Source organism: Klebsiella sp. JN_Kp122, assembly GCF_040062085.1.
GTDB lineage: Bacteria > Pseudomonadota > Gammaproteobacteria > Enterobacterales > Enterobacteriaceae > Klebsiella > Klebsiella aerogenes.
In genome coordinates, this window is record NZ_JBEAHW010000019.1 from 229669 (window position 1) to 276208 (window position 46540).

Genomic DNA, 46540 nt, shown 5'->3' on the forward strand with positions numbered 1-46540 from the left:
CAGCAGACGGCCGGTTTCGGCCTCCAGACCTTTCGTCGCCCACACCAGACGCGCATCGGAACGCATCAGCGGTTTAATCTGGCGCAGAACCTGGCCGAAGACGTGGCTCGGCACCACCACGAGGATATCGCGGCTGGCGGCCAGCGCCGTCGCTAAATCGCTCTCAAGGCGCAGCGTGTCCGGGAAGGGCACATCGGGAAGGAACGCGGCGTTGCAGCGATCGTGTTGCAGCGTCGCGATATGTTTCGGGTCATGACCCCAGAGGACAACCTCGTGGCCATTTCTTGCCAGGGTGATGGCAAGAGCGGTGCCGTAAGAGCCGGCACCGATCACAGTCATTGCAGCATTAAGCGCGTTCATCAGGCATCCTGATGTTGTTCAGCACCTTCGCCAGCCTGCTGTTGCAGATAGTTCATAAACAGCGCGTCAAAGTTCACCGGCGCAAGGTTCAGTTGCGGGAAGGTGCCGCGGGAAACCAGGCTGGTAACGGTCTCGCGAGCGTACGGGAACAGAATGTTCGGGCAGTACGCGCCGAGGCAGTGCGCCATCTGGTTGCCATCGATGCCGTCGATGGAGAAGATACCGCCCTGCTGTACTTCGCACAGGAATGCGGTTTCTTCGCCCAGCGATGCCGTTACGGTGACACGCAGCACCACTTCATAAACGCCTTCAGCCAGTTGGCTGGAAGCGGTATCCAGATCAAGTTTAACTTCCGGCTGCCAATCTTTCTGGAAAACTTGCGGCGCATTTGGCGCTTCGAAGGAAACGTCTTTGGTGTAGATGCGCTGAATCTGGAAAGTCATTTCGGTGCTGTTTTGTTCTGACATAGTAAAACCCTTTCGTGTTGTCCTTAAATACGCGCCCCTGGATGGGGAAAGCGTAAAAATTAGCGCAAGAGGGGATCAAGTCCACCACGTGAATCAAGCGCATACAAGTCGTCACAGCCGCCAATGTGCTGCGCATCAATAAAAATCTGCGGAACCGTCGTCCGGCCGCTGCGCTGGATCATCTCTTCACGCTTTGCGGCATCGCCATCGATAGGCAGTTCGTTGAACGTCACGCCCTTGCTGTTCAGCAGCGCTTTAGCACGGATGCAAAACGGGCAGGTCGCTTTGGTATAGATCTCAATATTGGCCATGACTCACTCCTGTTTTTACCCCGAGGGATTTTACGCCGCAGAGGCTCCCCGCCGCCTGAGAGGTTATCGGGGGAACCGCTGCGCCATAACGACGCGGGGGTAAATTATTTGCCGCGTACCAGCGGAAGGTTCTCGCCGCTCCAGCCTACGATACCTTCTTTCAGTACAAAGACTTTTTCGAATCCGGCTTTATTCAGCAGGCTGGCAGGTTCTTGCGCCTGCATGCCGGACCCATCCACAACAATAATGGGTTGTGCTTTGTGTTTTTCCAACTCGCCGACGTTATTTGCTTTGATATCGGCAGGCAGCAGGTTGATAGCGCCGGCGATATGGCCTTTACGGAAGTCGTCACGCTGACGCAGGTCGACAACAACGGCTTCTTCTTTGTTGATAAGACGCGTCGCTTCACCACGAGTAATGACTTTAACTTTTGACATCAAGCCTTTAAAGGTGGTGAACAGTACCGCACCCAGCAGCGCGATCCACGCGATGCTCAGGACCGGGTGACGGCCGATGAATTGCATAATTTCTTGCATGGGGGGTTACAACTCCCGACTAAGTGATAAAAAAACCAGGGAAGGAGTATACCTGTGCATTGCGGCAAATACAGCCAGTGAGCGCGATGTAATGTATTTTCTGCGGCCCGTCACGAAAAAAAAACCGACTTCGCCATCGACTGTGGCGTCACCCCTTCCCTTTCTTTGATCTTTTACGGTGATTTGATCGATTCAGCTGTAGTAAAATTACGCAAATTTTCTGTCTTTGAGCATGAGGTTGTCGCAATGTCGGTTACTAAAAAACCTATGGTACTGGTGATTCTGGATGGCTACGGCTACCGTGAAGACCAGCAGGATAACGCCATTTATAGCGCGAAAACGCCGGTAATGGACGCACTGTGGGCAAAACGCCCGCACACCCTGATTGATGCATCCGGTCTGGAAGTCGGCCTGCCTGACCGCCAGATGGGTAACTCCGAAGTGGGCCACGTTAACCTCGGCGCGGGCCGTATCGTGTATCAGGATCTGACCCGTCTGGACGTTGAAATCAAAGAACGCACCTTCTTTGCCAACCCGGTGCTGACCGGCGCGGTCGACAAAGCCGTCGCCGCCGGTAAAGCGGTACACATCATGGGCCTGATGTCGCCTGGCGGCGTTCACAGCCACGAAGACCACATCATGGCGATGGTAGAACTGGCCGCGGAACGCGGCGCAGAGAAAATCTATCTGCACGCTTTCCTCGATGGCCGCGACACGCCGCCGCGCAGCGCTGAAGCCACGCTGGCTAAATTCGAAGCTAAATTCACCGCGCTGGGCAAAGGCCGTATCGCCTCTATCATTGGCCGCTACTACGCCATGGACCGCGACAACCGCTGGGATCGCGTAGAACAAGCCTATGACCTGATGACGCTGGCCAAAGGCGAATTCCAGGCCGATACCGCCGTGGCGGGCCTGCAGGCAGCCTACGCCCGTGACGAAAACGACGAGTTCGTCAAAGCGACCGTTATCCGCGCCGCCGGCCAGGCCGATGCCGCAATGGAAGACGGCGACGCGCTGATCTTCATGAACTTCCGCGCTGACCGCGCGCGCGAAATCACCCGCGCCTTCGTTAACGCCGACTTCGACGGCTTCGCGCGTAAGAAAGTGGTTAACCTCGATTTCGTGATGCTGACCGAATACGCCGCCGACATCAAAGTCGCTTGCGCTTATCCACCAGCTTCACTGGTGAACACTTTCGGCGAGTGGATGGCGAAGCACGACAAAACCCAGCTGCGCATCTCCGAAACCGAGAAATATGCGCACGTGACCTTCTTCTTTAACGGCGGGGTAGAAAATCCGTTCAAAGGCGAAGACCGTATTCTGATTAACTCGCCGAAGGTCGCCACTTACGACCTGCAGCCGGAAATGAGCTCCGCCGAGCTGACCGAGAAACTGGTTGCGGCCATCAAAGGCGGTCAGTATGACACCATCATCTGCAACTACCCGAACGGCGATATGGTAGGCCATACCGGGGTGATGGAAGCCGCCGTGAAAGCGGTTGAAGCGCTGGATCACTGCATTGAGCAAGTGGCCGCGGCCGTTGAATCCGTCGGCGGCCAGCTGCTGATCACCGCCGACCACGGCAACGCCGAACAGATGCGCGATCCGGCGACCGGACAGGCGCACACCGCGCATACTAACCTGCCGGTTCCGCTGATCTACGTTGGCGACAAAACGGTGAAAGTGGCCGAAGGCGGCAAGCTTTCCGACATCGCGCCAACCATGCTGTCGCTGATGGGAATGGAAATCCCGCAAGAGATGACTGGCAAGCCGCTGTTCATCGTGGAATAATCCTTCCCCATGAGGGGAAAGGCGACTTATTCAAATACATGGATCGCAACGGCTGTTCGATCCGTTCTTTACGCCAGCGCGCTTAGCGCTGGCGTATTGCTGTGCGCCGCATCCGCTCACGCCGATGACCGCGACCAGTTGAAATCCATTCAGGCCGATATCGCCGCCAAACAGCGCGCGATTAAGCAACAGCAGCAGCAACGCGCCTCCCTGCTCGCCCAGTTAAAAGCGCAGGAAGAGGCCATTTCCGCCGCCGCGCGCAAACTGCGTGAAACTCAGGATACTCTCAATCAGCTCAATAAGCAGATTGACGATATGAACGCGTCTATCGCTAAGCTGGAGCGCCAGCGCGCCTCCCAGGAACGGAATCTCGCCGCGCAGCTCGACGCCGCGTTCCGCCAGGGGCCGCACACCGGCATGCAGATGATCCTCAGTGGTGAAGAGGGGCAGCGTAACCAGCGCCTGCAGGCCTATTTTGGTTACTTTAACCAGGCCCGTCAGGAAACCATCGCCCAGCTCAAGCAGACGCGCGAAGAAGTCGCGGTGCAGAAATCGATGCTGGAAGAAAAACAAAGCCAGCAGCAAACGCTGGTTTACGAGCAAAAAGCGCAGCAGGCCAAGCTTGAGCAGGCGCGCAACGAGCGTAAAAAGACGCTCTCCAGCCTCGAATCCTCCATTCAGAAAGGCCAACAGCAGCTCAGCGAACTGCGCGCTAACGAATCGCGCCTGCGCGGCCGCATCGCCCAGGCGGAAGCGGCAGCCAAAGCCCGCGCCGACCGCGAGGCTCGTGATGCCCAGGCGGTACGTGACCGCCAGCAGGAGGCCTCGCGCAAAGGCACCACCTATAAACCAACCGAAAGCGAACGTTCGCTGATGTCGCGAACCGGCGGCCTCGGCGCGCCGCGCGGGCAGGCCTTCTGGCCGGTACGCGGAACAATTCTTCATCGTTATGGCGAACAGCTGCAAGGTGAACTACGTTGGAAAGGGATGGTTATCGCTGCGTCTGAAGGCACCGAAGTCAAAGCCATTGCCGATGGCCGGGTGATCCTCGCCGACTGGCTACAGGGCTACGGCCTGGTGGTGGTCGTTGAACACGGCAAAGGCGACATGAGTCTTTACGGCTATAACCAAAGCGCGCTGGTCAGCGTCGGTACCCAGGTCCGCGCGGGCCAGGCTATCGCGCTGGTAGGCAGTAGCGGCGGTCAGGGTCGTCCGTCGCTCTATTTCGAAATTCGCCGCCAGGGTCAGGCGGTCAATCCACAGCCGTGGTTGGGAAGATAAGTTTTGCTTCAATTTCGCATGATTGCACTTGCTGTAGCCGGTTCGCTGGCTATGGCTGCGCCGGTTTTTGCCGGTAAACTCTCTATCGTTATCGATGATTTCGGCTACCGTCCGCAGACGGAAAATAAGGTGCTGGCGCTACCGCCCACCATCTCCGTCGCCGTACTGCCGAATGCCCCCCACGCCCGGGAAATGGCCACTAAAGCGCATAATCTGGGCCATGAAGTGCTGATCCATCTGCCGATGGCGCCGCTCAGCAAGCAACCGCTGGAAAAAGACACGCTGCGCCCGGATATGAGCAGCGATGAGATCGAACGTATTATCCGTGAGGCTTACGGGAAAGTGCCTTACGCCGTCGGGCTGAATAACCACATGGGTAGCGCCATGACCTCAAACCTGTTCGGCATGCAAAAGGTGATGCAGGCGCTGGAACGCTACAATCTCTATTTTCTCGATAGCGTGACCATCGGCAACACCCAGGCCATGCGCGCCGCCCAGGGTACCGGCGTGAAGGTGATTAAACGCAAAGTGTTTCTCGACGACACCCAGAACGAGGCGGACATCCGCACTCAGTTCAATCGCGCCATCGCACTGGCGCGGCGTAATGGTTCGGCGATCGCCATTGGCCACCCGCATCCTTCAACGGTGCGGGTACTACAGCAAATGGTCTATAACCTGCCGCCTGATATCACGCTGGTGCGCCCGAGTAATCTGCTGAACGAACCGCAGGTCGACAACTCGACGCCGAACACGCCCGTCCAACCAAACGCGCCGCAACAGCAGAAGCCGCGTAACCCGTTCCATGGCGTGAAGTACTGCAAACCGAAGCGTCCGCTGGAGCCGGTGAACGCCAGCCGCTTCTTTAGCATCCTCAGCGAAAGCATCAGCCAGAGCGCGCTGGTCCAGTATTACCAGTTGAAATGGCAGGGCTGGGACAGCCCCACCAACTAATCTTCATCAGGGATCCGTGCGCTTCTCCGTCACGGTTCCCTGCTGCTTACCATTGTAGGCATACCAGGCTTTAAAATACTTCATGAAGCTGTACAAGGTGGCGTACAAACCGGTTACGGCCCCCACCTTGCCGCTACGCCAGGCGCCGCTGAATAAATACCACTTAAAAAACGCACCGATGGCGCTGATAATCCCGCGGCTGAGCGACGGCCTGACCTTCTGCATCTTCACCAGCCGGGTGGTATAGCTGTTGAGCTTGTTAAACACTTCATGCAGTGAATAGAAGGTATCGTGGCGGACAAAGCCCGGCAGCCTGGTCGAGGTCAGATGGCCGACCACCTGATCGTCTACCGGACGCTGGTTAAAACTGGCCCGCTGACGGTTGAACAGACGTACCGGGTAATCCGGCGATGAGATGGGATAGATGGTCCGCACCTGTTCGCCAAGCACGAACCAGTAGCGCGGCAGGCGCCACGCGCAGGTCGGATCCGGCTCCTCTCCCGCCTTAAGCGCAAGAATCGCCGCAACCACTTCATCATCGAGGATTTCGTCGCTATCCATGCACAGCACCCAGTCATGAGTCGCCAGCGAGGTCGCATAGTTCATCTGCATGCCGTGGGCGGCATAGGGGTGATGGTGAACCGTTAAGCCAAACTGCTGACATATCTGTAGCGTTTCATCCATACTGCCGGAATCAACGACAATAAACTCATCTGCCACCCGCAACAACGGCGGCAATACTTCCCGTAATAAGCGGGCCGAATTACAGGTCAGCAAGCATACTGAGAGTTTAAACATAGTGTTTATGCGATTAAACGAAGAGTAAACTAACTGTATAAACGAATAGGTAAAAAATCGATGCAGAAATAGTGCGATAGATACGTATTATTTTAGAAATGTTATCCAAATCTAAATAAATCTACCTTGAGATAAATTTCATCACATTGCCCGATACCACCGGGTGTCAGTTATCTGGTTTGAGATGCCCTCTCCTTATGTACCCCCGTTTGTCACTCATACGATCCGCTTTGCTGTCATCGTAAAGAGCGGCATAGATCCAGTATTTGTTAATAGTGCGTATTTTCACCACCACGTCATCAGCCATAACGGAATATGTATTATTCGCATTATCATCTGGCCATTCTTTGAATGAAAGCTGATTCCATTCATGCTGTAAATGATATGTCGTTAACCAGGGATAGCGCCCGTCCCCGCCGCAGGAGACCTGAGCATTCATATCGTCTATATTTGATGCAGGTTTATTTTGCACAGGAACAAAAGAAAGCAATACGGCGCTATAATTCTCACTGCTGCATTCGGTATACTGCGCGATATTATTAACCAGCAGACTACCCTGCTGGTTAACGTACCACTCGCGAAATTTGATAAAATTTTCCGGGATATCACTAAAGTTCTGCCGAATAAACAGCAACTGTTCTTTCAGCGTTCCCTTAACATATATATTGATGACTTTTTTTAATTTCCCCTGGTCATCCAGCCAATAATAGCGAAATCCGAGGGCAGGAACATTAATGGTCGCGTTATCGCTCCATTGCGCCTTCCAGTAGGCTTGCAGTACGCCATGCTCAAGCCTGCGCTCAGCCTGAATGCCAAAACTTACCATTAGCAGTAGTACCGGCAAGATAATATTCTTCAATTGCCAAAGACGGCTGATAAAAATAGGGTGTGCCATATATCTCATCCTTGTTATATGAAGATATGGCAGAATATAAATAAACCCGACACCAGTTCAATAGTGACCGTAGTAATAACAATAACTTTATTATCGATATATATGAAAAGGATAAGCTGCCCATGATTCATGGGCAGCAAGAATGCTTATTATCGTCATCCTGACGATAATTCGCTTAATCCCAGCTCAGTATCACTTTGCCAGACTGGCCGGAGCGCATCGCGTCAAAGCCTTTCTGGAAGTCATCAATACCGAAACGGTGGGTGATAATCGGCGAAAGATCGAGGCCAGACTGGATCAGCGCCGCCATCTTATACCAGGTTTCAAACATTTCGCGGCCGTAAATCCCTTTGATAAACAGCCCTTTGAAGATGACCTTGGTCCAGTCGATAGACATATCCGACGGAGGAATACCCAGCATCGCAATACGTCCGCCGTGGTTCATGGTATCGAGCATGGTACGAAACGCCGGCGGCGCGCCGGACATCTCCAGACCCACGTCGAAGCCTTCGGTCATCCCCAGCTCCGCCATCACATCGTTAAGATTCTCTTTCGCCACGTTGACCGCGCGGGTGACGCCCATTTTACGCGCCAGCTCCAGACGATATTCGTTAACATCGGTAATCACCACGTTACGCGCGCCGACATGTTTCGCCACCGCCGCGGCCATCACGCCGATCGGGCCAGCGCCGGAAACCAGAACATCTTCACCGACCAGGTCGAAGGAAAGCGCGGTATGCACAGCGTTGCCGAACGGGTCGAAGATGGATGCCAGATCGTCAGAGATATTATCCGGGATTTTGAAAGCGTTGAAGGCCGGGATCACCAGATATTCAGCGAAACAGCCCGGGCGGTTTACCCCCACGCCGATGGTATTGCGGCACAGATGGGTACGACCGCCGCGGCAGTTACGGCAGTGTCCGCAGGTGATGTGCCCTTCGCCGGAAACGCGATCGCCAAGCTTAAAGCCGCGAACTTCCTGACCGATACCCACGACTTCACCGACATATTCATGACCTACCACCATCGGAACCGGGATGGTTTTCTGCGACCATTCGTCCCAGTTATAGATGTGCACGTCGGTACCGCAAATCGCGGTCTTACGGATTTTAATCAGCAGATCGTTATGGCCGACTTCCGGTTCCGGTACGTCGGTCATCCAGATGCCTTCTTCCGCTTTCAGTTTGGATAACGCTTTCATCTCACACCCTTATTAGGCGATGACGCCCAGTTGTTTGCCGATGCGGGTAAAGGCTTCCACCGCACGTTCAATTTGTTCAGGGGTATGCGCCGCCGACATCTGGGTGCGAATACGCGCCTGGCCTTTTGGAACCACCGGATAGAAGAAACCGGTGACGTAAATACCTTCTTTCTGCAGTTCACGCGCGAATTCCTGCGCGATGGTGGCTTCACCGAGCATCACCGGGATGATTGCGTGGTCGGCGCCTGCGAGGGTAAAGCCTGCGGCGGTCATTTTTTCGCGGAACAGGCGCGCGTTAGCCCACAGGCGATCGCGCAGTTCGCTGCCCGCTTCCACCATCTCCAGCACCTTGATAGAAGCGGCGACGATAGCCGGCGCCAGGGAGTTGGAGAACAGATAAGGACGGGAACGCTGGCGCAGCCACTCAACGACTTCTTTGCGCGCCGCGGTGTAACCGCCTGACGCGCCGCCCAGCGCTTTACCCAACGTGCCGGTAATGATGTCGACGCGGCCCATCACGTCGCAATATTCATGGGAACCGCGGCCATTTTCGCCGACAAAGCCCACGGCGTGAGAATCATCGACCATCACCAGCGCATCATATTTATCCGCCAGGTCACAGACACCTTTCAGGTTGGCGATCACCCCGTCCATGGAGAAAACGCCATCGGTGGCGATCAGCACGTGGCGAGCGCCAGCTTCGCGCGCTTCTTTCAGACGCGCTTCCAGCTCCTGCATATCGTTGTTGGCATAGCGGAAACGCTTCGCTTTACACAGGCGCACGCCGTCGATGATCGACGCATGGTTCAGCGCATCAGAGATAATGGCGTCTTCCGGCCCCAGCAGCGTTTCAAACAGGCCGCCGTTGGCATCAAAGCAAGAGGAGTAGAGAATCGCGTCTTCCATACCGAGGAAATCCGCCAGTTTTTTCTCAAGCTGCTTATGCGTGTCCTGGGTACCGCAGATGAAGCGCACCGAGGCCATCCCAAAGCCGTGGCTGTCCATGCCGGATTTCGCCGCGGCGATCAGTTCCGGGTGGTTCGCCAGGCCCAGATAGTTGTTGGCGCAGAAGTTAATGACGTGGCTGTCGCCGACGGTGATGTCCGCCTGCTGAGCCGAAGTAATGATACGCTCTTCTTTAAACAACCCTTCCGCGCGCGCGGTATCCAGGTCATTGGTTAACTGTTTATAGAAATCACCACGCATTGCAACTCTCCAGATTCAGCAAAATTTGGCACATATTACCCAAAGCTATACGTTGATACGAGATGATGCATGCCTGAATGAATTATTTGCAGCATAAATCACGCGCAGCCAGCACCTTTTCGGCGAATGGCTGAAGCCTTTCGGATGTAGTGATATGATATGAGTATTCGTGTCCGGATTGTCTCCGGACCCTCTACTTCAAAGGTACAGTTATGATCATCGTAACCGGCGGCGCAGGCTTTATCGGCAGCAACATCGTTAAAGCCCTGAATGACAAAGGCATCACCGATATTCTGGTTGTAGACAATCTGAAAGACGGCACCAAATTCGTAAACCTGGTGGATCTGGACATCGCTGACTACATGGATAAAGAAGATTTTCTGATCCAGATTATGGCTGGCGAAGAGTTCGGCGAGGTCGAAGCGGTATTCCACGAAGGCGCCTGCTCTTCCACCACCGAGTGGGACGGCAAGTATGTGATGGATAACAACTATCAGTACTCCAAAGAGGTGCTGCACTACTGCCTGGAGCGTGAAATCCCGTTCCTGTACGCCTCTTCCGCCGCTACCTACGGCGGGCGCACCAGCGACTTTATCGAATCCCGCGAATTCGAAAAACCGCTGAACGTCTACGGCTACTCAAAATTCCTGTTCGACGAATACGTCCGTCAGATCCTGCCGGAAGCAGATTCGCAGATCGTCGGCTTCCGTTATTTCAACGTCTACGGGCCGCGCGAAGGCCACAAAGGCAGCATGGCGAGCGTGGCCTTCCACCTCAATACCCAGCTGAATAATGGCGAAAATCCGAAACTGTTCGAAGGCAGCGATGGATTCAAACGCGACTTCGTCTATGTCGGCGACGTCGCCGCGGTGAACCTGTGGTTCTGGGAAAATGGCGTTTCCGGTATCTTCAACCTTGGTACTGGCCGCGCGGAATCCTTCCAGGCGGTCGCCGATGCGACCCTGGCTTTCCATAAAAAAGGCAGCATTGAGTACATCCCGTTCCCGGACAAACTGAAAGGCCGCTACCAGGCATTCACCCAGGCCGATCTGACTAACCTGCGTAAAGCGGGCTATGACAAACCGTTCAAAACCGTTGCCGAAGGCGTAACGGAATATATGGCCTGGCTCAACCGCGACGCGTAAGAAACAAGCATGAAAATATTGGTGATAGGCCCGTCTTGGGTGGGCGACATGATGATGTCGCAAAGTCTTTATCGTACGCTCAGGGCGCGCTATCCCCAGGCGATTATCGACGTGATGGCGCCGGCATGGTGCCGTCCGTTGTTATCGCGCATGCCGGAAGTCAATGAAGCGATCGCCATGCCGCTGGGCCACGGCGCGCTGGCTATCGGCGAACGCCGTAAACTCGGCCACAGCCTGCGCGATCGTCGTTACGATCGCGCTTATGTGCTGCCGAACTCGTTTAAATCGGCCTTGGTGCCTTTCTTTGCCAACATCCCGCTGCGCACCGGCTGGCGCGGCGAAATGCGCTACGGCCTGCTCAACGACGCCCGCGTGCTGGATAAAGACGCCTGGCCGCTGATGGTGGAGCGCTACGTGGCGCTGGCCTACGATAACGGCGTCATGCGCTGCGCTAAAGACCTTCCACAGCCGCTGCTGTGGCCGCACCTGCAGGTCAACGACGGCGAAAAATCACAGGCCTGCAACGCCTTTAATCTCTCAAACGATCGGCCAATTATCGGCTTCTGCCCCGGCGCGGAATTCGGCCCTGCAAAACGCTGGCCGCATTATCACTACGCCGCGTTGGCGAAAAAGCTCATTGACGATGGTTATCAGATAGCGCTCTTCGGCTCAGCAAAAGATAACGATGCCGGCAAAGAGATCATCGCCGCGCTCAGCAGCGAGCAGCAGGCCTGGTGCCGTAACCTGGCTGGCGAAACCCAGCTGGAACAGGCCGTGATTCTGATTGCCGCCTGTCAGGCCGTGGTCAGCAACGATTCGGGGCTGATGCACGTTGCCGCCGCCCTGGACCGTCCGCTGGTGGCGCTGTACGGCCCGAGCAGCCCGGACTTTACCCCGCCGCTGTCGCATAAAGCGCGCGTTATTCGCCTGATTAGCGGCTACCACAAAGTGCGCAAAGGGGATGCCGCTGAAGGTTATCATCAGAGCCTGATCGACATCACTCCAGAACGCGTCTTGCAGGAGCTGAACGAACTGTTAGCGGAAAAAACCGAGCACGAGGAAGCGTAACGGATGCGGGTATTGATCGTAAAAACCTCATCCATGGGCGACGTACTACACACGCTGCCCGCGCTAACCGATGCTGCGCAGGCCATTCCCGGCATCCGCTTTGATTGGGTGGTTGAAGAGGGTTTCGCACAGATCCCTTCATGGCATGAGTCCGTCGAGCGGGTGATTCCGGTGGCGATTCGCCGCTGGCGCAAAGCCTGGTTTTCCGCGCCTATCAAAGCGGAAAGAAAAGCCTTTCGCGAGGCCGTAAAGGCCGTCAACTACGATGCTATTATCGATGCCCAGGGGCTGGTGAAAAGCGCCGCGCTGGTGACGCGTCTGGCGCACGGCATCAAACATGGCATGGACTGGCAGTCCGCCCGCGAGCCGCTGGCAAGCCTGTTTTATAACCGTCGCCACCATATTGCTGTCGAGCAACACGCAGTAGAGCGTACGCGCGAACTGTTCGCCAAAAGCCTCGGCTATGCCCGGCCGCAGACGCAGGGTGATTACGCCATCGCGCGCCACTTTATTCGCCCCGACTCACCGGTAGCAGAGCCGTATCTGGTCTTCCTGCACGCCACCACCCGCGATGATAAACACTGGCCGGAAGCGCGCTGGCAAGAGCTTCTCGATCTGCTGGCAGATAGCGCCGTACGGATCAAACTGCCGTGGGGCGCGCCGCATGAAGAGGCGCGGGCAAAACGGCTGGCGGAAGGGCGCAAGAACGTCGACGTATTGCCGCGCATGAGTCTTGAGCAGGTCGCCCAGATTCTGGCTGGCGCACGCGGCGTGGTTTCCGTCGACACCGGCCTTAGCCATCTGACCGCGGCGCTCGATAAACCCAATTTCACGCTCTATGGCCCAACCGATCCGGGACTGATTGGCGGATATGGTAAAAATCAGCATATCGTCCGGCCGCCAAACGGCAACAGCACCAGCGATATTACCGCTGAGCATGTTCAGCAACTGTTGCAAGCACAGGGACTCGTGTAATGGGATCGCTGTTTAAGCAAATTTATCGCTATACCCGCCCGCGCGCCTATCGCCACAATGAGAACCTGTGGCCGTGGGTAAAAATCCGCCGGGCGGAAAGTGGTGAAATTTGTGCCTTACAATACAAGGGCGAATCGGTACCGCTGTGTAGCCTAAGTGAATTAAAAGACGCTTTCTCCGGGCCAATGCTGCTCACCGCGACCGGTCCATCGATCAACGATGTCGATTTTTCGATTATCCCGTCATCGTTGCCGGTAATGGGCGTCAACGGCGCTTACTTTCTCGAAGGAAAGGTAGGGTTTTCTCTGTATCTGATCGTTGATATGGAGTTTTTTGACCGTAAACCCGAGGTTATCGCCGGTATTGTCAGCAATCCACGGATCCTCTTTTTTACCACTACCCACGGTATTGCCAAAATCATTGAGCGCATCGGACTCAACAATATTCAGTGTCGACTCGCCCTGATTGAAGATGCCTGTTATAAGATTTACCAGCCAAAAATCCCCGGTAACGATATCGCGACGGCCTTTAGCCGTTCCCCAAGTGCGCTCCTGCACCAGCACTTAAGCCATATTGGTTTCTCAACCGATATTCGCAAAGGGATATTTGATGCGGGAACGGTGGCTTACTGGGCGCTGCAGATTATCGCCTGGCTGGGATTCAACAGAATTATTATTGCCGGTCTGGATATGAATAATTTTGAGCAACCGCGATTTTATGAAAACGGCGACAATAAGCTTCCATCCTATCTCGCAGATAAAGTAGATGGTATGGTTTTCCCCGCCTTTGAACTCGCCAGCCGTCATTTACAGGCAAAGGGGATTACGGTAATTAATCTTTCCCTTAATAGCGCAATTCCTGAACAGGTATTTCCTAAAATGCCGTTATCTCAAGCGCTATATGAAGTGGCCTGAACGGCCACTTCATCACCCCATCACGATTCTTCTGCAGATTTTTCCGGCGATAACGCCGTGAAAACGGCTAATGCCACAATAAACATAATGATAAATCTGTCGTGGATAAACAGAGTATCGACGCAGCCAAAAAGAATCACCGGCGCGCCAATAAACACCAATGCACATTTCAGCGTCGCCTTTCTGTAAACATAGAGCAGCATCGCGCCATACAATGCTAGCAGGAAGAGGCCGCCAATAACGCCCTGTAGCGACATGGTTTCGATCAAATCATTATGAAGATGATAAACAATGTTGCGCAACCCTTCGGGATTCCCCTGCTCTTTTTCATACATCAATTGCGAAAGGATCTGGAAACGCTGCTGCGAGCTTACGCCACCAGGATGAGCAATAATTTCATAGACCCCGGTATGCCACATACTGAGCCGGGAACCCATCGAGGTATTGTTATCGCTTTGATAGTCAGAGATCTCAGTGACCGCTTCACTCGCCCGATCTTTCAGCGAGGGAAACGCCAACTCAATCACCGCCAGGCCAGCAACTAACAGCATCAGGCACGCCAGCGCTGATTTTTTCTTCGACATCACGTTACCGGTCAGTAGGGCATAGAGCAGTACCGCCGGATAAATAAGCAGCGCCGAGCGAGTTTCGGTCAGGAAAATAATCCACAGCGAGAAAAATATCACACCGCTGGCAATATAGTTGCGATAGCGGATATTGACGCAAGCTAAAGCATACAGCGTCAATAACGAGTATATCGTATAAAGATAGGCGCTTAAGGTTGCGGAGTTATCGATTCTCAGGCGATCGCCGGAAACAAAAAAATGATAATGTAAAGCGTATAGCGTCAATACTGAAAAGCCCGCGACTAATGCGTAACTCAAGCTTTTGCCATATTGTATTGCTGTTGTCCTTAATACCGCAGGCAAGAGTAACATCATCACAGCGCCGATCATCAAATAAGCGCCTGAGCGAGGATAGCTAACATCAGCCATATAAATTTCAGCCGGATTACCCGGAAAGCGATATGACCAAATAAGCTGTGAGGCTCCTAACATCAATAGCGTCAGAGACAGAAACATCTCCTCTTTTTTAAAAGTAAGACGTTTCCTGTTAATTACCGCATAAATTAACGTAATAACCGAAGACAGGTAAAAGAGATTTCTACCCATAATCTTCTCCGGCATCACAAAAACACATGACAATATTGCCAGAAGCAATATTGTCACTGGCGACATCACTTTACTCATAAATAATTAAGCTTTCTCAAATGGTGGCACCCAAGCTTCACCACAGTCCCAAGGGCGTGGTTTTCCATGGAAACAGACAATTCGCGTCCCCGCAGGCACGGTGCCATCACCGGTGGCATGTTCATTCTTCTTCTTATGAATGACATGCTTTTTATAGCTAACGATCTGTCCGGGTAAAATATCCTGCCAGATAGCGGCGTGTGGATAGATTTTGCTGATAAACTCCTGGTCGCCACCGCTCTGATAGCGCGTCATGAATAGTTCCGGATAGCGCTTAAACGCTTCCCAGACCTTGTACTTTTCCTCATGCGGAACGCGCATGATGGCGGAGTTTTTGGTTTTCTGCGGAAAGAAAAAATCACTCAGCATGGTCAGCTGTTTATTTGCCAGAATATCACTAATATCACCGACAACGACGACATCTAAATCGAGATAAAAAATATCTTCGGCAACAGAATCCGGATTAAACATCTCGATTTTTGACCACCAACCTGGCAAATCTTCAGTTAGTTTAATGGTGTTAACGCCAGGAATAGTTAAATCGGTAAAGCACACTTTCTCGATGTCTGCTGGCAATTGTTTGTATAACCACTGCACATGGCTTTGGTTATAATCACCGCCAGAGCGTAGTACGGTTGCTATCTTCATAAAACCTCAATATCTTAATAATTTAGGCGTTAATTATTCATTCGACTGATGATATTACACCAGATTAACGCCGCACCTCTATCAGTAATGATTGTTTTATGTAAGATTTCTCTTGAAATTATAATATTCTGCCAACGACATTCCTCGTACCTGCGGGGCCAGCCAACTAAAGAACGCTTCCAGATCGGCATATAAACGCTCGATATCTTGCTCATTCTTAAAGGTTGGGCTGCCGCCGGGCATATACTCCGACGAGTGCAGCATATATTCCACGTAGTCATTACCCTGAGTCAATGTTTGTTCTACGACTTTCTTCATCGTCTCGACGTTGCCGCCCATTGGACGCAGCCAGTGCACGGATGGCGAACGAACTTTACCGCGCAAACGATCGTAGCCCTGCTTCACGCTATTCATCCACGCCGAGTGCTTATACTGAATGCTCATCGGCACTTCCAGCAACGGGGAATGCCCTTCGCGACTGATATCATTTTCATCGAGAAAATAAGCATGTTGCGGGAAGCGTCGGTAGTCCGTACCGCCATCGCCCTGCGGCGCGCCCTTAGCGGTCTTCCAGTTCACTCGCGGCGTCACCGAGCAATCCACCTGATAACCGTACTCCACCAGCAGCCGCGCGTAGCGCTCGTCAAACGCCCATCGCCCGGCGCGATGGCTCACCATTTTGGTCTGGAAGGTATCTTCCAGTAGATGGGTCATATAGTCGACCTTCTCACGCATGGCGGCATCGCTATACTCGATGAGATAAGGCTTATGACGCCAGTCATCCGCGGTCAGCGGCTCGGTCGGCGGGCTGTTCCAGGCGTGCAGATGCATACCGATTTCCGCGGTGCCGCGCGCAATGACATCTTTAGCAAACTCGATATAAAAAGGGTCGATGGCCATTTCATAATTGGTCAAATAGACCGGTTTGAAGCCATACTTTTCGCAAAGCTGCTGAAAACGCGGAAGATAGCGCGCATTCTCCGTGGTGATGCTGTCATTTTTTTGCCAGAGGTTGTCACCCTCTGTATCAATCGTGATGAGAAATGCGGGATTATGCACGAAAACGTCCTCAGGCCATACGTATCGGTCCATGGTAGAGCAATACAACGCTTCTCTCAATCTGCACGATCCCCTAGAATCGGAACCCTTATCCTGGATGAAGAACAGAGTATGACGCCTGAAACCCTCTCCCCCGGCCAGCAAAACCCGGCGCGGATCCTGGTCATTAAGCTGCGCCATCATGGCGACATGTTGCTGATCACCCCGCTGATAAACGCGCTCAAACAGCAATATCACGCCGCTCGCGTCGATGTACTGCTGTATGCTGAAACCCGCGACATGTTGGCGGCGAATCCGGAGATTAACCAGATTTACGCGATCGATCGCAGCTGGAAAAAGCAGGGCAAGCGGCATCAGCTTAAGATGGAATGGCAGCTCATCCGCAATCTGCGCCAGCAGCGCTACGACATGGTGCTCAACCTTGCCGATCAATGGCCCAGCGCGATCATTAGCAAATTAACCGGCGCGCCGACGCGCATCGGTTTCGATTTCCCTAAGCGCCGTCATCCGTTCTGGCGCTACTGCCACACCGCGCTTGCTTCTACCCAGCAGCACAATCAGCTGCATACGGTACAGCAAAATCTCTCTATTCTGGCGCCGCTGGGACTGGAGATTAATGATGCGCCGGCGCGGATGGGCTACAGCGAATCTGACTGGACGACCAGCCGCGCGCTGCTGCCGGACGGCTTCCAGGAAAACTACATCGTGATTCAGCCGACCTCGCGCTGGTTCTTTAAATGCTGGCGCGAAGCGCGCATGAGCGCGCTGATTAACGCGCTATCAGCAGAAGGCTACGCGGTGGTGCTCACCTCTGGCCCTGACGCCAAAGAAAAGCAGATGGTAGAGAACATCATCAGCGGCTGCCCGCAGGCGCGACTGCACTCGTTAGCCGGTCAGTTGACGCTCCGCCAGCTGGCGGCGGTTATCGATCACGCCCGCCTGTTTATCGGCGTAGATTCGGTGCCGATGCATATGGCGGCAGCCCTGGGTACGCCGCTCGTCGCGCTATTTGGCCCGTCAAAGCTGACCTTCTGGCGGCCGTGGCAGGCGAAAGGCGAGGTTATCTGGGCCGGCGACTTCGGCCCGCTGCCCGATCCTGACGACATCAACACCAACACCGAAGAACGCTATCTTGATTTAATCCCTACCGACGCGGTCATCGCGGCGGCGAAAAAGGTACTGGCATGAGTAAATTCAGGCTGGCTCTGGTGCGGCAGAAGTATCGCCCCGACGGCGGCGCGGAGCGCTTTGTCTCCCGCGCGCTGGAAGCCCTCGACAGCACTAATCTGGAACTAAACGTCATCACCCGCGAGTGGCAAGGGCCGGTTAAACCGGACTGGCATATTCACATCTGTAACCCGCGCAAATGGGGGCGCATCAGCCGTGAACGCGGTTTCGCCAACGCCGCGCGCGCGCTCTGGCAGAGTGAATCATTCGATCTGGTGCAAAGCCATGAGCGTATTCCGGGTTGCGATCTGTACCGCGCCGGCGACGGCGTTCATCGCCGCTGGCTGCAACAGCGCTCGCGCATTTTACCGGCCTGGAAAAGCCGCCTGCTGTTTGCCGACCGCTACCACCGTTATGTGATGCAGGCGGAGCGCGAGATGTATCAGGACGCGCTTCTGCGCGGGGTGATTTGCAACGCAGAGATGATCAAGCAGGAAATCATCGAAGACTTCGGCCTGCCGGCTGACAAAATCCACGTCATCTACAACGCTATTGATAACCAGCGGTTTCTACCGCCTGGCGAAGAAACCTTTGCCGCATTACGCGCTAAATGGCAGCTACCGCTGAAAGCTAGCTGCCTGATTTATGTCGGTTCCGGCTTTGAACGCAAAGGGCTGGATGCGGCAATCCGCGCCATCGCCCCCACCGACCGTTATCTGTTGGTGGTCGGCAAAGACAAAGAACAGAACCGCTATCAACAGCTGGCAAAATCGCTGAACTGCGAAGAACGCGTGCGCTTCTGCGGCATGCAGTCTGAAACGCTACCGTTCTATCAGATGGCCGACGGACTGCTGCTGCCGACGCTGTATGATCCATTCCCGAATGTAATTCTGGAAGCGATGGCCTGCGGCCTGCCGGTTATCACCACCACCGGCTGCGGCGGCGCGGAGTTCATCACCGAAGGTGATAACGGCTACGTTTGCGACGCGCTGGATATTGCCGCGTTACAGCAGGCGGTGATGGCGCTGCCCACGCGCGCGCTGGGCTCCGCTGAAGGCGCACGCGCCCGCGAACGAATTATGGATTGCACCAGCGCGCGACTGTCGACGCAGCTGCTTTCTCTCTATCAGAATCTGGTGAAATAACGATGCGCATATTGTTTGTTATCGACGGCCTGCCGGGCGGCGGCGCGGAAAAAGTCGTGCTCACGCTGGCGGAACACTTTCTTAGCCAGGGCGAACAGGTATCGCTATTTTCGCTGCGCGACGTCTGCGATTATCCGCTGCCGGAAGGGCTCGATTATCAGGTTATCGCCGACCGCTGCCGCAAACCGTGGCGTAAGCTGACGGAACTCTCCCGCCGCGCGCGTCAGCTTGATCGTGCGATTAAACAAGCAGAACAGCATGGACGCTTCGATCTGGTACTGTCGAATCTGCACAAAACCGATCGCATTGTCGCCCGCAGCCGGGCATTACAGAATCGCAACGTTTGGTTCTGCCTGCACGGCGTTTTCTCAACCTCTTATCTTGGTCATCGCAGCGGTTTTGACCGCTGGATGAAGCAGCAGAAAATCAAGCGGGTATACCAGGGACGCAACGTGGTGACCGTTTCCGATGCGGTTGGAAAGGATTTGGTCGAGCAGTTCGCGCTGCGCCCGGCACAGCTTAAAACCATCTATAACCCGTTCGATATCGCCGCCATTCGCGCGGCGGCTGAGGCGCCGGCCGATATTCCCCAAGGGGACTATATTATCCACGTTGGCCGCTTCCATCCCGGTAAGCGCCATGACCGACTGATTGAAGCCTATGCGCAAAGCGGCATCGACGCGCCGCTGGTGCTGCTGGGACAGGGAAAACCGGAACAGGAACAGCGGCTTCGTCAACTAGCGCAGCAGTTGCAGGTCGGCGATCGGGTGCTGTTTAAAGGCTTTCAGCCCAACCCGCTACCATGGATTAAACATGCGAGAATGCTAACGCTCAGCTCCGACAGCGAAGGGTTTGGCAACGTCATTGTTGAAGCGCTACTGCTGAATACGCCGGTCGCCAGCACCCGCTGCCCTGGCGGGGTAAGCGAGATCCTTCGCGGCGAATTGTCCCGCGGTCTTGCCGACCTCAACAGTTCTGCGCTAGCCCAGACGATGCAAAGCATTTACCATAGCCCGCCGGCCATTGATTCCGCCGCGCTGGAAAAATTCAGCGTAGAGTCGATTTGCCAACAGTACCGTCAGTTGCGCAACGCCTGACGTCGTTTTTTAACCAGGATCGAATGAGTTATGAGTCAAACGCCTTTATTGAGCATCGTGGCCGCCGTGTATAACGGTGAAAAATTCCTTGCGCAATTCTTTGAATGCCTCGAACAGCAACAGTTGGCAAGCTATGAGCTGATCCTGGTGAACGATGGTTCTACCGACGGTAGCCTGGCAGTTATCGACCAATGGAAAGACAGGCTGCAGAACGTCACCGTGCTGGAGCAGGAGAATCAGGGCGTCTCGGTGGCGCGTAATACCGGTATGGCGGCGGCAAGCGGTAAATACCTCGCCTTCCCGGATATTGACGATAAGTTCTATCCCGGCATGTACCGCACGCTGCTGGAAATGGCGGAAAAGGGCAATCTTGATGTCGCGACCTGCAATGGCCGCTATGTGTACGAAAGCCGCGACGACATTCATCCGATTTTCCCGCCGGAACGCCTGCAGTCCACTGGCGTCCTGCCGGGTTACGTCTGGCTGAAGCAGGCGCTCGACTCGCGTAAGTTCCTGCACGTCACCTGGTTGAACATCTATCGCCGCGATTTTATTAACCAGCACCATTTCCACTTTGAGCCGGGCCTGCGCCATCAGGATATTCCCTGGACGACGGAAGCGTTACTGGCCGCCGAGCGTGTGCAGTACACCAGCGAGCAATTTTACGACTATTACATTCACTCGGAATCGGTGTCGCATAAGCCAGACAACGACGATACGCTGATGCGCTCAGCGCGCCATTATATGAAGATCCTCGAGATGCTCAGCGCCATCAACCAGCGCTATCCAGACAAGGTACGGCACATTCCCGCCTGCCGCTGGCAGATAGCCAAAGAAGGGTTGGGGATTATCCATACCTTCGACTGCATGAAAGATGAGTCGAAAAAGCATATTATCATTAAAGAATTCTTCGAACGCGGCATCTGGCGCCTGATCTGGACTAACGCCTGCACGTTCCGTTTACGCTGGCGTCTGGGACGCCGCTATTTGCGCATAAAGCGCTATCTCAACGCCGCATAGGCCGAAATCCCTCGGTTTCCGCCAAAGAGATAGCTTTACGCGGGTTAAATGCTTAGAATTTGCCCGCAAAAAACCTAAAACGGATAAATAGTTTGGAATTGCTTTATACCACCCTACTCTACCTCATTCAGCCGCTGGTGTGGCTGCGACTGCTGCTGCGCAGCCGTAAGGCCCCGGCATACCGTAAACGCTGGGCTGAACGTTATGGCTTCTGTCAAAACAAGGTAGTGCCGGATGGCATTCTGCTGCACTCCGTCTCCGTCGGTGAAACGCTGGCGGCGATCCCGTTAGTACGCGCGCTACGCCATCGCTATCCCTCACTGCCCATCACCGTCACTACCATGACGCCAACCGGCTCAGAGCGAGCGATGTCTGCCTTCGGTAAAGATGTTCATCACGTGTATCTGCCGTATGACCTACCCTGCGCCATGAACCGCTTCCTCAACAGCGTACAGCCGAAACTGGTCATCGTGATGGAAACCGAGCTGTGGCCGAACATGGTCGCCGCGCTGCACAAACGTAAAATCCCGCTGGTTATCGCCAACGCGCGCCTGTCAGAGCGTTCCGCGAAAGGCTATGCCAAACTCGGCGGCTTCATGCGCCGCCTGTTAAGCCGTATTACGCTTATCGCCGCGCAAAATGAAGAGGACGGCAACCGCTTCCTCGCGCTTGGCCTCAAACGTAACCAACTGGCGGTGACCGGCAGCCTGAAATTCGATATTTCCGTAACCCCGGAACTGGCGGCCCGCGCCGTTACCCTGCGTCGCCAGTGGGCGCCGCACCGTAAAGTGTGGATCGCCACCAGCACGCACGACGGCGAAGAACAAATCATCCTGCAGGCACATAAAAAACTGCTGGAAACCTTCCCCGACCTGCTGCTGATCCTCGTGCCGCGCCATCCGGAACGCTTCGGCGACGCTCGCGATATGGTGCAAAAGGCCGGGATGAGCTTCACCATGCGCAGCACCGGTGAAATTCCGTCGAACAGCACCCAGGTGGTGATTGGCGATACCATGGGCGAATTGATGCTGCTCTACGGCATTGCCGACCTGGCGTTCGTCGGCGGCAGCCTGGTTGAACGTGGCGGGCATAACCCGCTCGAACCCGCCGCCCATGCTATTCCGGTGCTGATGGGCCCGCATACCTTCAACTTTAAAGATATCTGCGCCAAGCTGCAGCAGGATGATGGCCTGATCACCGTCACGGACGCCGACTCGCTGGTCAGAGAGGTTTCTACCCTGCTGACGGACGAAGATTATCGACTGTGGTACGGCCGCCACGCGGTGGAAGTGCTGCACCAAAACCAGGGCGCGCTGTCGCGTCTGCTACAGTTACTGCAACCCTACCTGCCGCAGCGGAGCCACTAATGTCGACCCGACTCTCCGTCGTGATGATCGCCAAAAACGCCGCCGACCTGCTCGCCGATTGCCTGGCGTCGGTAAGCTGGGCGGATGAAGTGGTGGTGCTGGACTCCGGCAGTACCGACAATACCGTCGAACTGGCCCGTAGCCTCGGCGCGCGGGTCTATAGCAATACCGACTGGCGAGGCTATGGCATTCAGCGCCAGCGCGCACAGGATTACGCCACTCACGACTGGGTGCTGATGATTGATACCGACGAGCGCGTTACGCCTGAACTGAAAGCGGCTATTCTCAAGGTACTGGACGCGCCGCAGCGCGGCGTTATCTACAGTATCGCCCGGCGTAACTACTTCCTCGGGCGTTTTATGCGCCACAGCGGTTGGTATCCCGATCGGGTGATGCGCCTGTACGAACGCGCGCGTTACCGCTATAACGATAATCTGGTGCATGAATCTCTGGATAGCCTCGGCGCCGAAGTCGTGCCGCTCAGCGGCGATCTGCTGCACCTGACCTGCCGCGACTTCTCCGGCTTCCAGCAGAAACAGCTGGCGTATGCCGCAGCCTGGGCGCTTGAGCGCCATCAGAAGGGCAAGAAAACCTCGATGGCGGGGATTTTCAGCCATACGCTGGGCGCCTTCGTGAAAACGCTGCTGCTGCGCGGCGGCGTGCTGGATGGAAAACAGGGTTGGCTGCTGGCGGTAGTCAATGCGCAATACACGTTTAATAAATACACCGAGCTGTGGGCACTCAGCCGCGGCTACTCGGAGAAAGTGTAATTATGGGCACAAAAGCGATCTATCCGGGCACCTTTGACCCTATCACCAACGGCCATATCGATATCGTCACCCGTGCGGCGGGTATGTTTGATAAGGTTTTGCTGGCCATCGCCGCCAGCCCGAGCAAAAAACCAATGTTTAGCCTCGATGAACGCATTGCGCTGGCGGAGCAGGCAACCGCGCATCTGGTCAACGTTGAGGTGATTGGCTTTAGCGATTTGATGGCCAATTTCGCCCGCGCGCAGCAGGCGAATATTTTAATTCGCGGCCTGCGGGCAGTGGCGGATTTCGAATATGAAATGCAGCTGGCGCACATGAACCGCCATTTGATGCCCACGCTGGAAAGCGTGTTCCTGATGCCGTGCAAAGAGTGGTCGTTTATCTCTTCATCGCTGGTTAAGGAAGTGGCGCGTCACCAGGGCGACGTCTCCCACTTCCTGCCGCCTAACGTACATCAGGCGCTGTTAAATAAGCTGAAGTAGCATTTCCTGCCCCCGCTCGCGCTGCGCGTAGCGGGGCTGCCAGCTTATCTGGCCGGGCATAATCCCCAACCCTCTCCACTACTTCTGACACTGGCGGCAATAAAAGGTCGCGCGCTGAGCGTGTTTGCTGGCGATAATCGGCGTGCCGCAGATCCGGCACGGCTCGCCTTTGCGGCCATATACCTGCAGCTCCTGGGCGAAATATCCCGGTTTACCGTCGCTTTGCAGGAAATCCTTCAGCGTCGTTCCACCCTGCTCAATCGAGCGCAGCAGCACCAGCTTAATCATCTTCACTAACCACTCGCATTCCTGATGCGAGAGCGACGAGGCCAGCCGATCGGGATGGATCCCGGCGGAAAACAGCGATTCGCTGGCGTAGATATTGCCCACGCCCACCACCAGCTTGTTATCCATCAGCCAGGGTTTAATGGCGGTTTTCTTCTTCGCGCAACGCTGCTGGAGATAGTCGGCGTTGAATTCATCGCTTAGCGGCTCCGGGCCGAGATGCGCCAGCACCGGATGACCATCCAGCTCTTTAGTCCATAACCAGGCGCCAAAGCGGCGAGGATCGGTATAGCGCAGTACTTTACCGTTGCTCAGCACCAGGTCGACGTGGTCGTGTTTTTCAGCCGGCTGCTCCTCACTGAGGATGCGCAGGCTACCGGACATGCCAAGATGAATAATGATCCAGCCGTGACGCAGCTCCAGCAGCAGGTATTTGGCGCGTCGGCGCACGCTCAGCACCGGTTCGTCGCTGAGGCGGTAAATCTCTTCGGATACTGGCCAACGCAGGCGCCCGTTGCGCACTACGGCATGCAGGATGTTAGCGCCCACCAGATGCGGCTCAATGCCGCGACGGCTGGTTTCGACTTCAGGTAATTCAGGCATTTTTTTCCTCTTAACCACACAGTTTCGGGTGACAGGGAGGCAGCGGGAAGAGAGGCCGGTAGGCTTAACGAAGCAAGCGGCCAGGCTGAACGCATGCAGCCAACGCACCTGTAGCTCGAAGGATGAAGCATAAAACAAAAAACCCCGCCGGAGCGGGGTTTTAGTACAAGGAGACTAAAATTATTTGATTTTAGCTTCTTTGTAGATAACGTGCTGACGTACAACCGGATCGTACTTTTTCAGTTCCATTTTTTCCGGTTTGGTACGCTTGTTCTTCGTGGTGGTATAGAAGTGACCAGTACCAGCGGAAGAAACCAGCTTGATTTTCTCACGAATACCTTTAGCCATGATTTATTTCCTCTAAGTACTTAGTACTTTTCGCCACGGGCACGCAGTTCAGACAGAACTGTATCGATGCCTTTTTTATCGATTACACGCATACCTTTAGCAGATACGCGCAGGGTGACAAAACGCTTCTCGCTCTCAACCCAGAAACGGTGAGAGTGCAGGTTCGGCAGGAAACGGCGTTTAGTCGCGTTCAGTGCGTGGGAACGGTTGTTACCGGTCACCGGACGCTTGCCAGTAACTTGGCAGACTCGGGACATGTCTATTCTCCAAAAATCAAATTAGCTCGAGCTTCGTATGGGGTATTGGCGCCTCGTCAGGCTTTACAGCCCGGTCATCGCATAGTTCTATTGAACTCTCGATTGCCAGGCCCAAATGCCAAACCCGAGATTCTCAAAGGTGGCGTAGTATACGCTGACTCGGCGGTGTGCTCAAGTCCCGAACAGACAAAGATCCCGATAGATCGCATGATCGGGGCTAAATCCAGCCACGTTCGGCAAAAGAGACGTACGCGCCGCGGCCAATAATCAGATGATCAAGCACGCGTATCTCCATGAATCTACAACACTTAACCACCCTGTCGGTCATCAACTTATCCGACTTACTCGGTTCAGGACTACCTGAAGGATGATTATGGGCAAGGATCACCGCGGCGGCGTTCACTTTGATTGCTTCGCGTACAATTTCTCGCGGATGCACCTCTACGTGGCTAAGAGTACCAGAAAAAAGGCGGCTATGTTTCAATACCCGGTTCTGATTATCTAAAAAGATCGCCATAAAGATCTCCCGCTCTTCATCGGCGAGCTGGCTTTGTAAAAATTCTCGCGTCATGAGCGGCGTGACCAGCGACGGTTCCTCTCTCATCCGCAGGCTAAAATAGCGCCGCGCCAGCTCGGCAATACCTTTAAGTTGCGCATATTTCGCAATGCCGATACCGTCGATATCTGCAAATTGTTCTATCTCAGCCGATAACAGCCCGTACAGCGAACCGAAGCGCTGTAACAAGCTGTGTGAAAAAGTCAGCACATCCTGGGTACGCGTGCCGGTACGCAAAAACAACGCCAGCAGCTCAACGTCGCTCAACGTTTCAATACCGTCGCGCAGCATTTTTTCCCGCGGCATCAATGATTCCTGTATATCCATTACCCTGTCTCCTTTCCCGTTCCTCGCCCATCCTGGCATACCCTTTCCGCGCTGCCGACCGGTGATTTCAAGGCCTGCGTAGCCCCTCGCAAAGTGAGTGTCCGGCATACGCACGATGCCACCGGGATTGTGATAAGATGCGCGGATTCTGGTGTATTTCAACAGGACAAAATCATGATGAGTCTGGCTGGTAAAAAGATCGTTCTCGGCGTGAGCGGCGGCATCGCCGCCTATAAAACGCCGGAACTGGTGCGCCGACTGCGAGAACGCGGCGCGGATGTTCGCGTCGCCATGACCGAAGCCGCCAAGGCCTTTATTACTCCGTTGAGCCTGCAGGCGGTTTCCGGTTATCCGGTCTCCGATAGCCTGCTGGATCCGGCCGCCGAAGCGGCAATGGGCCATATTGAACTGGGCAAGTGGGCCGATCTGGTTATCCTTGCCCCGGCAACCGCCGATTTAATCGCCCGCGTCGCCGCCGGTATGGCGAACGATCTGGTCTCCACGATTTGCCTGGCTACGCCCTCGCCGGTGGCCGTCGTCCCGGCGATGAACCAACAGATGTATCGCGCCGCCGCCACCCAAGACAACCTTGCCACTATTGCCGCCCGCGGCCTGTTGGTATGGGGCCCCGATAGCGGCAGCCAGGCCTGCGGTGACGTTGGCCCGGGCCGCATGCTCGATCCGCTGACTATCGTGGAGATGGCGGCGCAGCATTTCTCGCCTGTCAAAGATTTGCAACATCTCAACATCATGATTACCGCGGGCCCAACCCGCGAGCCGCTGGACCCAGTGCGCTACATCACCAACCATAGCTCCGGCAAAATGGGCTTCGCGATCGCCGCCGCCGCCGCACAACGCGGTGCGAACGTCACGCTGGTTAGCGGCCCAGTGTCGCTGCCGACGCCGCCGTTTGTGCAGCGCATCGATGTTGGCACCGCGCTGGAAATGGAAGCGGCGGTGCAGAATGGCGTGCAACAGCAGCATATTTTCATCGGCTGCGCCGCCGTTGCCGACTACCGCGCAGCGATTGTCGCCGACGAGAAAATCAAAAAACAAGGTGATGAATTAACAATAAAAATGGTCAAAAACCCGGACATCGTCGCCGGGGTGGCCGCACTAAAAAATCGCCGCCCGTACGTTGTTGGATTTGCCGCCGAAACAAATAATGTGGAAGAATACGCCCGGCAAAAACGTGCCCGCAAAAATCTCGACCTGATTTGCGCCAATGATGTTTCTCAGCCAAATCAAGGTTTTAATAGCGATAACAACGCATTACACCTTTTCTGGCAGGATGGGGATAAGCGCTTACCACTTGAGCGCAAGGAATTCCTGGGCCAATTATTACTCGACGAGATCGTTACCCGTTATGATGAAAAAAATCGACGTTAAGATTCTGGACCCGCGTGTTGGCAAGCAATTTCCGTTGCCAACCTATGCCACCTCCGGCTCAGCCGGACTTGACCTGCGTGCCTGTCTTGACGACGCCGTAGAGCTGGCGCCGGGCGCAACCACCCTGCTGCCGACTGGCCTTGCGATTCATATCGCCGATCCGTCTCTGGCGGCGGTGATTCTGCCGCGTTCCGGCCTGGGCCATAAACATGGCGTCGTGCTGGGCAACCTGGTCGGACTTATCGACTCCGACTACCAGGGCCAGCTGATGGTGTCCGTCTGGAACCGCGGCCAGCAGAGCTTTACTATCGAGCCGGGCGAGCGCATCGCGCAGATGGTCTTTGTGCCGGTGGTACAGGCGGAGTTTAATCTGGTGGAAGAATTTGACGCCACCGACCGCGGCGAAGGCGGATTCGGCCACTCAGGGCGCAAATAAGCCCGGCTATACGGAACCCGCATCCCAAAGCGCATAATGCAATAACATCACCGCAAACTAAGGTTTGCGGTCGCTTTGTGGGTGCCTGCCTGACAAGTGCTTATTTTCAGGGGTATTTTAAAACATGGCAGAAAAACAAACTGCGAAAAGGAATCGTCGCGAAGAAATACTTCAGTCTCTGGCGCTGATGCTTGAATCCAGCGATGGTAGTCAACGTATTACCACGGCGAAACTGGCGGCCTCCGTCGGTGTTTCCGAAGCGGCGTTGTACCGTCATTTTCCCAGTAAAACCCGCATGTTTGACAGCCTGATCGAGTTCATTGAAGACAGTCTGATTACGCGCATCAATTTGATTTTGAAAGATGAAAAGGACACCACGGCTCGTCTGCGCCTGATTGTCCTGCTGATTCTTGGGTTTGGCGAGCGTAATCCTGGGCTGACGCGTATCCTCACCGGCCACGCCTTAATGTTCGAACAGGACCGTCTGCAGGGTCGTATCAACCAGCTATTTGAACGTATCGAAGTTCAATTGCGTCAGGTGATGCGTGAAAAGAAAATGCGTGAGGGAGAGGGCTACACCCTCGACGAGACGCTACTGGCAAGCCAGCTGCTGGCATTTTGCGAAGGCATGCTGTCGCGTTTTGTGCGTAGCGAGTTCAAGTACCGCCCAACGGATGATTTCGATGCCCGCTGGCCGCTGGTCGCGGCGCAACTGCAGTAAAGCCCTATATGCAGCCGCAAGGCTGCATGGCTCATCATTCACCTTCTCAGCGTGCTCTGGCTATACCGGCAGCCGCTGGCTGCCGGGCTCATCTTCAGACGCCGTAGGCTTCGCGGTAAGCGCGTACCGATGCCAAATGCTCAGCCATCTCAGGCTTTTCTTCCAGATAGGCGATAAGGTCTTTCAGAGTGACGATAGAAATCACTTTGCAGCCATAATCACGTTCCACTTCCTGAATCGCAGAGATCTCGCCGCGACCGCGCTCCTGGCGATCAAGCGAAATGAGTACGCCAGCCAGTTCCGCGCCATTAGCCTGAATAATTTCCATTGATTCACGAATTGCGGTACCGGCGGTAATCACGTCGTCCACCAGCATCACGCGGCCCTGTAGCGGGCTACCGACCAGGTTGCCGCCTTCACCGTGGGTCTTCGCTTCTTTACGGTTGAAGCAGTACGGCAGGTCACGGTCATGATGCTCAGCCAGCGCGACGGCGGTGGTGGTGGCGATTGGGATGCCTTTATAGGCCGGGCCGAACAGCAGGTCGAACTCGATCCCGGAATCCACCAGCGCCTCGGCGTAGAAACGGCCCAGCAGTGCCAGATCGCGCCCGGTATTAAACAGGCCGGCGTTGAAGAAATAGGGGCTCTTACGCCCGGATTTCAGCGTAAATTCGCCAAACTTAAGAACCTGCTTGCTAAGCGCAAACTCAATAAACTGGCGCTGATACGGCTTCATGGATTCGCTCCTTTTAGTACTGTCATCATTGTCGGACTACGCGCCCTATCCTTCGCAGGTGTAATGAGGGATAAAGCGCAAAAAAAAGGCGACTTCTCAGTCGCCTTAATCATTAATTTTCTAACGCCGCTTTCTGCGTCGCAATAATGGATTCGATTCCCCCTCGCGCTAACGCCAGGAGAGTGAGAAGTTCTTCATGGGTGAACGGCTCGCCTTCCGCCGTGCCCTGCACCTCAATGATGCGACCGTCTTCGGTCATTACCACATTCATATCGGTTTCCGCGGCGGAATCTTCCACGTACTCCAGATCGCAAATGGCTTCGCCATTAACGATACCCACGGAAACGGCGGCCACCATTCCCTTCATTGGGTTGGTTTTGAGTTTACCGGCAGCAACCAGCTTGTTCAGCGCATCGGCCAGCGCAACGCAGGCGCCGGTAATGGACGCGGTACGGGTACCGCCATCGGCCTGCAGCACATCGCAATCGAGCGTAATGGTGAACTCGCCCAGCGCTTTCAGATCCACCGCGGCGCGCAGCGCGCGGGCAATCAAACGCTGAATTTCCATAGTGCGGCCGCCCTGTTTGCCTTTAGCGGCTTCGCGAGCGTTACGGGTATGGGTGGAGCGCGGCAGCATGCCATATTCGGCGGTGATCCAGCCCTGGCCCTGACCTTTCAGGAAGCGCGGTACGCCTTCGTCGATGGAGGCAGTGCACAGCACTTTGGTGTCGCCAAATTCGACCAGCACGGAGCCTTCAGCATGTTTTGTATAGTTACGGGTCAGGGTTACTGGACGCACCTGATTAGCGCTACGGCCTGCTGGACGCATGATTACTCTCCGGCTTGAAACGAATGTGGCTGCGCATTATACACAAATTCGACCAAGTTGCATCGCGACGACGCACGCCTGCCGATGCGGATAATGCGCGCTTATTCCTATCCTGAAAGAGCCTCGAAAGCTATAATCCTCCCCACTCTCCTTAAAAAACAGGAACGTCTATGATCCGCAGTATGACCGCCTATGCCCGGCGTGAAATCAAGGGTGACTGGGGTAGCGCCGCGTGGGAACTGCGCTCGGTAAACCAACGCTATCTGGAAACCTACTTCCGCCTGCCGGAGCAGTTCCGGAGCCTGGAACCCGTGGTTCGCGAGCGCATCCGCTCTCGTCTGACTCGCGGCAAAATCGAATGCACCCTGCGTTTTGAACAGGATCCCAGCGCCCAGGGTGAATTGATCCTCAATGAGAACCTGGCGAAGCAGCTGGTGAACGCCGCGAACTGGGTAAAAATGCAGAGCGATGAAGGCGAGATCAACCCGGTTGATATCCTGCGCTGGCCTGGAGTGATGGCGGCGCAAGAACAGGACCTTGATGCGATTGCCGCTGAAATCCTCAACGCCCTGAACGGCGCGCTGGACGACTTTATCGTCGCCCGTGAAACCGAAGGTCAGGCACTGAAAACGCTGATCGAACAACGCCTGGAAGGCGTCAGCGCCGAAGTCAGCAAAGTCCGCGCCCATATGCCGGAAATCCTGCAGTGGCAGCGCGAGCGCCTGGTCGCCAAGCTTGAAGACGCCGAAGTGCAGCTGGAAAACAACCGTCTCGAGCAAGAGCTGGTGTTGATGGCTCAGCGTATCGACGTCGCCGAAGAGCTCGATCGCCTGGAAGCGCACGTTAAAGAGACCTACAACATTCTGAAGAAGAAAGAAGCCGTGGGTCGCCGCCTCGACTTCATGATGCAGGAGTTCAACCGCGAGTCGAATACTCTGGCGTCAAAATCCATCAATGCCGACGTGACCAATTCAGCGATCGAGCTGAAGGTGCTGATCGAGCAGATGCGCGAGCAGATTCAGAATATCGAGTAATGTCCTCTCCTGCTGGCTCGCCTTACGGGCCAGCATTATTTTTTCTTATCACTTTTAAAAAAGAAAAATATACATAACCCCATATCAGGGGACTACTCCTTCATTTTTGCATTAGATTTTTTCATGTAAATGAGCTCGCTTTAGAAAAACTCAATCGTGATCTGCCGCACAAATCGCTACCCTTTGCCCATCATTGTGGGGGATTTATGCTGCTTCATGTTCTTTATCTGATTGGTATTACGGCGGAAGCGATGACTGGCGCTTTAGCAGCCGGGCGTCGCCGTATGGACACCTTTGGGGTGATTATTATCGCCACCGCCACCGCGCTCGGTGGGGGTTCTGTACGGGATATCCTGCTCGGCCATTATCCGCTCGGTTGGGTGAAGCACCCGGAATACGTCATTATTGTGGCGGTTGCCGCCGTCCTCACCACCATCGCTGCGCCGGTGATGCCGCACCTGCGCCGCCTGTTCCTGGTGCTGGATGCCCTGGGCCTGATCGTGTTCTCGATTATCGGCGCGCAAATCGCGCTGGATATGGGTGAAGGGCCGATAATCGCGTCTATTGCCGCCGTGATCACCGGCGTCTTTGGCGGCGTGCTGCGCGATATGTTCTGTAAGCGTATCCCGCTGGTGTTTCAGAAAGAACTGTACGCGGGCATCTCTTTTGCCGCCGCGGTGCTCTATATCGCGTTGCAGCACTACGTCAGCAGCCATGACGTAGTGGTCATCGCCACGCTGCTCTTCGGCTTTACCGCGCGTATGCTCGCCCTGCGCTGGAAGCTCGGCCTGCCGGTCTTCTACTACAAGCACGACGCTCATTGATTCCTCAGAATCCCGGAATACGTTGCCCGCTGAGCCACTGCGCCAGCGCGGCAATATCCGGGTTTTGCAAAAAGGTGACCAGCTGGCGCGCCCTTTCCTGCCCCACTCCCGGTAATCGCCGCCACTGAGACTCATTGCGTTCCCGCAGTTGCTGCCAGTTTTCTGCCGCAACGCTCGCCTGCGCGGACTGAGGTATCGGTACCCCTAGCGCCAGCACCCAACGAATAAACGGCTGCTCGCGGGCCAAATTGAACTGATGCCACAACCGCAGGCCACGCTTGCTGGTAATGCCTGGCACGCTCTGTAGTTGTTCAGGCGTCAAGGCCAGCCATGAGAAAAGATGTGTCATGCGGCGATCGTCCATTAGCGTGCGCCAAAGCGCCTCTCCTGCGCCCGCAATATCCAGAACCGGCTTAGACGATAGCCAGACCAGCCGGGAGCGCAACTGCCCGGCGCACTCGGTCGTCGCAAAATAACAGGTTAAGGAATGAAAGCGAGGCGAAGGCAACTGTGGCGCATCTCTCTGGCTGGCCCGCCAGACCACGCTATCCAGACGCGGGATCCCCTGTCCGGCCAGGCTTATCAGTACCTGGTCCCCGGCGACAATGTCTAACCGCCGCCAGCGGGCCACCGAGCCAATATTGACCCGACGCACCAGCTTATCGTCCAGTTTTACCGGTTCGAGATGCGCCACAACGGCTATCTTGCCGCTGCGCCCGACAGTGAACTGGATTGTGGTCACTTCCGCCACCTGCGAAAACGGCTGATATTTCCAGGCCGCCAGCCAGTGCCCCTGCCCTGGAAGCCAACTGCTCCCGGCAGGTTCTTTTTCTGCTCGGATCACAATGCCATCGGTGACAAAGGGCAGCGGCGAGGTGAACCATCGCTCGCGCCAGACGGCGGTCTCCTGCCAGTCTTTCACCGAATGGGAATAGCGCTGCGCCAGAGGAAACCCACCGTCAGCAAGCAGCGCCAGACGGGTAGACATCCGGGCCGGACCGTCGGGCCAGGCCCAGATAAACACCCCCAGCGTGTTCAGCGTCGCCGATGGCGCTTTGCGCATCAGTATCCCGGCGACTTTCGCCCGTGAGTTCATACCGCCCGCCTGTTTTTGTAGATGCCCCTCTTGCAACTGAAAAATCTCGCCCTGTAGCACGCTATCTGCCAGCGCTCCTGCGGTAGTTTGCGGTACGCCGGGGATCTGGCGCACTTTTGCCGTCCAGTCTTCCCCCGCCAGACCGTCGCCGCGGCTAATCGCCTGTATTAACCTCCCCCCGCGATAAACCAGCGTCACCGCCACACCGTCGACTTTCGGTTGTACCCACAGGTCGGTTTTATCGCGCATCCAGCGGCCAACGCTCGTGGCATCGGGCAGTTTGCGCACGCCGGTATGCGCGATAGGATGCTTGACTTCGCCGCGTGGCGGCGGCAGATCGTCTTCAGGCGGCGCCTTCTCACCGAAGCAGCGCCGCCACTGCGCCAACCGGGCCGAGAGCATGTCGTAGACCTCGTCGCTGACCCCGCTGCTGCCCTGCTGCCAGTAGGCCTCTTTCCAGCTGGCAATTTGCCGACTGAGGTGGCCTATCTCCTGCTCCGCGCGTTGCAAAGACCACGCCGGGCAGGCCGCCATTGGGCTTGCCGCCGCCATCCATAACGCTGCCGCTATCAGCCATCTGCACATGCCTTTACCTCCTTGTTCTACCTTGCGGCATCGTGCGCTAAAGACCGAAGCCGCGGCGACAGGCAAATCATTACGCTGCGAGCGGCTTTCCAGGATTTACGCCTTGTTGCTGCAACTGCTTAAGAAATCAGGAAAGCGGCAGGCAAAATGAAAGAAACAGCGGCAAAAAGTGTGACAATGACTGCGTCACGCAGCGGCGGCGTGTATAATAGGCTCGTATGTAGGATCTCTTTCGACAATCACATACAAAAGACACTCATGGCTCAAGGCACGCTTTATATTGTTTCCGCCCCTAGCGGCGCGGGTAAATCCAGCCTGATTCAGGCTTTATTGAAAACCCAACCGTTGTACGACTCCCAGGTTTCTGTGTCGCATACCACGCGCAATCCGCGCCCGGGTGAAGTTCACGGTGAACACTATTTCTTTGTCGATCATGATAAATTCAGGTCGATGATTAGCGAAGACGCTTTCCTTGAGCACGCTGAGGTTTTTGGCAACTATTACGGTACCTCTCGTGAAGCTATTGAGCAGGTTCTGGCGACCGGCGTCGATGTTTTCCTCGATATCGACTGGCAGGGCGCCCAGCAAATTCGTAATAAAATGCCCGGCGCGCGCAGTATCTTTATTCTGCCGCCGTCAAAAGACGAGCTTGACCGCCGCCTGCGCGGCCGCGGTCAGGACAGCGAGGAAGTCATCGCAAAACGTATGGCGCAGGCAGTTGCAGAAATGAGCCATTACGCGGAATATGATTACCTTATTGTGAATGATGATTTTGATACCGCTTTAGGCGATCTGAAAAACATTATCCGCGCTGAACGTCTGCGCATGAGCCGCCAAAAGCAGCGACATGGCGCTTTAATCACCAAACTATTGGCAGACTGAACCCACATTCAGTATCATGCCCAGTCATTTCTTCACCTGTGGAGCATTTTAAGTATGGCACGCGTAACTGTTCAGGACGCTGTAGAGAAAATTGGTAACCGTTTTGACCTGGTACTGGTCGCCGCGCGTCGCGCTCGTCAGATGCAGGTAGGCGGAAAGGATCCGCTGGTACCGGAAGAAAACGATAAAACCACCGTTATCGCACTGCGCGAAATCGAAGAAGGTCTGATCAACAACCAGATCCTTGACGTACGTGAGCGCCAGGAACAGCAAGAGCAGGAAGCCGCTGAATTACAAGCCGTTACCGCGATTGCTGAAGGTCGTCGTTAATCACACAGCGGGTCGCCCTTGTATCTGTTTGAAAGCCTGAATCAGCTGATTCAAAACTACCTGCCGGAAGAGCAAATCAAGCGCCTTCGGCAGGCGTATCTCGTTGCACGTGACGCTCACGAGGGTCAGACACGTTCAAGCGGTGAACCCTATATCACGCACCCGGTAGCGGTGGCCTGTATTCTGGCCGAGATGAAACTCGACTACGAAACGCTGATGGCCGCGCTGCTGCATGATGTGATTGAAGATACCCCTGCAACCTACCAGGACATGGAACAGCTTTTTGGTAAAAGCGTCGCCGAACTGGTAGAGGGGGTGTCGAAACTTGATAAGCTCAAGTTCCGCGATAAGAAAGAGGCGCAGGCCGAAAACTTTCGCAAAATGATCATGGCGATGGTGCAGGATATCCGCGTCATCCTCATCAAACTTGCCGACCGCACCCACAATATGCGCACCCTGGGCTCGCTACGCCCGGATAAACGCCGCCGCATCGCCCGCGAAACGCTGGAAATTTATAGCCCGCTGGCGCACCGTTTAGGTATCCATCACATCAAAACCGAGCTCGAAGAGTTGGGCTTTGAAGCGCTGTACCCTAACCGCTACCGCGTCATCAAAGAAGTGGTTAAAGCAGCGCGCGGTAATCGTAAAGAGATGATTCAAAAGATCCTCTCTGAAATCGAAGGGCGTTTACAGGAAGCGGGGATCCCCTGCCGCGTCAGCGGTCGCGAAAAGCATCTGTACTCCATTTACTGCAAAATGGTGCTTAAAGAGCAGCGTTTTCACTCGATCATGGATATTTACGCCTTCCGCGTTATTGTTCACGATCCCGATATCTGCTATCGCGTGCTGGGCCAAATGCACAGCCTCTACAAGCCGCGTCCCGGTCGTTTCAAAGATTACATCGCCATTCCAAAAGCGAACGGCTATCAATCTTTGCACACCTCGATGATTGGCCCCCACGGCGTCCCGGTCGAGGTACAAATCCGTACCGAAGATATGGACCAGATGGCGGAAATGGGGGTTGCGGCGCACTGGGCTTATAAAGAGCACGGCGGCGAAAGCAGCACGACCGCGCAAATCCGCGCTCAGCGCTGGATGCAAAGCCTGCTGGAACTGCAGCAGAGCGCCGGTAGCTCGTTTGAATTTATCGAGAGCGTTAAATCCGATCTGTTCCCGGATGAGATTTACGTTTTCACCCCGGAAGGGCGCATTGTCGAACTGCCTGCCGGCGCCACGCCGGTGGACTTCGCCTATGCGGTGCATACCGATATCGGCCATGCCTGCGTCGGCGCGCGCGTCGACCGTCAGCCCTATCCGCTGTCGCAACCGCTCTCCAGCGGCCAGACTGTCGAAATCATTACCGCGCCGGGCGCACGCCCGAATGCCGCATGGCTGAACTTTGTCGTCAGCTCGAAAGCGCGCGCCAAGATCCGCCAACTGCTGAAGAACCTTAAGCGCGACGATTCCGTCAGCCTTGGCCGCCGATTGCTCAACCACGCGTTAGGCGGCAGCCGCAAGCTGGCAGAAATCCCGCCGGAGAACATCCAGCGCGAACTTGACCGCATGAAGCTTGCCACGCTTGACGATCTGCTGGCGGAAATCGGTCTCGGTAACGCAATGAGCGTGGTGGTGGCGAAAAACTTGCAGCAGGGCGAAGCCTCTGCCGCACCGGTGCCGGCCAACGCGTCGAATCACGGCCATCTGCCGATCAAGGGCGCCGACGGCGTGCTGATTACTTTCGCCAAGTGCTGTCGTCCGATTCCGGGGGATCCGATCATCGCCCACGTCAGCCCAGGCAAAGGGTTGGTTATCCACCATGAATCCTGTCGTAACATCCGCGGCTACCAGAAAGAGCCTGAGAAGTTTATGGCGGTCGAATGGGATAAAGAAACTGCGCAGGAATTTATCGCCGAAATTAAGGTGGATATGTTCAACCACCAGGGCGCGCTGGCTAACCTGACGGCCGCAATCAACACCGCGTCTTCCAATATTCAGAGCCTGAATACGGAAGAAAAAGATGGCCGCGTTTACAGCGCCTTTATCCGCCTGACCGCGCGCGATCGCGTGCATCTGGCGAATATCATGCGCAAAATTCGCGTCATGCCGGACGTGATTAAAGTCACTCGTAACCGAAATTAGCTTTTACAAAAATCGAATCCCCAGGAAGGTACTAAAGTACGTGACTGGGGTGAGTGAGTGCAGCTAACGCCGAGGCAGTTCGAAGGATTAAGTAGAATGAATTCACAGCGTTATGCGCGTATCTGCGAGATGCTCGCCAGGCGTCAGCCTGATCTGACGGTCTGCATGGAGCAGGTCCATAAACCCCATAACGTCTCTGCGGTCATCCGCACCGCAGACGCCATCGGCGTACATGAAGTACACGCCATCTGGCCTGGCAGCCGCATGCGTACCATGGCCTCTGCCGCCGCCGGCAGCAATAGCTGGGTGCAGGTGAAAACACACCGCACGATCGGCGATGCCGTCAGCCACTTAAAAGACCGGGGTATGCAAATCCTCGCGACGCACCTTTCCGACAAAGCCATCGATTTTCGCGAAATCGACTATACGCGCCCGACCTGCATCCTGATGGGCCAGGAGAAAACCGGCATCACCCAGGAAGCGCTGGCGCTGGCAGACCAGGACATCATTATTCCAATGGTCGGTATGGTGCAGTCGCTGAACGTCTCCGTCGCCTCCGCGCTGATCCTTTACGAAGCGCAGCGTCAGCGGCAGAACGCCGGAATGTACCAACGCGCCAATAGCATGCTGCCGCCTGAAGAGCAGCAGCGGCTGCTATTTGAAGGCGGTTACCCGGTGCTGGCACGCGTCGCCAGGCAAAAAGGTCTGCCTTATCCCCACGTCAACGAGCAGGGCGAAGTCGAAGCCGATGCCGAGTGGTGGGCAACGATGCAGGCGGCGAGGTAAATCCGATGTCAGGCCGCCTGTTAGATGCCGTCCCGCTCAACTCGCTGACCGGCGTTGGCGCCGCACAGAGCAGCAAACTGGCGAAAATCGGTCTGCATACGGTTCAGGACCTGCTGCTACACCTGCCGCTACGCTATGAAGACCGGACTCACCTGTACCAAATCGGCGAACTGCTGCCGGGCGTCTACGCAACCGTAGAGGGTGAAGTGCTCAACAGCAATATCACCTTCGGCGGCCGCCGGATGATGACCTGTCAAATCAGCGACGGCTCCGGCATCCTGACCATGCGTTTTTTCAACTTCAATGCGGCGATGAAAAACAGCCTGGCGACCGGTCGTCGTGTGCTGGCCTACGGCGAAGCTAAACGCGGCAAGTTCGGCGCCGAGATGATCCACCCGGAATATCGCGTGCAGGGCGATATGAGCACCCCGGAGCTGCAGGAAACCCTGACTCCGGTCTACCCGACCACTGAAGGCATTAAGCAGGCGACGCTGCGCAAACTCACCGATCAGGCGCTTGAGCTGCTGGAAACCTGCGCGATTAGCGAACTGCTGCCGCCGGAGCTGGCGCAGGGGATGATGAGTCTGCCGGAGGCGCTGCGTACGCTACACCGCCCGCCGCCGTCGCTACAGCTCAGCGAGCTGGAGAGCGGTAAACATCCGGCACAGCAGCGTCTTATCCTGGAAGAGTTGCTGGCGCATAATCTCAGCATGCTGGCGCTTCGCGCCGGCGCCCAGCGCTACCATGCGCTGCCGCTCAGCGCCAACGACACGCTGAAAACCCAGCTCCTGGCTTCCCTGCCCTTTAAACCAACGGGCGCGCAGGCGCGCGTCACCGCGGAGATCGAGCGCGATATGGCGCTGGACGTGCCGATGATGCGCCTGGTACAGGGCGACGTCGGATCCGGTAAAACGCTGGTTGCCGCGCTGGCCGCCTTGCGCGCTATCGCCCATGGTAAGCAGGTGGCGCTGATGGCGCCGACCGAACTGCTGGCCGAGCAGCACGCCAATAATTTCCGCAGCTGGTTCGCGCCGCTGGGCATTGAAGTCGGCTGGCTGGCTGGCAAACAGAAAGGCAAAGCGCGCCAGGCGCAGCAGGAAGCCATCGCCAACGGTGAAGTGCAGATGATTGTCGGCACCCACGCCATTTTTCAGGAGCAGGTGCAGTTTAACGGCCTGGCGCTGGTGATTATCGACGAACAGCACCGCTTTGGCGTTCATCAACGCCTGGCGCTGTGGGAAAAGGGCCAGCAGCAGGGCTTCCACCCGCATCAGCTGATCATGACCGCAACACCGATTCCGCGCACCCTGGCGATGACCGCCTATGCCGACCTCGATACCTCGGTTATCGATGAGCTGCCGCCGGGCCGTACCCCGGTAACGACCGTCGCTATCCCGGACACGCGCCGCAGCGACATTATCGACCGCGTGCGTAACGCCTGCACCCAGGAAGGTCGCCAGGCCTATTGGGTCTGTACGTTGATTGAAGAGTCCGATCTGCTGGAAGCCCAGGCGGCGGAAGCCACCTGGGAAGAGCTCAAACTGGCGCTGCCGGAACTTAATATCGGCCTCGTCCACGGGCGGATGAAACCAGCGGAAAAGCAGACAGTGATGCAGGCCTTCAAGCAGGGCGAGATGCACCTGCTGGTCGCCACCACGGTGATTGAAGTCGGCGTTGACGTCCCTAACTCAAGCCTGATGATTATCGAAAACCCTGAGCGTCTGGGTCTGGCGCAGCTGCACCAGCTACGCGGGCGCGTCGGGCGCGGCGCCGTCGCCTCCCACTGCGTGCTACTCTATAAATCGCCGCTCTCCAAAACGGCGCAGAAGCGCCTGCAGGTGCTGCGCGACAGCAACGACGGTTTCGTCATCGCCCAGAAAGACCTGGAAATCCGCGGCCCCGGCGAGCTTCTCGGCACCCGCCAGACCGGCAACGCCGAATTTAAAGTAGCGGACTTGCTGCGCGATCAGGCCATGATCCCCGATGTTCAGCGCATTGCTCGTCATATTCACGAACGCTATCCGCTGCAGGCGCAGGCGCTGATTGAGCGCTGGATGCCGGAAACCGAACGCTATTCCAACGCGTAGCGCGTCCTTTTTGCCGCGCTACGGGCAACTTTTCTACACAATGAGTGGATTATGAAACGAGAACTGGCCATCGAATTTTCGCGTGTCACCGAAGCCGCCGCGCTGGCGGGCTATAAATGGCTGGGCCGCGGCGATAAAAATACCGCCGACGGCGCAGCGGTTAACGCCATGCGCATTATGCTCAACCTCGTCAATATCGACGGCACCATTGTCATCGGCGAGGGCGAAATCGATGAAGCGCCGATGCTCTATATCGGCGAAAAAGTGGGTACCGGCAAAGGCGACGCGGTAGATATCGCCGTCGATCCGATTGAAGGTACCCGCATGACGGCCATGGGCCAGGCCAACGCGCTGGCGGTGATGGCGGTTGGCGATAAAGGCTGCTTCCTCAACGCGCCGGATATGTATATGGAAAAGCTGATTGTCGGCCCCGGCGCCAAAGGCGCCATCGATCTCAATCTGCCGCTGGAAGAGAACCTGCGCAACATCGCCCGCGCGTTGAACAAACCGCTTGGCGAACTGACCGTCACCGTGCTGGCAAAACCCCGCCACGACGCGGTCATTGCGCAACTGCAGCAGCTGGGTGTACGCGTGTTCGCGATCCCCGATGGCGACGTGGCGGCCTCCATTCTCACCTGTATGCCGGATAGCGAAGTCGACGTGCTGTACGGCATCGGCGGCGCGCCGGAAGGCGTGGTTTCGGCGGCGGTGATCCGCGCGCTGGACGGCGATATGCAGGGCCGCCTGCTGGCTCGTCACCACGTGAAGGGCGACAGCGAAGAGAACCGCCGTATCGGTGAAAACGAACTGGCGCGCTGCAAAACCATGGGCATCGAAGCGGGTAAAGTGCTGCGTCTTGATGAAATGGCGCGCAGCGATAACGTCATCTTCTCCGCCACCGGGATTACCAAAGGCGATCTGCTGGACGGTATTACCCGCAAGGGCAATATGGCGACCACTGAAACGCTGCTGATCCGCGGTAAATCGCGGACTATCCGCCGTATTCAGTCGATTCATTACCTCGACCGAAAAGACCCGGACGTCCAGCAACACATCCTGTAAAACATTTGATCAATCGAGCTTTCCAGCCTTTTCGGGCTGGAAATCTTCTCCCGTCGCGGTGAAGATAGACTGACGAGATTGAAAGGAGAGACGCAATGGCAAACTGGGTTACAGGTAAAGTTGTAAAAGTGCAAAACTGGACCGATGCACTGTTTAGCCTCACCATTCACGCGCCCGTTGAGCCGTTCACCGCAGGGCAGTTTGCTAAACTGGGCCTGGATGTTGACGGCGAGCGCGTGCAGCGCGCCTACTCCTACGTCAACGCCCCCAGCAATCCCGATCTTGAGTTCTACCTGGTCACCGTTCCGGAGGGTAAACTCAGCCCGCGACTGGCCGCGCTGAAACCCGGGGACGACGTTCAGATAGTCAGCGAAGCCGCCGGTTTCTTCGTGCTGGAAGAGGTGCCGGACTGCGACACGCTGTGGATGCTCGCCACCGGTACGGCGATTGGCCCCTATTTGTCGATTCTGGAAGAAGGGAAAGACCTGGATCGCTTCAAAAACCTGGTGCTGGTGCATGCGGCGCGCTACGCAGCCGACCTCAGCTATTTACCGCAAATGCGCGAGCTGGAGCAGCGCTACGCCGGCAAATTGCGTATCCAGACCGTGGTCAGCCGCGAGACAGCGGAAGGTTCTCTGACTGGTCGGGTGCCGTTTCTGATTGAAACCGGCGCGCTGGAAGAGGCGGTCGGCCTGCCGATGACCGCCGATACCAGCCACGTGATGCTGTGTGGTAACCCGCAGATGGTGCGTGATACCCAGCAGTTGCTGAAAGAGACCCGGCAGATGACCAAACATCTGCGTCGCCGACCGGGCCATATGACAGCAGAGCACTACTGGTAATCAGGCGTCCGCTTTCCAGCGGACATCCTGCGTCTCTTTACCAAACTTATTTTCGCCCTGGGTGCCGACGAACGCGCCCAGATCGATCAACATCATGACGATAATCAGCGTCGGTACAAAGCGCCCGACGCCCCACTGCCAGACCTGCGGCAACATCGCCCAGTTGCCCGCCAGCAGCATCCACGCCAGAATCATCAGCAGCGCCCAGAGGCCGGATCTCCCGCGATCGTGCAGACGCTTCACCACCACCGCCGCCGTCGGCCAGAGCAGGCAGACGAGAATAAACGCCGCGGTCTGTAAACTCAGCAAATTGCTGCCCGCGAGGGTAAACAGCGCGCTCATGGTCAACACCCAGATAACGATCCAAATCCAGAAATCCCGGCGGCCAATACGGCCTTTAATTGAGAATAACCACTGCTGTAGGGTCATGTTTTATTCCTTATCATCATCATTCGCGTAGTTTACCCTGAAGGCGTCACTTTTTGACAAGCGTGACGGTTCCCGTTTTAATCGTCGGCAGGCAAAAAAAGGAAAGACAGGCATGAAGAAGTGGGCAATCTTAAGTTTGATTGGGCTGACAGCGTTATCTGTCGGCCCGATGGCGTTGTCCGCAGAAACAGAATCCGCCGCCACCGCCCCCTATCTTTTACCCAGCGCGCCGATTTTTGATGTCAGCATCAGCGAGTTCCGCGAAAAATTTAATGCCGATAATCCGAAACTGCCGCTTAACGAGTTTCGTTCTATCGCCTCCAGCCGCGATAAAGCTAACCTGACCCGCGCTGCCACCAAGATTAACGAGAATCTGTATGCCTCTACCGCGCTGGAGCGCGGCACGCTAAAGATTAAATCGATGCAGATAACCTGGCTGCCGATTCAGGGGCCGGAGCAAAAAGTGGCGAAAGCGAAAGCGCAGGAGTATATGAGCGCTATTCTTCGCGCCTTTGTGCCGACCCTAAGTCCACTGCAGAGCCAGCAAAAGTTGCAAAAACTGCTGACCGCCGGCAAAGGCAAACGCTACTACACCGAAACCGAAGGCGCGGTGCGCTATGTAGTGGCAGATCACGGGGAAAAGGGGCTAACTTTCGCCATTGAACCGATTAAGCTGGCGCTATCTGAAACGCTGGAAGACAACAATAAATGACAAAAAGCAAAGCCTTTCCAGTGACGAGTCTCTATACTGTTTCACAGACCATGCTGCCCTCTGGGGCGGCTATATTCCTTAATTCGCTTAGTAGCGTGGAGAATTAAAATGCGACATCCTTTAGTGATGGGTAACTGGAAACTGAACGGCAGCCGCCACATGGTAAACGAACTGGTTGCTAACCTGCGTACTGAACTGGCCGGCGTAAGCGGCTGTGCAGTGGCAATCGCGCCGCCGGAAATGTATCTCGACCTGGCTAAGCGTGCGGCAGAAGGCAGCCACATCCACCTGGGCGCGCAGAACGTTGACGTGAACCTGTCCGGCGCATTCACCGGTGAAACCTCCGCCGAAATGCTGAAAGATATCGGCGCGCAGTACATCATCATCGGCCACTCCGAACGCCGTACCTACCACAAAGAATCCGACGAGCTGATCGCGAAGAAATTCGCTGTACTGAAAGAGCAGGGTCTGACGCCGGTTCTGTGCATCGGTGAAACCGAAGCTGAAAACGAAGCGGGCAAAACTGAAGAAGTGTGCGCGCGTCAGATCGACGCGGTGCTGAAAACTCAGGGCGCAGCCGCTTTTGAAGGCGTGGTTATCGCGTACGAACCAGTATGGGCTATCGGTACCGGTAAATCCGCTACCCCAGCGCAGGCTCAGGCGGTACACAAATTCATCCGTGACCACATTGCTAAAGCTGACGCTAAAATCGCTGAGCAGGTCATCATCCAGTACGGCGGTTCCGTTAACGCCGGCAACGCCGCAGAGCTGTTCACCCAGCCGGACATCGACGGCGCGCTGGTTGGCGGCGCTTCCCTGAAAGCAGACGCTTTCGCGGTGATCGTTAAAGCTGCAGAAGCGGCGAAAAAAGCGTAATTCGCTTTCCCGGTGGTGAAACGCTGCCGGGGTTGCTGACAAATTCGCCAAATGAAAACCCGGCTTAGCGCAGCGCGAGCCGGGTTTTATATTATCGCTACAATTTCCCTAATAGCTGATACCACGCGTAATCCAGCGGCAGCAAAATCAAATAGCTCACCGCCGCCAGCGCCAGGCATAGCAACATCCCCGCTTTCGCCGGGACTTTACCTAATCCCATCGCCACCACGATCGGTGACGCCTGGTATGGCAGCAGCGGCGTGGAATAACCCAGCACCTGAATCATAATCACGCTCAGCAGCGGAAAGCCGGTCGCGTCGGCAAAGCTCTGCGCAAAAGTCGTATACAGCGCCGGGACGCCGTTGGCGGTCATAATAAAGTTCAGCGCGCTGGTAATTCCGGTCAGCGCCAGGAAGCTGGTGAACGGATTATCTTTATCCAGCGGCATCACCTGCAGCAACGCGTTACCCACCGCGCCGCCAATCCCGGTTTGGGTCACGGTAATCGCCAGTCCCAAAATGCCGGCAACATAAATGCAGGTGCGCATATTCACCCCGCTGGCGAACTCCTCACCGCTGATAAATCCTACTCGCGGCAGCAGCGTGACCACCGCTGCCGCCAGGCCGGTCCACGCCGGGCCGACGCCGTGCCAGCTCTCTGTCACCCATAACGTCAACACCACCGCCAGCAGCCACGCCAGACGCTTTTCGTCACGGCTCATTGGCGCCAGCGGCGCCAGCTCGCGCGGCGGATGCGGCTTGCCGGGAAACAGCCAGCAGATCAGCGCCACCAGCACCGCCCCTTTCAGCCAGCCAAGCACCGGCGTATGCAGCAGTAAATAGGGAACGTAATTCAGATGGATCCCGTAAGAGCCTTCCGCCGCCCCGCTCATCACCAGATTCGGCACGTTAGCGGGCAAAATGGTCGCAGATAGCTGGAAGGTGCCAAAGCCCACCGCCAGCGCCAGGCCGTACCAGCCACGCGTGCCGTCGGCTATCCCCGCGCGCCGGGCCATCGCCGCCACAATCGGCATCAACAGCGCGATGCGCCCCATGTTTGATGGCATCACGAACGCCAACGCATAACTCAGTAATACCACGCTGCCGACCATCCGCGGCCAGGAGTCGGTGAGCCGCGCCGATAGCGCCTGCGCCGCTCTATCCGCCAGTCCGGTTTTACGGATGGCGATCCCCAACACAAAGCCGCTGAACACCAGCCAGAACGCGGAGGAAGCAAAACCGCCGAAGATCACCTCCGGCGGAGCGATTTTGGTCATCATCGCCGCCGCGAAGAACAGCAGCGCGGTGATAAATTCCGGTAACAGCGAAGTCGCCCAGAGCACAATGGTGATGCCGACGATCAGCGAAGGGAGGAACAGCGGGTGGGTTAGCCAGAGCGACATGCCTGTCTCCTGTCGTTTTTTTCAGCAAGAATACGACGACAGGAAAGACAGGTAAACGCCAGAACTAGTGGTTTGCGTTAAGAATTGCGCAGCTATGATCCTGAATTTCTTCCGCCGAAGCACGGTTGAGAGTCAGCAAATTACGCTCTGTCGCCAACAGCACCAGCGAGCCGTCGCTTTGCCGCGCCATCGCTAACGCATAACGCCCCATATGTTCACGCGCTTCCGGTACCTCTTCCGCCAGCATCAGGAACGGGCTGCGCTGAGCCAGCTCGGTTTCCGTTACCCGACGCGCCAGATATTGATGGCCCTGCAGACCGCCCGGCAAGGGTAGCCAGCGGCTGCTAATCGTCGCCGCATCATTATCTAACTGCGCGCGGACATTGGGACGCAGGCAGGAGATATGAATATGGAAGTGGTTTTGCGTGCGCCCGCTGCGCGAGTTAATCGCCAGCGATACCGCGTTATCATCAATTGGCGCGCCGCGGCGCTGGCTCATAATTTCGCGCCCCTGCCAGGCCTGCCAGAAGAAATTCGGCGTTAACGGATCCAACAGCAGCGGACTTTCGGTACCGTTAATACGGTAGGTCGGCATCAGCAGATATTGCAGCGGGCCGTTGCGATCTTTAAACAACACGTAGCCGCCTTTCAGGTTCACTTCCGCGCACGGCGACGGGTTTTGATGTTGCTGCTGATTGGGTACGCACTGCTGCAGGACAATATGACGTAACGCGTTCGGGTTACCGGAATGCAGCCAATAGTAGCCGCCAGCCAGCGCCGCCAGAATAACCACCAGCAGCGCCCACAAAAAGTATCTTACTCTTCTCATTATCGTTCCCTGTTAAGCCTGAACCGGAAGAGTAACGTAATTTGATGACTAAATAAAAACAGATGGCGGGCGGGGAGTTATCCCGGGTAGCGGCTAACGCCTTACCCGGGCTACCGGACGGCGGAGAACTGTAGCCCTGCTAAGCGTAGCGCAAGCAGGGACTCCCGGGTGGCGGCTGACGCCTTACCCGGGCTACCGGACGGCGCAGAACTGTAGCCCTGCTAAGCGTAGCGC

49 protein-coding genes (1 of these 49 cut by a window edge) are annotated in these 46540 nt (G+C 56.0%); 28 read left to right on the forward strand and 21 right to left on the reverse strand.

The window, feature by feature from the left end; translation table 11 throughout:
• The 4 genes from gpsA to ABLU78_RS08415 all read right to left on the reverse strand — a co-directional run.
• Positions 1-360 carry the beginning of an NAD(P)H-dependent glycerol-3-phosphate dehydrogenase gene (gpsA, locus tag ABLU78_RS08400; RefSeq protein WP_015369181.1) on the reverse strand. It extends 660 nt beyond the left edge of the window, so 360 of the gene's 1020 nt are visible here — the first part of the coding sequence; the start codon lies at positions 358-360; the stop codon falls past the left edge of the window.
• Positions 360-827, reverse strand: a complete 468-nt coding sequence (secB, locus tag ABLU78_RS08405) for a protein-export chaperone SecB (RefSeq protein WP_015369180.1) — start codon at positions 825-827, stop codon at positions 360-362. Before secB ends, gpsA begins: the two co-directional genes overlap by 1 nt.
• A 59-nt stretch (positions 828-886) precedes the next feature.
• On the reverse strand, positions 887-1138 hold the full coding sequence (grxC, locus tag ABLU78_RS08410) for a glutaredoxin 3 (protein ID WP_015369179.1): 252 nt from the start codon (positions 1136-1138) through the stop codon (positions 887-889).
• 104 nt (positions 1139-1242) lie between these two features.
• The gene (locus ABLU78_RS08415; protein WP_048229883.1) at positions 1243-1674 is read right to left on the reverse strand and encodes a rhodanese-like domain-containing protein; all 432 of its coding nucleotides are present in this window, start codon (positions 1672-1674) and stop codon (positions 1243-1245) included.
• Between the two features lie 246 nt (positions 1675-1920).
• Here ABLU78_RS08415 and gpmM point away from each other — a divergent pair, with 246 nt between their 5' ends.
• The 3 genes from gpmM to ABLU78_RS08430 are packed head-to-tail and all read left to right on the forward strand — an operon-like array spanning position 1921 to position 5697.
• Complete coding sequence (gene gpmM / locus ABLU78_RS08420; RefSeq protein WP_015703792.1) at positions 1921-3465, forward strand: 2,3-bisphosphoglycerate-independent phosphoglycerate mutase; 1545 nt, start codon at positions 1921-1923, stop codon at positions 3463-3465.
• 9 nt (positions 3466-3474) lie between these two features.
• Positions 3475-4746: a murein hydrolase activator EnvC gene (gene envC, locus ABLU78_RS08425; RefSeq protein ID WP_032706535.1), complete on the forward strand. Its 1272-nt coding sequence runs from the start codon at positions 3475-3477 to the stop codon at positions 4744-4746.
• Between the two features lie 3 nt (positions 4747-4749).
• Positions 4750-5697 (forward strand): divergent polysaccharide deacetylase family protein, encoded by a 948-nt coding sequence (locus ABLU78_RS08430; protein ID WP_020077690.1) that lies wholly within the window; start codon positions 4750-4752, stop codon positions 5695-5697.
• Positions 5698-5703: 6 nt separating this feature from the next.
• On the opposite strand, the gene ABLU78_RS08435 is transcribed toward ABLU78_RS08430, so the two are convergent.
• The 4 genes from ABLU78_RS08435 to kbl form a co-directional block, all read right to left on the reverse strand.
• Entirely contained in the window at positions 5704-6495 is a 792-nt protein-coding gene (locus tag ABLU78_RS08435) for a glycosyltransferase family 2 protein (protein ID WP_020077689.1), read from the reverse strand.
• Positions 6496-6661: 166 nt separating this feature from the next.
• Positions 6662-7390 carry a hypothetical protein gene (locus tag ABLU78_RS08440; protein WP_015369173.1) on the reverse strand — a complete coding sequence of 243 codons (729 nt, stop codon included), beginning with the start codon at positions 7388-7390 and terminating at the stop codon, positions 6662-6664.
• Between the two features lie 175 nt (positions 7391-7565).
• On the reverse strand, positions 7566-8591 hold the full coding sequence (tdh, locus tag ABLU78_RS08445) for an L-threonine 3-dehydrogenase (RefSeq protein WP_032709392.1): 1026 nt from the start codon (positions 8589-8591) through the stop codon (positions 7566-7568).
• 12 nt (positions 8592-8603) lie between these two features.
• Positions 8604-9797 carry a glycine C-acetyltransferase gene (kbl, locus tag ABLU78_RS08450; RefSeq protein WP_015703795.1) on the reverse strand — a complete coding sequence of 398 codons (1194 nt, stop codon included), beginning with the start codon at positions 9795-9797 and terminating at the stop codon, positions 8604-8606.
• 212 nt (positions 9798-10009) lie between these two features.
• Between kbl and rfaD the strand changes: the two genes are divergently transcribed.
• Genes rfaD through ABLU78_RS08470 form a run of 4 tightly spaced genes read left to right on the forward strand, consistent with a single transcriptional unit; the run spans position 10010 to position 13899 of the window.
• The gene (gene rfaD, locus ABLU78_RS08455) at positions 10010-10942 is read left to right on the forward strand and encodes an ADP-glyceromanno-heptose 6-epimerase (RefSeq protein WP_015703796.1); all 933 of its coding nucleotides are present in this window, start codon (positions 10010-10012) and stop codon (positions 10940-10942) included.
• Positions 10943-10951: 9 nt separating this feature from the next.
• The gene (gene rfaF, locus ABLU78_RS08460; RefSeq protein ID WP_020077687.1) at positions 10952-12010 is read left to right on the forward strand and encodes an ADP-heptose--LPS heptosyltransferase RfaF; all 1059 of its coding nucleotides are present in this window, start codon (positions 10952-10954) and stop codon (positions 12008-12010) included.
• Positions 12011-12013: 3 nt separating this feature from the next.
• Positions 12014-12985 (forward strand): lipopolysaccharide heptosyltransferase RfaC, encoded by a 972-nt coding sequence (gene rfaC, locus ABLU78_RS08465; RefSeq protein WP_045386543.1) that lies wholly within the window; start codon positions 12014-12016, stop codon positions 12983-12985.
• Positions 12985-13899, forward strand: coding sequence for a sugar glycosyltransferase (locus ABLU78_RS08470; protein ID WP_045386545.1), 915 nt, complete (start codon positions 12985-12987; stop codon positions 13897-13899). Before rfaC ends, ABLU78_RS08470 begins: the two co-directional genes overlap by 1 nt.
• A 20-nt stretch (positions 13900-13919) precedes the next feature.
• Here ABLU78_RS08470 and ABLU78_RS08475 read toward each other — a convergent pair whose 3' ends face one another.
• The 3 genes from ABLU78_RS08475 to ABLU78_RS08485 form a co-directional block, all read right to left on the reverse strand.
• Positions 13920-15149, reverse strand: a complete 1230-nt coding sequence (locus ABLU78_RS08475; RefSeq protein ID WP_080945111.1) for an O-antigen ligase family protein — start codon at positions 15147-15149, stop codon at positions 13920-13922.
• 6 nt (positions 15150-15155) lie between these two features.
• Positions 15156-15797: a hypothetical protein gene (locus ABLU78_RS08480; RefSeq protein WP_045386549.1), complete on the reverse strand. Its 642-nt coding sequence runs from the start codon at positions 15795-15797 to the stop codon at positions 15156-15158.
• 96 nt (positions 15798-15893) lie between these two features.
• Positions 15894-16856, reverse strand: a complete 963-nt coding sequence (locus tag ABLU78_RS08485) for a polysaccharide deacetylase family protein (RefSeq protein WP_048229881.1) — start codon at positions 16854-16856, stop codon at positions 15894-15896.
• A gap of 111 nt (positions 16857-16967) precedes the next feature.
• Between ABLU78_RS08485 and rfaQ the strand changes: the two genes are divergently transcribed.
• From rfaQ to coaD, 7 genes are all read left to right on the forward strand, one after another.
• Positions 16968-18044 carry a putative lipopolysaccharide heptosyltransferase III gene (rfaQ, locus tag ABLU78_RS08490; RefSeq protein WP_048229879.1) on the forward strand — a complete coding sequence of 359 codons (1077 nt, stop codon included), beginning with the start codon at positions 16968-16970 and terminating at the stop codon, positions 18042-18044.
• A complete protein-coding gene (locus ABLU78_RS08495) occupies positions 18041-19168 on the forward strand; it encodes a glycosyltransferase family 4 protein (RefSeq protein ID WP_048229877.1) in 1128 nt (375 codons plus the stop codon). The genes rfaQ and ABLU78_RS08495 overlap by 4 nt, the downstream gene beginning before the upstream one ends.
• 2 nt (positions 19169-19170) lie before the next feature.
• Complete coding sequence (locus ABLU78_RS08500) at positions 19171-20265, forward strand: glycosyltransferase (protein WP_045386555.1); 1095 nt, start codon at positions 19171-19173, stop codon at positions 20263-20265.
• 30 nt (positions 20266-20295) lie between these two features.
• A complete protein-coding gene (locus ABLU78_RS08505) occupies positions 20296-21285 on the forward strand; it encodes a glycosyltransferase (protein ID WP_015703806.1) in 990 nt (329 codons plus the stop codon).
• Positions 21286-21377: 92 nt separating this feature from the next.
• The gene (gene waaA / locus ABLU78_RS08510; RefSeq protein WP_015369159.1) at positions 21378-22652 is read left to right on the forward strand and encodes a lipid IV(A) 3-deoxy-D-manno-octulosonic acid transferase; all 1275 of its coding nucleotides are present in this window, start codon (positions 21378-21380) and stop codon (positions 22650-22652) included.
• Positions 22652-23422, forward strand: a complete 771-nt coding sequence (locus ABLU78_RS08515; RefSeq protein WP_020077684.1) for a glycosyltransferase family 2 protein — start codon at positions 22652-22654, stop codon at positions 23420-23422. Before waaA ends, ABLU78_RS08515 begins: the two co-directional genes overlap by 1 nt.
• Positions 23423-23424: 2 nt before the next feature.
• Positions 23425-23904: a pantetheine-phosphate adenylyltransferase gene (gene coaD, locus ABLU78_RS08520; protein WP_015703808.1), complete on the forward strand. Its 480-nt coding sequence runs from the start codon at positions 23425-23427 to the stop codon at positions 23902-23904.
• A 78-nt stretch (positions 23905-23982) separates the two neighbouring features.
• Here coaD and mutM read toward each other — a convergent pair whose 3' ends face one another.
• The 4 genes from mutM to radC form a co-directional block, all read right to left on the reverse strand.
• On the reverse strand, positions 23983-24792 hold the full coding sequence (gene mutM / locus ABLU78_RS08525) for a bifunctional DNA-formamidopyrimidine glycosylase/DNA-(apurinic or apyrimidinic site) lyase (protein WP_015369156.1): 810 nt from the start codon (positions 24790-24792) through the stop codon (positions 23983-23985).
• 180 nt (positions 24793-24972) lie between these two features.
• Positions 24973-25140 (reverse strand): 50S ribosomal protein L33, encoded by a 168-nt coding sequence (gene rpmG, locus ABLU78_RS08530; RefSeq protein ID WP_002922510.1) that lies wholly within the window; start codon positions 25138-25140, stop codon positions 24973-24975.
• Between the two features lie 20 nt (positions 25141-25160).
• Positions 25161-25397, reverse strand: coding sequence for a 50S ribosomal protein L28 (gene rpmB / locus ABLU78_RS08535; RefSeq protein WP_002436699.1), 237 nt, complete (start codon positions 25395-25397; stop codon positions 25161-25163).
• 217 nt (positions 25398-25614) lie between these two features.
• Positions 25615-26280: a DNA repair protein RadC gene (gene radC / locus ABLU78_RS08540; RefSeq protein WP_015369154.1), complete on the reverse strand. Its 666-nt coding sequence runs from the start codon at positions 26278-26280 to the stop codon at positions 25615-25617.
• Between the two features lie 177 nt (positions 26281-26457).
• Between radC and coaBC the strand changes: the two genes are divergently transcribed.
• The 3 genes from coaBC (at position 26458) to slmA (ending at position 28826) form a co-directional block, all read left to right on the forward strand.
• On the forward strand, positions 26458-27669 hold the full coding sequence (gene coaBC, locus ABLU78_RS08545) for a bifunctional phosphopantothenoylcysteine decarboxylase/phosphopantothenate--cysteine ligase CoaBC (protein WP_072035678.1): 1212 nt from the start codon (positions 26458-26460) through the stop codon (positions 27667-27669).
• A complete protein-coding gene (gene dut / locus ABLU78_RS08550) occupies positions 27647-28105 on the forward strand; it encodes a dUTP diphosphatase (RefSeq protein WP_020077682.1) in 459 nt (152 codons plus the stop codon). The genes coaBC and dut overlap by 23 nt, the downstream gene beginning before the upstream one ends.
• Before the next feature lie 124 nt (positions 28106-28229).
• Positions 28230-28826 carry a nucleoid occlusion factor SlmA gene (slmA, locus tag ABLU78_RS08555; protein WP_015369151.1) on the forward strand — a complete coding sequence of 199 codons (597 nt, stop codon included), beginning with the start codon at positions 28230-28232 and terminating at the stop codon, positions 28824-28826.
• A 94-nt stretch (positions 28827-28920) separates the two neighbouring features.
• Here the strand turns inward: slmA and pyrE are convergent, their stop codons facing one another.
• Both pyrE and rph read right to left on the reverse strand, forming a co-directional pair.
• The gene (gene pyrE, locus ABLU78_RS08560; protein WP_015703811.1) at positions 28921-29562 is read right to left on the reverse strand and encodes an orotate phosphoribosyltransferase; all 642 of its coding nucleotides are present in this window, start codon (positions 29560-29562) and stop codon (positions 28921-28923) included.
• Between the two features lie 112 nt (positions 29563-29674).
• Complete coding sequence (rph, locus tag ABLU78_RS08565; RefSeq protein ID WP_015369149.1) at positions 29675-30391, reverse strand: ribonuclease PH; 717 nt, start codon at positions 30389-30391, stop codon at positions 29675-29677.
• 170 nt (positions 30392-30561) lie between these two features.
• On the opposite strand from rph, the gene ABLU78_RS08570 reads away from it, so the two are divergent.
• Both ABLU78_RS08570 and ABLU78_RS08575 read left to right on the forward strand, forming a co-directional pair.
• The gene (locus ABLU78_RS08570) at positions 30562-31425 is read left to right on the forward strand and encodes a YicC/YloC family endoribonuclease (RefSeq protein WP_015369148.1); all 864 of its coding nucleotides are present in this window, start codon (positions 30562-30564) and stop codon (positions 31423-31425) included.
• A gap of 206 nt (positions 31426-31631) precedes the next feature.
• On the forward strand, positions 31632-32249 hold the full coding sequence (locus tag ABLU78_RS08575) for a trimeric intracellular cation channel family protein (RefSeq protein WP_015703812.1): 618 nt from the start codon (positions 31632-31634) through the stop codon (positions 32247-32249).
• Between the two features lie 4 nt (positions 32250-32253).
• Here the strand turns inward: ABLU78_RS08575 and ligB are convergent, their stop codons facing one another.
• Positions 32254-33930 carry an NAD-dependent DNA ligase LigB gene (gene ligB, locus ABLU78_RS08580; protein ID WP_045386558.1) on the reverse strand — a complete coding sequence of 559 codons (1677 nt, stop codon included), beginning with the start codon at positions 33928-33930 and terminating at the stop codon, positions 32254-32256.
• A gap of 258 nt (positions 33931-34188) precedes the next feature.
• Between ligB and gmk the strand changes: the two genes are divergently transcribed.
• From gmk to fpr, 7 genes are all read left to right on the forward strand, one after another.
• Positions 34189-34812, forward strand: coding sequence for a guanylate kinase (gene gmk, locus ABLU78_RS08585; protein ID WP_015369144.1), 624 nt, complete (start codon positions 34189-34191; stop codon positions 34810-34812).
• A gap of 54 nt (positions 34813-34866) precedes the next feature.
• A complete protein-coding gene (rpoZ, locus tag ABLU78_RS08590; protein WP_000135058.1) occupies positions 34867-35142 on the forward strand; it encodes a DNA-directed RNA polymerase subunit omega in 276 nt (91 codons plus the stop codon).
• Between the two features lie 18 nt (positions 35143-35160).
• The gene (gene spoT / locus ABLU78_RS08595; RefSeq protein ID WP_015369143.1) at positions 35161-37281 is read left to right on the forward strand and encodes a bifunctional GTP diphosphokinase/guanosine-3',5'-bis pyrophosphate 3'-pyrophosphohydrolase; all 2121 of its coding nucleotides are present in this window, start codon (positions 35161-35163) and stop codon (positions 37279-37281) included.
• Positions 37282-37377: 96 nt separating this feature from the next.
• Entirely contained in the window at positions 37378-38067 is a 690-nt protein-coding gene (gene trmH / locus ABLU78_RS08600; protein WP_042893642.1) for a tRNA (guanosine(18)-2'-O)-methyltransferase TrmH, read from the forward strand.
• 5 nt (positions 38068-38072) lie between these two features.
• Positions 38073-40154, forward strand: coding sequence for an ATP-dependent DNA helicase RecG (recG, locus tag ABLU78_RS08605; RefSeq protein ID WP_015369141.1), 2082 nt, complete (start codon positions 38073-38075; stop codon positions 40152-40154).
• A gap of 51 nt (positions 40155-40205) precedes the next feature.
• A complete protein-coding gene (gene glpX, locus ABLU78_RS08610) occupies positions 40206-41216 on the forward strand; it encodes a class II fructose-bisphosphatase (protein WP_015369140.1) in 1011 nt (336 codons plus the stop codon).
• A gap of 95 nt (positions 41217-41311) precedes the next feature.
• On the forward strand, positions 41312-42058 hold the full coding sequence (fpr, locus tag ABLU78_RS08615; protein WP_032709404.1) for a ferredoxin--NADP(+) reductase: 747 nt from the start codon (positions 41312-41314) through the stop codon (positions 42056-42058).
• Here the strand turns inward: fpr and ABLU78_RS08620 are convergent, their stop codons facing one another.
• Positions 42059-42487, reverse strand: coding sequence for a DUF805 domain-containing protein (locus ABLU78_RS08620; protein ID WP_015369138.1), 429 nt, complete (start codon positions 42485-42487; stop codon positions 42059-42061).
• A 112-nt stretch (positions 42488-42599) separates the two neighbouring features.
• Between ABLU78_RS08620 and ABLU78_RS08625 the strand changes: the two genes are divergently transcribed.
• Together ABLU78_RS08625 and tpiA are read left to right on the forward strand one after the other, a co-directional pair.
• Positions 42600-43199 carry a DUF1454 family protein gene (locus ABLU78_RS08625; RefSeq protein WP_045386559.1) on the forward strand — a complete coding sequence of 200 codons (600 nt, stop codon included), beginning with the start codon at positions 42600-42602 and terminating at the stop codon, positions 43197-43199.
• A gap of 108 nt (positions 43200-43307) precedes the next feature.
• Positions 43308-44075 (forward strand): triose-phosphate isomerase, encoded by a 768-nt coding sequence (gene tpiA, locus ABLU78_RS08630; RefSeq protein WP_002922909.1) that lies wholly within the window; start codon positions 43308-43310, stop codon positions 44073-44075.
• A 97-nt stretch (positions 44076-44172) separates the two neighbouring features.
• On the opposite strand, the gene ABLU78_RS08635 is transcribed toward tpiA, so the two are convergent.
• Together ABLU78_RS08635 and ABLU78_RS08640 are read right to left on the reverse strand one after the other, a co-directional pair.
• A complete protein-coding gene (locus tag ABLU78_RS08635) occupies positions 44173-45477 on the reverse strand; it encodes an SLC13 family permease (protein ID WP_015703817.1) in 1305 nt (434 codons plus the stop codon).
• Positions 45478-45541: 64 nt separating this feature from the next.
• Positions 45542-46306, reverse strand: coding sequence for a CDP-diacylglycerol diphosphatase (locus ABLU78_RS08640; RefSeq protein ID WP_045386560.1), 765 nt, complete (start codon positions 46304-46306; stop codon positions 45542-45544).
• Between the last annotated feature and the right edge of the window lie 234 nt (positions 46307-46540).

Bases quoted from the DNA above. Each gene is read 5' to 3' on its own strand.
- secB (WP_015369180.1), bottom strand. From the start codon at position 827: ATGTCAGAACAAAACAGCACCGAAATGACTTTCCAGATTCAGCGCATC.
- grxC (WP_015369179.1), bottom strand. From the start codon at position 1,138: ATGGCCAATATTGAGATCTATACCAAAGCGACCTGCCCGTTTTGCATC.
- ABLU78_RS08415 (WP_048229883.1), bottom strand. From the start codon at position 1,674: ATGCAAGAAATTATGCAATTCATCGGCCGTCACCCGGTCCTGAGCATC.
- gpmM (WP_015703792.1), top strand. From the start codon at position 1,921: ATGTCGGTTACTAAAAAACCTATGGTACTGGTGATTCTGGATGGCTAC.
- envC (WP_032706535.1), top strand. From the start codon at position 3,475: ATGAGGGGAAAGGCGACTTATTCAAATACATGGATCGCAACGGCTGTT.
- ABLU78_RS08435 (WP_020077689.1), bottom strand. From the start codon at position 6,495: ATGTTTAAACTCTCAGTATGCTTGCTGACCTGTAATTCGGCCCGCTTA.
- ABLU78_RS08440 (WP_015369173.1), bottom strand. From the start codon at position 7,390: ATGGCACACCCTATTTTTATCAGCCGTCTTTGGCAATTGAAGAATATT.
- tdh (WP_032709392.1), bottom strand. From the start codon at position 8,591: ATGAAAGCGTTATCCAAACTGAAAGCGGAAGAAGGCATCTGGATGACC.
- kbl (WP_015703795.1), bottom strand. From the start codon at position 9,797: ATGCGTGGTGATTTCTATAAACAGTTAACCAATGACCTGGATACCGCG.
- rfaD (WP_015703796.1), top strand. From the start codon at position 10,010: ATGATCATCGTAACCGGCGGCGCAGGCTTTATCGGCAGCAACATCGTT.
- rfaF (WP_020077687.1), top strand. From the start codon at position 10,952: ATGAAAATATTGGTGATAGGCCCGTCTTGGGTGGGCGACATGATGATG.
- rfaC (WP_045386543.1), top strand. From the start codon at position 12,014: ATGCGGGTATTGATCGTAAAAACCTCATCCATGGGCGACGTACTACAC.
- ABLU78_RS08470 (WP_045386545.1), top strand. From the start codon at position 12,985: ATGGGATCGCTGTTTAAGCAAATTTATCGCTATACCCGCCCGCGCGCC.
- ABLU78_RS08475 (WP_080945111.1), bottom strand. From the start codon at position 15,149: ATGAGTAAAGTGATGTCGCCAGTGACAATATTGCTTCTGGCAATATTG.
- ABLU78_RS08480 (WP_045386549.1), bottom strand. From the start codon at position 15,797: ATGAAGATAGCAACCGTACTACGCTCTGGCGGTGATTATAACCAAAGC.
- rfaQ (WP_048229879.1), top strand. From the start codon at position 16,968: ATGACGCCTGAAACCCTCTCCCCCGGCCAGCAAAACCCGGCGCGGATC.
- ABLU78_RS08495 (WP_048229877.1), top strand. From the start codon at position 18,041: ATGAGTAAATTCAGGCTGGCTCTGGTGCGGCAGAAGTATCGCCCCGAC.
- ABLU78_RS08500 (WP_045386555.1), top strand. From the start codon at position 19,171: ATGCGCATATTGTTTGTTATCGACGGCCTGCCGGGCGGCGGCGCGGAA.
- ABLU78_RS08505 (WP_015703806.1), top strand. From the start codon at position 20,296: ATGAGTCAAACGCCTTTATTGAGCATCGTGGCCGCCGTGTATAACGGT.
- ABLU78_RS08515 (WP_020077684.1), top strand. From the start codon at position 22,652: ATGTCGACCCGACTCTCCGTCGTGATGATCGCCAAAAACGCCGCCGAC.
- coaD (WP_015703808.1), top strand. From the start codon at position 23,425: ATGGGCACAAAAGCGATCTATCCGGGCACCTTTGACCCTATCACCAAC.
- mutM (WP_015369156.1), bottom strand. From the start codon at position 24,792: ATGCCTGAATTACCTGAAGTCGAAACCAGCCGTCGCGGCATTGAGCCG.
- rpmG (WP_002922510.1), bottom strand. From the start codon at position 25,140: ATGGCTAAAGGTATTCGTGAGAAAATCAAGCTGGTTTCTTCCGCTGGT.
- rpmB (WP_002436699.1), bottom strand. From the start codon at position 25,397: ATGTCCCGAGTCTGCCAAGTTACTGGCAAGCGTCCGGTGACCGGTAAC.
- radC (WP_015369154.1), bottom strand. From the start codon at position 26,280: ATGGATATACAGGAATCATTGATGCCGCGGGAAAAAATGCTGCGCGAC.
- coaBC (WP_072035678.1), top strand. From the start codon at position 26,458: ATGAGTCTGGCTGGTAAAAAGATCGTTCTCGGCGTGAGCGGCGGCATC.
- dut (WP_020077682.1), top strand. From the start codon at position 27,647: ATGATGAAAAAAATCGACGTTAAGATTCTGGACCCGCGTGTTGGCAAG.
- slmA (WP_015369151.1), top strand. From the start codon at position 28,230: ATGGCAGAAAAACAAACTGCGAAAAGGAATCGTCGCGAAGAAATACTT.
- pyrE (WP_015703811.1), bottom strand. From the start codon at position 29,562: ATGAAGCCGTATCAGCGCCAGTTTATTGAGTTTGCGCTTAGCAAGCAG.
- rph (WP_015369149.1), bottom strand. From the start codon at position 30,391: ATGCGTCCAGCAGGCCGTAGCGCTAATCAGGTGCGTCCAGTAACCCTG.
- ABLU78_RS08570 (WP_015369148.1), top strand. From the start codon at position 30,562: ATGATCCGCAGTATGACCGCCTATGCCCGGCGTGAAATCAAGGGTGAC.
- ABLU78_RS08575 (WP_015703812.1), top strand. From the start codon at position 31,632: ATGCTGCTTCATGTTCTTTATCTGATTGGTATTACGGCGGAAGCGATG.
- ligB (WP_045386558.1), bottom strand. From the start codon at position 33,930: ATGTGCAGATGGCTGATAGCGGCAGCGTTATGGATGGCGGCGGCAAGC.
- gmk (WP_015369144.1), top strand. From the start codon at position 34,189: ATGGCTCAAGGCACGCTTTATATTGTTTCCGCCCCTAGCGGCGCGGGT.
- rpoZ (WP_000135058.1), top strand. From the start codon at position 34,867: ATGGCACGCGTAACTGTTCAGGACGCTGTAGAGAAAATTGGTAACCGT.
- trmH (WP_042893642.1), top strand. From the start codon at position 37,378: ATGAATTCACAGCGTTATGCGCGTATCTGCGAGATGCTCGCCAGGCGT.
- recG (WP_015369141.1), top strand. From the start codon at position 38,073: ATGTCAGGCCGCCTGTTAGATGCCGTCCCGCTCAACTCGCTGACCGGC.
- glpX (WP_015369140.1), top strand. From the start codon at position 40,206: ATGAAACGAGAACTGGCCATCGAATTTTCGCGTGTCACCGAAGCCGCC.
- fpr (WP_032709404.1), top strand. From the start codon at position 41,312: ATGGCAAACTGGGTTACAGGTAAAGTTGTAAAAGTGCAAAACTGGACC.
- ABLU78_RS08620 (WP_015369138.1), bottom strand. From the start codon at position 42,487: ATGACCCTACAGCAGTGGTTATTCTCAATTAAAGGCCGTATTGGCCGC.
- ABLU78_RS08625 (WP_045386559.1), top strand. From the start codon at position 42,600: ATGAAGAAGTGGGCAATCTTAAGTTTGATTGGGCTGACAGCGTTATCT.
- tpiA (WP_002922909.1), top strand. From the start codon at position 43,308: ATGCGACATCCTTTAGTGATGGGTAACTGGAAACTGAACGGCAGCCGC.
- ABLU78_RS08635 (WP_015703817.1), bottom strand. From the start codon at position 45,477: ATGTCGCTCTGGCTAACCCACCCGCTGTTCCTCCCTTCGCTGATCGTC.
- ABLU78_RS08640 (WP_045386560.1), bottom strand. From the start codon at position 46,306: ATGAGAAGAGTAAGATACTTTTTGTGGGCGCTGCTGGTGGTTATTCTG.